The organism is Bacillus cereus (assembly GCF_002561295.1).
Classification (GTDB): domain Bacteria; phylum Bacillota; class Bacilli; order Bacillales; family Bacillaceae_G; genus Bacillus_A; species Bacillus_A cereus_S.
This window is the reverse complement of record NZ_NTUG01000037.1, coordinates 1-57,671: the sequence shown is the minus strand read 5'-3', so window position 1 is coordinate 57,671 and position 57,671 is coordinate 1. Positions and strand designations below refer to the sequence as shown.

Genomic DNA, 57,671 nt, shown 5'->3' with positions numbered 1-57,671 from the left:
TCTAATAACAGGAGTAAACTCAATGAATCTAGAATACTATAATGTTATGAATAAGGAGGAAAAGTATGTTATTTCAAAAAGGGAAATTGTCGATTAGATATGTTGTAGAAGATGATGTAACTACCATTTCAAAATGGTTAACAAACCCAGCAGTTTTACAGTATTACGAAGGCAGAGATAATCCGCAATCCCCAGAAAAAGTACGTATGAATTTTATTCATAATGCAAAGAGTGATGAGAAAAGGTGTCTAGTAGAATACGCTGGAGAACAAATTGGTTACGTGCAAATGTACCCGCTGGATTCAGAGTGGAAAGAGCTGTATGGATATAAAGAAGAGCAAAATGTATGGGGCATGGATCAATTCATTGGGGAACCAAGATTTTGGAACAAGGGGATTGGTTCAGAGCTCGTGCAAACTGCGGTTACATATATGATCAACGAATTAGGGGCAGAAGCAATTGCGATGGATCCAAAAGTAAGTAATGAACGGGCGATTCGATGTTATGAAAAATGTGGATTTCGTAAGATAAAAATATTAAAAAAGCATGAGCTTCATGAAGGGAAATTAGAAGATTGCTGGATGATGGAGTATAAAAAATAAGGTGTAGGGGCGATGTATGATGAAAAAAGCATTGTTGGTAATAGATGTGCAAGAAGGGATGTATACAGCAGGAGGACCAGTATACAAGGGGCAGGAGTTATTAGAAACGTTGCAAGAGTTAATTCAAAAATGTCGCTCGCATGAGATTCCAGTTATTTACGTACAGCATAACGGACCAAAAGGTCATCCGTTAGAAAAAGGAACTTCAGAATGGAATGTGCATCCTGCGATTGAACCGAAAGACGGTGACATTAGGATTGAAAAAGAAACACCGGATTCTTTTTATAAAACAGAGCTTCGTAAAACATTACAGAATATGAATGTTGAACATGTAATCATTGCAGGAATGCAAACAGAATACTGCGTGGATACAACAACGCGTAGCGCTTTTCGTGAAGGATACAAAGTAACTTTGGTCCATGATGCACATAGTACGTTTGATTCGGAGCAATTAAGTGCAGAAGCAATTGTTAAGCATCATAATGCAGTACTGGGTGCATTTGCTGATGTTGTGGATTTCAAAAATATAAAGATAGAAGTATAAGATCGAATGGAAAGGAAATAGTGGCAACAGGTGGTGAAGTGTTTCTATAATCTGTTATGGAACAATTGTACAGAGATAATAAAGTTGTTTAATAAACATTATTGTTAATTTAAAGTAAAGTTCGATCATTTATAATAGATTGATGATTTGAAAAAAGTTTGATAAAAAATCCATTTTGTAGGGTATTTCTGTGTTCAACAATCGGGCCATTTAATGGAACACGACATTTATTGGTAACTTGAAAATTTGGAGGCGGAACTATGGTTTATTTATATAATGTGAGAAAGGCTGTGAAGTTATTTGACTGATTATAATGCAATGCTATTTGATTTGGATGATACCTTACTTAATAGGGATAACGCAGTAGATAAATTGTTTTTAATTATTTTAGGGAAGTGTTATGGGGATATTAAACATTCAGTCAAAAACGAAATGTTGCAGAAGTTTAGGGAATATGACAAAAGAAGCTATGGAGATAGTGACAAAGTAAAAGTTTTGGAATCATTTTTTGATGAATTTCCACCAAAATATAGATTGCCAAGCAATGACATTCAGGATTTTTGGAATAATAATTTTCCACATTGTTTTTCTATAGATCAAAATACTATTAATATCGTAAACACTATAAAGAAGCATGTTAAAGTTGCAATTATTACAAACGGTTCAACTCAGAGACAAAAAGCTAAAATAATGAACACTAATTTAAATAGTTGTTTTGATATAATAATTATTTCTGAAGAAGTGGGATTTAGTAAACCGGACAAACGCATATTTGAATTAGCATTAAATAAGCTTAATGTGCAACCGGAAACGGTATTATTCATTGGAGACGATTTAGAAAGGGATATTGGTGGTTGTCAAAATGCAAATATAAAGGGCATATGGTTCAATCCTCATATGATCAGGAATGATACTGAAATAAAACCATATGCCGAGATCAATTCTTTTGATAAATTACTAAGTTATTTTACATATTAAGCATTTTCGTTATTCTGCTAACGGGTGCTATTATGGAATAAAACTTAGATTTTCAAACGACTTGATTGTTATTTTTTCGTTTAGTGAAGTATTTTTTATCAAAAATTAAACAACTCTATTTTACCTCCGTCCTAATTTTAGGACGGGGGTATGCGTGTTTGAGGTTTTAAAATTTAATAACTTTATTGTCATTCTACAACAATACTACTGAAAGAATCATTAATGAAAAAGAAGGATGTCATGATATAGATCATGACATCCTTCTTTTTTTACTTTTTCTTATCTTTATCTAAAATATTTTGCTCTTCAGCAAATTCAGTTCCATAGGCGAACCGGCCATTCATGTTGATTCGATCACTTTTATGTCTTTCATGTGTATGAGAAAAACGATGCACAAATACTTCAGATAATGTAAAGACAAGGGCAGATAAAATGCTTCCCCATGCAATTTGCATAATATTATCTAACAAAATGTTACCGAAAATCCATACGCTTAAATAGGTTAACAAAAAGTCAGCCATAATAGCAGCGGAATTGCCAACGCGGTCCAAAAGGATTTTATCAACAAACATATAGGAAACGATTGTAACAAACAAGCTAAATGAAATTACATCAACAAATGTTGCATCGAAAAATAAATCAAGCCCGATAGCAAAAGCAATGATACACGATATAAATTTGATAAGCACAATAGTAAAATTGCTCAAGGTGCACACCTCCTGTTTTTACATAGTTTTGGTATAAAACGAGAAGTTCATACATTTCTTATGTATGTACATGGTTGTGAATAACGAGAAGCTTTAATCAGTGGGGAGTTCTTCATCGTTACACTGATTATGAGCTCATATAAATTAGGTTTTTATTGGCAGTTGATTCGCCCGCTAATTTCGTTATTTTTTCCGAATTTTGAGGTGGGGTCTTACTGCCTATTGATACGGGATAAAACTTTTTCATGTTCGATATCTTGTCAAAATATTAAAAAAATAAACAAAAAATGTTATAGTAAAATGAGAGCATATGACAATTTTAGGTAAGGGGGGGATCCAGATGTGGATTACTTCAGAAGTAGAAATTCCAGATGAACTATTTGATAATCTTGAGCAAGGAAGGCTTGTATTATTTGTCGGAGCAGGAGTTTCTATGAAAGGGAAATCAAACTTACCAAATTTCGATGATTTAGTGGATGAAATTGCGGAAGCTTTATATGTTGAAAAGCGTGAAAATACAGAACCACATGATTATTATCTTGGGAAAGTTGCGAAGACGAAAGATGTACATCAAGTTGCACAAAATCTTGTTAATCTGAAAAATTCAAAACCGAATCCATTACATTATGCTATTCCGCGACTTTTTTCAAACGATATTGATGTTCGCATTGTGACTACAAATTTTGATCAACATTTTACAAGTGTAATTCGAGAAATGGATCGAGATATCAATATATATTATGCACCTGCACTTCCAACAGGTAGAGCATTTAAAGGGCTAGCATATATACACGGTAATATAGAACAAGAAAAAGACAATTTAATATTAACAGATGGTGATTTTGGAAGGGCTTACTTAACAGAAGGATGGGCGAGACGATTTTTAGTCGATTTATTTTCAAATTATACAGTGTTATTCGTCGGATATAGTCATAATGATCCTGTTATGAAATATTTAGCGACAGGTTTACCGCCGAGTACGAGACGTTATGCATTTGTTGCACAAGGAGATAATACATATCATTGGGAGCATTTAGGAGTAAGGCCTATTGTCTATCCAAATAAAGCAAACAATCACCAAGCGCTTGTGCAAGCTGTGAAGCGCTGGGCTGAATTAATGGGAGATAATTATATTACAAAAAGAATGCGGATTCGCGATATCGTGACAGTTCCGCCTTCAGTTGAACAAGAGCAATTATCATATATAAAGCAATCCGTAAAAAAAATTGAAACACTCCGGTATTTTATAGAGTTTGCTAGGGATTATGAGTGGGTAGAATGGCTAGAGGCAGAAGGGAAACTTCAAAATTTATTTTTACTTTCTGCAATTTATACCGAAGAAGATGAATTGCTAGCTGAGTGGCTCGTCAAACAATTTCTTTTTAGCCACCAAAAAGAATTATTTCAGCTGATTTATAAAAACCATTCAAAAATTTCTCCTTTGTTATGGCGAACGATTTGCGCATATTTAAACGAAACAAAAGAGCCAATTGAACCACTCTTATTCGCAAAATGGACACTGCTTTTATTAGAAACAGCAGAAAAAAATAGCAGCTCTATAGAATTGGTTTCACATTTGTTACATAAATGCTCTTTTCCTGAACATAAAGAGATTTTTATTTTATTATTGGCATTTATTTTGGACGGGAAAATTAAATTAAAGCGTGTTAGAAAATGGGAACACGATATGCAGGATTCGATTGAATTAGAGGAAACAAGTCGTTTGCCAGTTCCGGTATTTTCATTTGTACAACGAATTTGGGATGAAAGAATGAAACCATACATCGCGTATTTTGCCGCCCCGATTATGGTTATGGGATTAGAAAAGATGCAGATGTTATTTTTAAGACAGGCCGCGCTGGAGAAAAAGGACGGTGTTCCATATAATACAGTTGAATTTTCAGAACATGATTTACAGCCAAAAGACTTTACATTTTTAATTCGGGTTGTAAAAGAGTGCCTCACCTATTTATGTGAAAATGATAAGAGTAAAGCTAACTACTATATTGCCCAAATGATTGAAACTGATAGTATATTGCAAAACCGAATTGCGATAGCGGCAATGAGTGAAAATTCTTTTGTAACGGACGATGAAAAGGTCAAATGGTTAGTGGAGAAAAAGTTGCTTTTACATGTTACATATAGGCATGAAGTATTTGCATTTTTAAAGAGCCATTATTCATTTGCTTCGGAACAAAGTAAGCAAGAGGTATTACAAAAGGTTATGAAACATGTTGTGAATGAGAGGGCTTTTGATGCTTGTCTTGTTATGGATTTACTCTATACGTGTGATCCAGATAGTAGTTGTACAGCAGAGGCATATAAAAAAATGAAACAAAAACATCCTCACTTCTCTCCAAAACGTTACGGTGAAAAACAAGTAGAAGATGCTGTACAAAGTATTACATGTAATGTAACAGCTGATGGATTATTGCAGTTGAAAGATGATGAAATGATGAAGCAAGTGAGAATTTTTTCGCATGACGGTATTTTTGAACAACGTCATTTTTTAGAAATGTTATCAAAAGCGTGTAAATTAAATACAGAGTGGAGCATTTCACTTGCGTACCAACTTGCAGGAGAAAGTAAAGTAAGTAATGAAGTATGGTTTGTTTGTATTAGGGCATGGAAGAACAATCGCAAGCTTACAAATCAACAAATACAAAAAATCATTCCACTCTTGCAACAATTTGTTAGAAATCCATCTTTTCATTGGTTAATTAGTAGTTTTCTTTATGAAATTAGCAATCGATTAGAGGAATTTCAAGAAGATAGTATCCGTATTATGAAACGATTTGCGATTTCTATATTTCCTCAAGTAATGAAAAATGATTTGAATTTCAAGGTGGAGGAGCAAGACTTCTATAATGAGTCTATTCAACATCCTATTGGAAAGATGACGTCAGTATTATTAAAGTTACTCGCATATGATCATTTATACGATCGGAATATTCACGAATATTTGTTTTTATTTGAAGAACAATTACGAATATGTTCGCAGAATGCAAATTTTATGTTGGCACGGTTAACTGCAGATATAACATTTTTATATCATATTGAGAAGCAATGGTGTAGAAAAAATTTACTGTCGTATCTTGACTTGAAACAACAGGGGAAAGCAATCGAATATGTATGGGCTGGACTTTGCTATACACAAATCAATTTACCGTTATTTACAGAGATAAAGCGATATATTAAGTATGCAGCCCAGCATTTACATTTGTTGCATCCGCATACAAAAGAAGTATTCTTAAAGTGGCTTAGTTTTGTCTTTATTAAATGTGTATTATATTGGGAGCAGCGTGCAGAGTGGTTATATCCACTTTTTATACAGGAAACGGAAAATGATAAAATTAAGTTTATGGAACATTTATCGTATTATGTGAAAACATTAAGCATGAGAGAGCAACAAAAATTTTGGGAAGATTGGCTAGCTGGATTTTTAATAGAACGTCCAAAAATGAGTTCTATAACAGGTAGAGAGTATGTTATGTTTTTACGTTTTGTCTTATGTATGGATGAAATGGTAGAAAAGGGATTGCAAACAATTCTTACCCATTTCTTGCCACCATCAGAACATTACAATCAAGCAGAAATGAAACTGCTATTTGTGTCTATTTTAGAGAAGAAACAGAATATGAAGGGCCATGTAGAAATTTATGGAGAGTTGTTTTTTTCGTTATTACAACACCTCCATGAGGCAAATTCTTTTGAGCATGAAATCATCGAAATAAAGCAATTGTTAACAGAGCACAAATTGGAGAATAGCTTACTAGTCTCTATTCAAAATGAAATGATTCGGATTGGGCTTGTGATGGCAAATTTACAAGATGGATAATGAGAAAAGAGTGGAATTTTAAAAAATAAATAAAAAGTTATTGACAGTATTTGAAAAAGCATTCTATAATACGAATCATAACTTATTCAATTTCAAAAACATTTGGATAAACAAAGTGCAATGAAGGGATCACAGTAGTGAGGATCTTACTGTAACAGAGAGCTGATGGTTGGTGTGAATCAGTACAGGGATAATCATGAATTACAGTCCTGGAGCATCTTTTTCGGATTAAAGGGTGTATATTCTTTATGAAGGAAAGGCGGTCAATTGATCGTTAACAGTGAAGAGAGGTAGACGAAGTTAGTCTACAACTAGGGTGGTACCGCGATAAATATCGTCCCTACTGATTGGATCAGTAGGGACTTTTTGTATTTGGGTGGTCCGACTTGAAAATGAAATATAACATGCGGTGAAAGGAAAAGGAGTAGTAGTTGTTTCCCTGTAACAGAGAGCTGGTGGTTGGTGTGAACCAGTACAAAGACAAGTGCGAATTACAGTCCTGGAGCATCTTTTTCGTAGTAAAGATTTATTTTCTTTATGAAGGGAAAGACGGTCGAATGATCGTTAACAGTGAAGAGAGGTAGGCAAAATCAGTCTACAACTAGGGTGGTACCGCGATAAATATCGTCCCTACTGAGTAGATCAGTAGGGATTTTTTGTACACAGAAAAAGCGGTATCGATCTCATAATGAGATTTTATGAATTATCAATTCAGAAAATAGGGAATTTTTATTCTCTTGAAATAGTTTGAACATTAAAAGGAGGATTTTAAAATGGCAAATCATGAGTTAGAACAATTACGTAAACAGGTGGATAAAATCAATTTGCAGTTACTGGAACTTTTAAATGAGCGAGGTAAAATCGTTCAAAAGATTGGGGAACAAAAACAAGTGCAAGGTACGAAACGTTTTGACCCAGTCCGTGAGCGTGAAGTGCTTGATATGCTCGCAGAACACAATGAAGGTCCTTTCGAAACTTCAACAATTCAACACATTTTCAAAACAATTTTCAAAGCGAGCTTAGAGCTGCAAGAAGATGACAACCGTAAAGCATTACTTGTTTCTCGTAAAAAGAAACAAGAAAATACAATTGTTAATGTAAAAGGTGAATTAATTGGGAATGGAACACAAACGTTCATTATGGGACCTTGTGCTGTAGAGAGTTTAGAGCAAGTTCGCCTAGTAGGGCAAGCAATGAAACAGCAAGGACTAAAATTAATGCGCGGCGGTGCTTTCAAACCGAGAACATCACCATACGATTTCCAAGGGTTAGGTGTAGAAGGTCTGCAAATTTTACGACAAGTAGCTAATGAATTTGATTTAGCGATTATTAGTGAAATTTTAAATCCGAACGATGTGGAAATGGCCCTTGATTACGTTGATGTTATTCAAGTTGGAGCACGTAATATGCAAAACTTCGATTTATTAAGAGCTGTAGGGAAAGTGAACAAACCAGTGTTATTAAAACGTGGTTTAGCAGCAACAATTGACGAGTTCATCAATGCAGCTGAATACATTATTGCGCAAGGAAATGATCAAATTATACTATGTGAGCGCGGTATCCGCACATACGAAAGAGCAACGCGTAATACGTTAGATATTTCAGCAGTACCAATTTTAAAGAAAGAAACACATTTACCAGTCGTTGTTGATGTAACACATTCAACAGGACGTAGAGATTTATTATTACCGACTGCAAAAGCAGCATTAGCAATTGGTGCAGATGCAGTTATGGCAGAAGTTCATCCAGACCCAGCAGTTGCACTATCTGATTCAGCGCAGCAAATGGATATTCCAGAATTCCATAAATTCATGGAAGAGTTAAAAGGATTCAAAAATAAATTATCTTAATTTCATATTGAATATGCGTTGAAAGGGAAACAGTAGTGCTTATCTCCCTGTTTATAGAGAGCTGATGGTTGGTGTGAATCAGCACAAAGATAAGCATGAATTACAGCCCTGGAGCATCTTTTTCGTAGTAAAGGTTATACTCTTTATGAAGGAAAAGACGGTCTCATAGATCGTTAAAAATGATAAGAGGTAGACAAATATAGTCTACAATTAGGGTGGTACCGCGATAAATATCGTCCCTACTGAGCGCTCAGTAGGGACTTTTTTGTACAAAAAAATAATAAAGGGGTAAGAGAAATGAGATACATTACAGCCGGAGAATCACATGGTCCGCAGTTAACTGTTATTTTAGAAGGTGTACCTGCAGGGTTATCATTACAGGCAGAACATATAAATAAGGAATTATTAAGAAGACAAAAAGGGCATGGCCGCGGAAGACGGATGCAAATTGAAACAGACACAGTAGAAATCGTAAGTGGTGTGCGCCATGGGATCACGCTCGGTTCACCCATTACATTAATCGTAAAAAATGATGATTTCAAACATTGGACGAAAGTAATGGGAGCTGAACCAATTTCAGAACAAGAAAGTAAAGAAATGAAAAGAACGATTACAAAACCACGTCCAGGGCATGCAGATTTAAATGGTGCGATTAAATATGGACACCGTGATATACGAAATGTTTTAGAACGTTCTTCTGCAAGAGAAACAACTGTAAGAGTAGCAGCTGGTGCAGTAGCGAAACAAATTTTAAACGAATTAGGTGTACAAATTGCCGGGCATGTTCTTGAAATTGGCGGAGTACAAGCGAATCGTATAGAGCAATTACCGATAGAAGAAATCCAAACTATTACGGAGCATTCACCTGTTCGTTGTTTAGATAAAGAAGCAGAACAAAAAATGATGGATGCGATTGATACTGCGAAAAGCAGCGGAGATTCAATTGGCGGAATTGTGGAAGTAATTGCGGAAGGAATGCCAATTGGCGTTGGTAGTTACGTTCATTACGATCGTAAACTAGATGCAAAGCTTGCAGGAGCGATCATGAGCATTAATGCTTTTAAAGGCGCTGAAATTGGTGTTGGATTTGAAGCAGCAAGAAAGCCAGGGAGTTTAGTACATGATGAAATTCTTTGGGATGAAGAAAAAGGTTATACAAGAAAAACAAATAACGCAGGTGGATTAGAGGGCGGAATGACAACAGGTATGCCGATTGTAGTACGAGGTGTTATGAAACCAATCCCTACATTATATAAGCCACTTGCAAGTGTAGATATTGATACGAAAGAAGCATTTCAAGCAAGTATTGAACGCTCAGATAGTTGCGCTGTTCCGGCAGCAAGTGTTGTAGCAGAAGCTGTTGTAGCGTGGGAGCTTGCGGATGCGTTAGTTGAACAATTCGGAAAAGATCGAATGGAATTAATTAAGCAAAATATTACGCAGCACAACAAATATGCAAAAGAATTTTAAAAAGGATGGATTATAGATGAAGGTAAAAGAACAATTATCATCATTACAGCCGTATAAGCCAGGTAAATCAGCACAGCAAATGAAAGAAGTTTATGGGGATCATTCATTCGTAAAATTAGCATCGAATGAAAACCCATTTGGATGTTCACCTCGTGTTATAGAAGGATTACAAAGCGTGTGGCAGGAACATGCTTTGTATCCTGATGGAGGAGCTGTAGAACTCCGAGAAACAATCGCAGCAAAACTACAAGTTCGAAAAGAACAAATCATGTGCGGAAGTGGACTTGACGAAGTCATTCAAATCATCAGCCGCGCCGTACTTTGCGCAGGCGAAAATATTGTAACAGCGCGAGAAACGTTCCCACAATATCGTCATCATGCGGTAATTGAAGGTTGCGAAGTGAAAGAAGTGCCACTGAATCAAGGTGTATACGATTTAGATGAAATAGCGAAGGCAATCGATGAGAAGACAAAGATTGTATGGATTTGTAATCCGAACAATCCGACAGGCACATATTTGAATGACCGAAAATTAAGTCAATTCACAAGTGAAGTAAATGATCAAACGCTAATCGTTATCGATGAAGCGTACTATGAATACGTAACAGCAAAAGATTTCCCAGAGACAGTATCGCTTCTAGAAAAACATAAAAACATTCTTATACTAAGAACGTTCTCAAAAGCATACGGATTAGCATCATTCCGCGTTGGGTATGCGATTGGACATGAAGCGTTAATCGAGAAATTAAATGTCGTACGTTTGCCGTTTAACGTATCTTCATTAGCACAAAAAGCAGCAACGATTGCTGTAAGTGATGAGTCATTTATTGAAAAAATCGTACGTGTTAATACAGAGGGGCTAAAACAATACGAAAGTTTTTGTATGGAAAATGAAATTCCATTCTATCCGTCGCAAACAAACTTCATCTTCTTGCCGGTAGAGGATGCTGGAGAAATTTATGAAGCTTGTGCGCATGCAGGGTTTATTATTCGTCCGTTTCCAAATGGTGTCCGTATTACAATCGGAACAAGGGAACAAAATGAAGGAGTGATTGCAGTGTTACAACAACACTTTGAAAATAAAAAACAGGAGTCTCGAGATGAGGCCAATGTGTAAAAAGGTAGTATTAATTGGAACAGGATTAATAGGCGGCTCTCTCGCATTAGCAATTAAGAAAGAGCACGATGTAACGATAACAGGTTATGATTTATTTAAAGAGCAAGTAGAGCGGGCGAAAGAATTACACGTAGTAGATGAAATAGCAATAGATTTACAGCGTGCATGTGAAGAGGCAAATTTAATTGTGTTTGCCTCTCCAGTTGAAGAAACGAAAAAGTTATTACACAAACTAGCGTCATTTCGCTTACGAGATGATGTAATAGTGACCGATGTTGGAAGTACAAAAGGAACCATTATGAATGAAGCGGAAGCTTTATTTTCAAAGAAAGTTTCTTTTATTGGCGGACATCCGATGGCAGGGTCTCATAAAACGGGTGTTGAAAGTGCAAAGGCGCATTTATTTGAAAATGCATTTTATATTTTAACACCGATGAATCATGTGCCAAATGATCAAGTGGAAGAGCTAAAAGTATGGTTAAAAGGAACAGGATCCCATTTTCTCGTCTTAAATACAGAAGAGCATGATTATGTAACAGGAATCGTTAGTCATTTTCCACATCTTATTGCGGCAGGTTTAGTAAAACAAGTCGAGAAACATGCAGGAGATAATCCGCTCATTCATCAACTAGCCGCCGGTGGATTTAAAGATATTACACGTATCGCATCTAGCAGCCCGAAAATGTGGAGTGACATTGTAAAGCAAAATCGTGAGCATTTAATGGTATTATTAAAAGAGTGGATCTCTGAAATGGAAGAGTTATATAAGACGGTTTCTATAGGAGATGCAGATGAAATACAAAACTACTTTGCAGATGCGAAAGAATATCGCGATTCTTTACCAGTGAGAAAAAGAGGAGCTATTCCTGCCTATCACGACTTATACGTCGATGTTTTAGATAAAGTAGGGGCATTAGCTCATATTACGAGTATTCTGGCGCTCGAAGAAATTAGTATTACGAACTTGCAAATATTAGAAGCGCGTGAAGGATTGCTTGGGGTATTACGCATTAGCTTTCAAAGAGAAGAAGATCGTATGAAAGCAAAGTTAGCGCTTGGAAAAGAAGAATACCAAACGTATGAAACAATTTAAATGAGAAGGTGAAAACGTGAAAGAAAGAACAATACAACCTGTTAATAATGGATTGAATGGCACGATTACAATTCCTGGTGATAAATCTATTTCACACCGTGCTATTATGTTCGGAGCAATTGCAGAGGGGAAAACAACAATTAAAGGCTTTCTTCCGGGTGCAGATTGTTTAAGTACGATTTCTTGTTTTAAAGAAATGGGCGTAGACATTACGCAAAACGGTGATGAAGTGATTGTAAGTGGAAAAGGAATTGAAGGTTTACAAGAACCGAAAGCTGTATTAGATGTTGGAAATTCTGGAACTACGATTCGTTTAATGTCAGGAATATTGGCAAACACGCCGTTCTTTTCTTGCGTACAAGGTGATGCTTCTATCGCAAAAAGACCGATGAAACGTGTAACAGATCCATTAAAGCAAATGGGAGCAAACATCGATGGCCGAGAAGGCGGGACGTACACACCGCTTACAATACGAGGCGGAGATTTAAAAGCAATCCAATACACTTCCCCAGTTGCAAGTGCACAAGTAAAGTCCGCTGTTTTACTTGCAGGCCTTCGCGCAGAAGGTGTAACAGCTGTTACAGAACCACATATTTCTCGTGACCATACAGAAAGAATGCTTGAGGCGTTTGGTGTTACAGTAACTCGTGAAGGGAAAACTGTAAAACTAGAAGGTGGCCAAAAGCTAATTGGAACAGACGTTCAAGTGCCAGGTGACGTATCATCAGCTGCATTTTTCTTAGTTGCAGGTGCGATTATTCCAAACAGTAAATTAGTATTACAAAATGTAGGAATGAATCCGACTCGTACGGGTATTATCGATGTTTTAGAGAGAATGGGAGCTACGTTCACTGTAGAACCAATTAATGAAGGAGCATCAGAACCAGCAGCAAACATTACGATTGAAACATCTTCACTAAAAGGAATCGAAATTGGTGGGGATATGATTCCAAGGTTAATCGATGAAATTCCAATTATCGCATTAGCGGCAACGCAAGCTGAGGGAATTACGGTTATTAAAGATGCACATGAGCTAAAAGTGAAAGAAACGAACCGTATCGACACAGTTGTTGCTGAACTAACGAAACTAGGAGCTCGTATTGAAGCAACAGAAGACGGAATGATTATTTACGGTAAATCAGCTTTAACAGGCAATGAAGTACATAGTTACGGTGATCATCGCATCGGCATGATGCTTGCGATTGCTGGCTGTATAGCTGAAGGGAAAACAACGATTCAAGATGCAGAAGCAGTAGGTGTATCGTATCCTACGTTTTTTGAAGAACTTCAAAAGTTAGCGAAATAACTGGACAATTGATGAAACATTCAACTTAGAAAGGAGGAATATTTGTGATAGTAGAAATCGTAAAGAATCAACAACAATTAGAAGATGCTTACGCTATTCGACAAAAGGTTTTTATAGAAGAACAACAAGTCGATGTAGAAGAAGAAATTGATGAACATGACAAAACCGCTACCCATTTTGTGTTGTACGATAATAGTAAGCCAATTGGAGCTGGACGTTTTCGTATTGTAGATGGCGTTGGTAAAGTTGAGCGAATTTGTGTATTGGCAACTGATCGTAAAGCGGGTTCTGGAAAATTAATTATGAATGAAATTGAGAAGTTTGCACAAAGTCAGGGCATTTCTAAAGTGAAATTGAATGCTCAAAAACATGTAATTGGTTTCTATGAAAACTTAGGGTACGAAAGTATTTCTGAAGAATTTATAGATGCAGGTATTCCTCATCGCACAATGATTAAAAATCTGTGAATGGAACGATAAAGCGGGGATTTTATTAATTTACTATAACTTTACTACGAGAAAAATCGCCTTACTATTATTTATAGTGGTAAATGTGCCTTTATAAGTCATATGAACTAACTAAAGCTTAATTTCTCCCTTACAATACCGAGAAATTAAGCTTTTTCATTTTAGGATTTCCTTAATTTTGTGAATCTACATTTTCCTGACGACAAGGATAAATAAAAGTAAGTACATATNNATATGTACTTACTTTTATTTTTTAGGATTTTTAACTTTTAGGTCTTGATAGAACGCGTTTTCTACATTTTTTTATTTCTCAATCATCGAATACAGGGTGTTTTCATTGACAAGATCTTTTTTCAACAACATAAAAACGTCTATAACAATCATGTTATAGACGTTTTTAATTAAGTAGCCGGAGATGGAAATCTAGCTCCTTCAAAACGTGTAATGCTGTTAAGTAAATCAATTGTACCGTCTATGCTTGATACGAAAAATACCTCAACAATATCGTTATTTTGTAATTGAGTAATAGTCGCAACAGATATGATATTTTTAATCTCGATATTTGCTCCAAAGAAGTCATTATCAGCAGCTACTTCATGGCCATTTACTTGAATGCTGATTCTTCCTCTATAAGCCTCATTGAAATTACTAGGAGAGAAAAGAACACTGGCAACGAATGAGTATACCCCTTTTGCGTCAGGAATGAACATAGAGGCAACTGAGTTGAATTCATTTGCTAAATCGAATTGTAGATTAGGATATAAAACTTTAACTGTAGTATTGGCAGGTATTTGCTGAAGTGTAGACATGTTGATGGCCCTAAATGCTGATGGTCTTGTCGAATCGCAATGATCTTCTCTAAGGTTTCTATTTCTTCTTTGTGAAAGGGACTCTCGATTTGCGCTTAATTGACTTAATTTATCATAGTAAGAACTCATAATTATTTAGTCTTCCCTTCTTTATTTATCCCGCAAACGTGCAGTAAAACTCTCATTTCAAAATGCAAAGGGAAATGGAATCAACTACCCGTAAAAGCCCAAGTGGTGAGGGGATTGCTTAAAGTGTCCCTTTATATGGTATACAAGGGACGTGTTAAAAGTGATTCGTAGGCATAGTTTTTTATTTTAGATCAAATTATTCATATATTTCATCGATATTTCTGGTTTTTGAGATAGGATTTTATCTATATAAGTACGAATGTAATAAAGGGGATAGGAGGAGATATTCATGAAAGTAGTTGAATTAGCAGAGCAACAATATAGAGAGGCGATTGCCTTATCTGAATATGCTTTTCAATATAAAGTGCCGGAAGATCAAATGGAACAGCGTCTTACTTTAATGAAGAAGCACCATCAACTATTTGGAATTTTAGAAGGAAATCAACTTGCAGCAAAACTGCATCTTCTTCCGTTAGAAATAAATATAGGTGATGCAATTTTTAAAATGGGCGGGATTGCAGGGGTAGCGACATACCCAGAGTATAGACGAAGTGGACATGTAAAAGAACTATTGAACCATGCGCTGGAAAAAATGAAACAAGACGGATTTAGTGTGTCCATGTTACATCCATTTGCAGTTTCATTTTACAGAAAATATGGATGGGAACTATTTGTCAATCGTTTCATCTGTTCAATGACGAAGAGCGATTTGGTCATGCAAAAGCATGTAAAAGGAAATATAAGACGCTTTAGCAAAGATAATCATCCAAATGAAATTGAAGTAATATATGAAACGTTTGCGAAACGTTTTGCTGGGATGCTGGTTCGTAGCCGTGAATGGTGGACGCAAGCAGTTTACCATGATTTAATTGCAGCGGTCTATTACAATGAAGAAAATGAAGCTACTGGTTATATGCTTTACAAAATAAATGATTCAAAAATGACAGTAGAAGAATTTGTACCGCTAAATAATGAAGCTAGAAAGGGACTTTGGAATTTTATTTGCCAACATGATTCTATGATAAAAGAGCTTAAGATGATACTAAGTGAAACAGAGCCATTACTGTATACTTTGCAAGAGCCTCGAGTTAAGGCTGAAATTACCCCTTATTTTATGGCACGTATTGTAGATGTGGAACAGTTTTTAAATCAATATTCATTCGTTTGGGATACGCAACAAAACGAAGTCATTTTACATATTTCAGACTCATTTGCACCATGGAATAATGTTTCGGTTCGATTACAGGATAAAGAAATAGTAATAATCGATAAGGAAGAAATAGAAAAACAAAGTAGTTGGGGACTTCATTTAAATATAAATGATTTATCGGCAATGTTATTTGGATATAAGCGTCCGTTAGAGTTATACGAAATGGAAACTCTTGTAGGAACTGAGGATGAAGTAAAAGAACTTGAACATTTGATTCCATTACATAGACCATTTCTTTATGACTTCTTTTAAATGTTTTTATCCCGCTATTTGCGGGTAGTAAGACCCCTACCTCAAAATTCAGCGAAAGCAAAGAAGTTAGGTGGAGGATCAACTGCTTGTAAAAGCCCGATTGGTGCGGGCTAATAATCAGTGGGGGATGAAGAACCCCCACCACGGATTAAAGTTTCACTTTATTTTTTGTTTCGAATAGAAAATTTCGGTTGTTGAAATAGAAAGATGATTAGATATACCTTTAGAGGACTAAGTATGTTATAGTAAGTGAAGTATGTATATAAAAGTATCGAAATTGGAGGAAACACATGATTACAGTTAGTAACGTAGGATTGCGCTTTGCAGACAGAAAATTATTTGATGATGTTAACATAAAATTCACACCAGGTAACTGTTACGGTTTAATCGGAGCAAACGGTGCTGGTAAATCGACATTTCTAAAGATCTTATCTGGAGAAATTGACCCGTCAACAGGCGATGTACATATTACGCCAGGTGAGCGTTTAGCAGTATTAAAACAGAACCACTTCGAATACGAAGAGTTTCCTGTATTAGAAACAGTTATTATGGGACATACACGTCTTTACAAAGTAATGCAAGAAAAGAATGCGATTTACATGAAAGAAGATTTCAGTGATGAAGACGGTATGCGCGCTGCAGAACTTGAAGGTGAGTTTGCTGAGCTTAACGGTTGGGAAGCTGAATCTGAAGCTGCAATCCTTTTAAAAGGATTAGGCATTGGAGAAGACCTTCATGATAAAAAATTGTCTGAGTTAACAGGGGCAGAGAAAGTAAAAGTATTACTTGCTCAAGCATTATTCGGTCAACCTGACATTCTATTATTAGATGAGCCTACCAACCATTTAGACTTAAAAGCAATTCAATGGTTAGAGAACTTCTTAATGAACTTTGAAAATACAGTTATCGTTGTATCTCATGACCGTCACTTCTTAAATAAAGTATGTACGCACATGGCCGATCTTGATTTCGGTAAAATTCAATTATATGTTGGTAACTATGACTTCTGGTATGAATCTAGCCAGTTAGCATTAAAACTAACACAAGATGCAAATAAGAAAAAAGAAGAGAAAGTAAAAGAGTTACAAAACTTCATCGCACGCTTTAGTTCAAACGCATCTAAAGCGAAGCAAGCGACTTCTCGTAAAAAATTATTAGATAAAATTACATTAGATGATATTAAACCATCATCACGCCGTTATCCATTCGTTGGCTTCACACCAGAGCGTGAAGTAGGAAATGACTTATTAACTGTAGAAGGTCTTTCAAAAACAATTGATGGGGAAAAAGTGTTAGATAATGTGTACTTCACATTAAATAAAGGTGATAAAGTTGCATTTATTGGACGTAACGATATTGCAATGACAACATTATTTAAAATTCTTATGGGTGAAATGGAGCCAGATAGCGGTTCATTTAAGTGGGGCGTTACAACATCTCAAGCTTACTTCCCAAGAGATAACTCTAAATACTTCGAGAACAGTGAATATAACTTAGTTGAATGGTTACGTCAATTCTCTCCACAAGATGAAACAGAAAGTTTCTTACGTGGATTCTTAGGTCGTATGCTATTCTCTGGTGAAGAAGTAAAGAAAAATGTTTCTGTATTGTCAGGTGGAGAAAAAGTTCGTTGTATGCTTTCTAAAATGATGTTAAGCGGTGCGAACGTATTAACACTTGATGATCCAACGAACCATTTAGACCTTGAGTCTATCACTGCATTAAACAATGGTTTAATTGCATTTAAAGGAACATTATTATTTACATCTCATGACCATCAGTTCATACAAACAATCGCAAACCGTATTATCGAAGTAACGCCAAACGGTGTAATTGATAAAGAAGCAACATACGATGAGTTCTTAGAAAATGAAGAACTACAAAAACAAATCGAAGCGATGTATAACAAAAAATAATCTACAAAATAAAAACCCTTANNTAAGGGTTTTTATTTTGTAGGAAACATGAATAAGACCGAAAAGTTATGGAGATAAATGCTGTTGTTTCTTTATCACGCTATTTGCGGACAGGAAGACCCCTACTGATTAAAGTTTCACTTTATAAATATGAATAATTTAGCAGCGACAAATCTAATTGGTAATTTTGGAAATAAGAATATTTGCGAAGCAGGTTATAAAGGATTATAGTAGGTGAGTCCTGTTACACGGATGGTCTTTAGATTTTAGTCATAGAAAATGTTACAAATGTATTTCATTAAATATAAATCTAAGTCAATATATTGAATAAGAAATAGTTGAATAAATACACCTGTAAACTTATAATTACTAATATTCTTCAGTTGGTTAAATAAAAAAGGGTTTTCTTGGAGAAGTGTATTCAAAGCAGAGAAAGACTTATAAAAAAATAAGCCTTGGATGATTAAAAGAGGTGGAGAGATGAAACAATTATTGTTAAAGAGCAAACGAGTGTTAAGTAACCATTTTGGATTTTTTATTTTTGCTGTTGTTTTATTCTGGTTAAAAACATATGCAGCATATGTGACAGAATTTGACCTAGGGATATCAAACACAATTCAAAAATTCTTGCTATTTTTCAACCCGTTAAGCTCAGCTGTCCTATTTTTAGGACTGGCATTATTTGCAAAAGGGAAACGATCTTATATTTGGTTAATAATTATTAATTTGTTACTGTCAATTCTTTTATACTCCAATGTGGTATATTACCGCTTTTTCAGCGATTTTATTACGTTCCCGACATTAACACAAACAAATAACTTTGGAGATTTAGGCGGTAGTATTTTAGCGTTATTACACGTATATGACCCGTTATATTTCTTAGACACCATAATTCTGATTGTGTTAGTTGCAACAAAGTTTGTGAACCCAAAACCAACTCGTGTTGCAAAGCATAAACTTTCGCTTGTATTTATTGTAGGAATCTTAATTTTTTGCATCAACTTAGGTTTAGCAGAAAAGGATCGTCCTCAATTACTAACAAGAACATTTGACAGAAATTATATTGTGAAATATTTAGGCGTATATAACTATACAATTTATGATGGGATTCAAAGTATGAAAGCATCGACAGAACGTGCTTTAGCAGATGGAGATAGTATGACAAATGTTCGAAACTATACTACATCAAACTATGCAACTCCTAATCCAAATTATTTTGGTAAAGGAAAAGGTATGAACGTCATCTACATTCATTTAGAATCGTTCCAAAACTTCTTGATTAATTACAAGTTAAATGGTCAAGAGGTAACACCATTTTTAAATTCATTTACGAAAGATGCGAATACACTGTATTTTGATAATTTCTTCCATCAAACAGGACAAGGTAAAACATCTGATGCGGAGTTCATGTTAGAGAACTCATTGTTCGGATTACCACAAGGTTCTGTATTTACAAACAAAGCTCATAACACGTATCAAGCTGCACCAGCTATTTTAGGGCAACAAGGATATACGTCGGCAGTATTTCATGGTAACTATAAAACATTCTGGAATCGTGATGATATTTATAAATCATTTGGTTTTAATAAATTCTTTGATGCAACATATTATGATATGAATGAGAATGACGTTGTAAACTATGGCTTGAAAGATAAACCGTTCTTTAATGAGTCAATTCCATTGCTACAAACATTGAAGCAACCGTTCTATGCGAAATTCATTACGTTATCAAATCACTTCCCTTATCCAATTAATAAGGAAGAAGCGACAATTGAACCAGCGAAAACTGGCGATTCATCTGTAGATACGTATTTCCAAACCGCACATTATTTAGATGAGTCTGTAAAAGGTTTTATGGACTACTTGAAACAGTCCGGTTTATATGATAATTCCATTATTGTTATGTACGGAGATCATTACGGTATTTCAGATAACCATAATGCTGCAATGTCACAAATAATGGGGAAAGAAATTAACTCATTTGAAAATGCACAATTGCAACGTGTACCATTAATTATTCGTGTACCAGGTATGCAAGGGGGAGTTCAACATCAATATGGCGGAGAAATTGATGTACTTCCAACGCTATTACATTTACTAGGTACGGATACAAAGAATTATATCCAATTTGGTACGGATTTATTATCACCTGAGCATAATCAAGTGGTTCCTTTCCGTAATGGTAACTATGTAAGTCCTACAGTTACTGCGCTTAATGGAAAGTACTATGATACAACGACTGGAAAACCAGTAGAAGCAACGGATGAAATTAAACAAAATGAAAAAATGGTTCAACAAAAACTTAAATTGTCTGATCAAGTAGTAAATGGCGATTTATTACGATTCTACACACCAGAAGGATTTACGCCAGTAGATCGTTCGAAGTATAACTATAATCATCGTGATAAAAATAAGAACAAAGTAAAAACTACGCAAGAAGGTACAACTGAATAACTTTCTGTAATGAAAACCTACTCGTATGGAACAATACTATATGAGTAGGTTTTTTTGTTATGAAGGATTATATATTTTTGTAATTTCACATACCGTATAGTTACTATATAATAGTGATATAGTAAAGATACAATCGTTGCACGATATAAAAACGATAATTTGGACTTAATTTTGTAAGAAAGAAGAGATACTATAGTAGTAGAAAGTGATTTTAAAAATCTAATTTTGCAAAGTTAGTATCTATACTTGCAAGACGAATCAAAACAAGTATAGAAAGGGTGTACATCATATATGATATTAGATCACCGCAGTACCGCTATTTTACAGCAAATTATTCAAGCGGATGGCTATACTTCTGTAGAGCAACTGATGGAAGTATTGCAAATCTCTAAAAGAACAGTTTATTACGATATGAAAAAAGTAGATGATTGGTTACACGCAGAGCATTTAGCATCAATCCAATATGTTCGCTCATTCGGATACCGTTTAGATGATGAAACAAAACAAACGGTTATTCAAAAACTACACGGATTTACAATGGTTCAATACGATTATTCTCCACAAGAACGAAAAGCTTGGTTAGCTTTGTATGTATTAACGAAAGAAAAAAGAATCTTACTAGAAGATTTAATTGACCTTATACAGGTAAGTCGTAATACGACACTTACTGATTTGAAAAAAATGAAAGCAGATTTGGTGAAATTTCATCTCTCTTTACAATTTAGTCGTAAGCAAGGGTATTATATCGAAGGTACCGAACAAGGAAAACGAAATCTACTAACCTTTTATCTTTCACAGTTAATCGCAAAGCATGGATGGGAATATTTAATCTCTCATGTAAGACGAATTGTAAATCGTGAAGAAAGTGAAAAGAACAAGAAAGAGCAAGAAGAATTGTTTGTAATAAAAAATATTTTATCAAATTGCGAAGAGTTTTTAGGTGTTCAATATACGGATGAGGTACTTGAAAATTTAAGCGTTTACATGTATTTGTTTCGCAATCGTATTGTCAAAGGGCAATGTGTTGAAATGGAAGAAGCTGAAAAAGATGTTCTACGTGAAACAAAACACTTTGAAGCAGCGAAATATATTGGGAAGCAGTTTGAAAAAATGTTACATGTGAAGTTTCCGAAAGATGAGATTTATTATATTACGACTCATTTATTAGGTGCAAAAGTAAATGCTCAGCAAAAAGAGTATGAAAAGAATGATGTGCAAGGTATCCATTTGATCGTAGATCGTATGATAAAGGACTTCCAGCACTACGCTTGTGTTATATTCCAAGATTTTACGGGGCTTGCTTCAGATTTATACTTGCATATGAAACCAGCGTTTTATCGCGTGAAATATGGAATTGAAATAGAAAATCCATTATTGCATATGATCGAAAAAAGTTATGAAGAAGTATATATTCTTACGAAAAAAGTGGTGCATCATTTTGAAGAATATGTTGGAAAACAAATTTCGGAAGATGAAATTGCGTATGTCACTATGCATTTCGGTGCGTGGATGAGGAAAGAAGGAATCGTTCCCAATCCTAGGAAAACAGCTTTGCTTGTTTGTCCAAATGGAATTGGTACATCGCGTATGTTGCAATATCAATTAGAACAATTATTTTCAAGTATTGATATTTTGCAAGCGATCTCAAAGCGGGAATATGAGTCACATACATTTGATGTAGATTGTATTATCACGACAACTGAATTAGAGAAGGGGACAATACCTATTTTTATGGTAAATCCCATTTTAACAGATTCTGAAAAAGCATCGCTACTCAGAAAAGTAAATGCAGCATTATTTAGCGAAGATCAAAATGACTCAGTTGATATTATGATGCAGATTATTCAAAAATATGCGAATGTGATAGACGAACATTCTTTAAAGAAAGAATTGAGAGAATTTATAAGTGGTCCAGCGCATTTGCGCAGGGAGGAGAAGTACAAGCCTATGTTAAACGAGCTATTAACGAGAGAATATATTCAGCTTCAGGATCGTGTTGATTCTTGGGAGGAAGCCATTCAAGTGGCAGCTAAACCGTTATTACAAACGGAGTATATTTCAGAAGAATACATTCAAGAAATGATTGCGAATGTAAACAATCTAGGACCTTACATTGTGATTGCACCTAAAATTGCAATTCCACATGCTCGCCCTGAAGCGGGAGTGAAAAAGTTAGGTATGAGTTTGTTACAGTTGAAAGAAAGTATTTCATTTTCAGAAAAGCAAGAGCACGCTGCAAATTTAATCATTGTTCTGGCAGCGATCGATAATGAAACACATTTAAAAGCATTGGCACAATTAAGTGATATGCTATCTCAGCCTGAAAATGTAGAAACATTAATTCATTCAAATTCAAAAGAAAAAATGCTAGAAATGATAGCTAAATATTCTAATTAAGGGGGAAGTAAAAATGAAAAAAGTATTAGTTGTGTGTGGAAATGGGTTAGGAAGTAGCTTTATTGTGGAGATGAATGTGAAGAAGATTTTAGGGGAATTAGGTTTACAAGCTGAAGTTTCTCATACAGATTTAGCATCAAGTAAATCAGAACAAGCGGATTTATATTTAGGAGCAAAAGATATCATCTGTAATCTTGAAGATGGTGTTCGTACAGTGGCAGGGTTAACAAATATTTTAGATCAAAATGAAATTAAAGAAGCATTGCAAAAACATCTGATGTAAAAGCAGCGTTAAACAGCTGGGGGAGGAGCAGTGCTATGTTAGATTTGATTATGAAAGATATTTTAGGACAACCAGCAATACTAGTTGGATTGTTCGCCATGTGTGGGTTGCTTTTACAGAAGAAAAATTTTGCAGATACAGTTTCCGGGACATTAAAAACAATTATGGGCTTCGTTGTATTAGGAGGCGGAGCCACAATATTAATTGGAGCGCTAGATGTTTTTGGAAAAATGTTTGATAAAGCGTTCCATATAAAAGGAATTATTCCAAATAATGAAGCTGTCGTTGCGATTGCACAGCAAACATTAGGAACAGAAACAGCGTTTATTATGGTATTTGGGATGATTGTCAACTTACTTATCGCCAGATTTACAAAATTTAAATATGTATTTTTAACAGGTCACCATACTTTATTTATGGCATGTTTAATTTCAGCGGTATTCTCTACAACTGGAATGACGGGGGCTACTCTTGTTATTAGTGGATCTTTATTATTAGGAACACTTATGGTAATCTTCCCAGCACTTTTACAGCCTTATGTAAGAAAAATCACAGGGATGGACGATATTGCAATTGGTCATTTTGGATCTGTTGGCTATTTAGCAGCTGGTTTTGTTGGGAGCAAGTTTGGAAATAAAGAAAAATCAACAGAACAAATCCAAGTACCAAAATCACTAGGATTTTTACGTGATACGTCAGTTTCTATGTCTTTAACAATGTCTATACTATTCTTTATTGTTGCACCATTTGCCGGAAAGCAATTTATTGAAACAGAACTGAGTAACGGGCAAAACTATCTTGTATATTCTTTCATGCAAGCAATTACGTTTGCAGCAGGGGTGTACATTATTTTAGCAGGTGTTCGTATGTTGATCGCAGAGATTGTACCTGCGTTTAAAGGGATTGCGGATAAGCTTGTACCTAACGCAAAGCCAGCACTTGATTGTCCAACAATCTTCCCGTTTGCGCCAAACGCAGTTATTATCGGATTCTTAACTAGTTTCGTTGCTGGATTATTGTCTATGTTTATTCTTCCAGTGGTTGGTCTAAGTGTCATTGTACCAGGTCTTATTCCACATTTCTTTACAGGAGCAACAGCAGGTGTATTCGGAAATGCAACTGGAGGCAGAAGAGGAGCTATTTTAGGTGCGTTTGTTAATGGAATATTAATATCATTCTTACCAGCATTACTATTGCCAGTTCTCGGCGGATTAGGATTTGAAAATACAACATTTGGTGATTCTGATTTCGCAGTAGTTGGTATTTTAATAAGTGAAATTGCAAAATTATTATCATCAATTTTCTAAAAGAAATGTAAAAAGACTCGATTTTCCAATAAAGGAAATCGAGTCTTTTCTCTTTACATACGATTATCGTGCCAGAAGTTTAATGGGAAGTGACCATCTTCTTGATAGCTTTCCAGTTCATAACCTCTTTCTTTTAGGCCTTTAATGATCGCAGGCACAGCTTTTACTGATTGCGGGTGAATATCGTGCATTAGAATGACTTCAGTTGGGTTTGTAGCGCCAGCAAGAACATTTTGTACAATTTGTGCTGAAGCAGCGTCTACTGGCATTTTATTATATTTCCAGTCTAAGGAATCAATTGTCCAGTCCCAAACTTTTAAATTATTTTCCACGACTTTATTACGAAGTGCTTCGTTTAATCCAGGCATAGAACCGTAAGATGGACGAGTTAATGTAGGTGATTTTCCGATAACTCCAGCAATTAAACCTTGGTCTTCTTTCATTTCATCTACATAGCGACCTTCTGTATAAAGTTTTTTGTAGTTATGTGTCATACTGTGCATACCAACATAATGACCTTCAGCGTCTTCACGTTTTACAAGATCAGGGAACGCTTTAACATTTGCTCCAATTAGGAAAAAGGTAGCTTTTGCATTTTCTGCTTTCAACATGTCTAACAGTTCAGCAGTGTATTTGCCAGGACCATCGTCAAATGTTAAGTAAGCAACTTTTCTCACTTGTCCGTTATATTGCTTTGGAGCTTCTTTTGGAGCTAGAGCAGTTTGAATTTCACTTACAAGTTGAACGGATTTCGCCTCATCCTCCGTACTCGCCAGAGCAATATGAGTTGATCCATAAACTGCTTCGTATAAAAATAATACTCCGACGCAAATCAACAGTGCTCTCTTTACTAAAGTTGTCATCCGAATTCTATTGTGCATAATTTTCCTTCTCTCTATAATAGTTCTACTCTATTATATTAGCAATTTTAGGTAGGTAAATGCAAAACAAATTGTAAAAAAATGTACCAGATTTATTGTTTAGCAGGTTGTATAATGAAGGCTTTTGATGGGATGTAACGAATATAAAAGGGGGTGGGTTCATGATTAAACAAGTAATTGAAATTGCGAATCGGAATGGATTCTGTAAGATGTAAAGCGAATTGATTCATTAAAAAATGTGTGAGATTAAATAGTAGTTCTATGGAACCTTCATATGAAAGATAAGAATAATTATATATACCAAAACTTATATTTTGGCATAAAGCTTTTACAAGAGGAGTGAGATCGAATGCTAGATGTCTTAAAGCAACAATACAGCTTTATTAGCTCTACCAGAGAAACTTTATTTACATTTTTGGAAGAAATCCCACTGCAAAAGTTACACAGCAACGCTCCGAATTTCGGAAGCGGCAGCATGATAAAGACTCATATTCATGTAGCTGACTGCTATCGATACTGGCTTGGATCATTCGCATGTAAACAAAAGCGAGCAGATTTTTCGTTTGCTACTGATTATGAAATTGAGCATGCAGATGTCAAGAAAGTTCGCGTCAGATTTGAGTTAGTAGATGAGATTGTACAACGTTTTTTGGATGAATTCAATGATCGCTGGTTCGAAAATATAGCAAATGAAGTAAAATGGCAAAAAGAACCATGGAGTACGACTCCGCTATGGCTTTTAACCCACACTGAGACACATGAGTTTCATCATAAGGGGCAAATTGTATCAATGGCTCGTCATCTCGGGTACAATCCTCCTGACACAGACCTTCAATGAATTCAAATTTTCAAACACGTGCGAGACATCGTCTGGGGATAAGGAGTCTATAGTACTCAATTAATGGGAGATAAACAAATTAGTTTTAGGTATAGAAAAAGGCATGGGAGCGATAGACATGATAAAATATCCGTTTTTAGAAAAAGGAGCAACGATTGGGGTAACAGCACCTTCTTCAGGTGTAAACGTGGAATTACATAGTATGTTTAAGCAAGCTTGTGAAAGTATGGAAAGAAAAGGATATAAAGTGGTTTGCGGAGACACGGTTTGGACACAAGAGAAAGCTAAGTCTTCTAGTGCTAAGAAGAGAGCAAATGAATTGATTGAAATGATGCAAGACGAGAACATTGATATCATCATTCCTCCTTGGGGCGGAGAACTGCTAATTGAAATGTTAGATAAAATTGATTTTGACAAGATAAATCAGAAGTGGATATTAGGATACTCGGATGTAAGTGTTTTATTATTAGCAATCACGTTAAAGACCGGAATTGCTACTGCTCATGGGACAAATCTAGTAGATTTAAGAGGGGAATATTCTGATGAAACAACAGCAATGTGGCAAAGTGTTTTGTCAACGGAAGCAGGGACTGCCATTACTCAATATTCTTCAGAAAAATATCAAATGAAATGGCAACATAATAATCCATCTCCATGTGTTTTCCATTTAACAGAAAATACAAACTGGAAAACAGTTGCAACTGATAAAATAAAAATGAAAGGTCGATTACTCGGTGGTTGTATTGATGTCATTAGACATCTCATTGGCACACCATTTGGTAAAGTAGAAGACTTTAGGGAGAAGCACTTTGATCATGAGCCTTTAATTTGGTATTTTGAAAATTGCGAGTTAACTACTACTGATTTACGACGTTCATTAGTGCAAATGAAACTAGCAGGTTGGTTTGATAACTGTTCAGGTATACTATTTGGACGTAGCGCAGCAAATTATACAGTCGAGGGTTATACTGCTGAAGATGTATATGAGGAGCTTGCTGATGAACTTCAAATTCCGATTGTTTATGATATAGATTGTGGTCATGTCCCTCCGCAAATTACTTTTATAAATGGAGCATTTGCAGAAATTGAAGTGGGAGATGGTAAAGGAGTTATTATACAGCATTTCCAACAGTAATAGGTTGTACATGTAATCTATGAAATAGGGACGATGTTACATCATTAAACTGCACTCTAATTGTATGTAGCAATTAGAGTGCAGTTTTTTTGTAGACAATTTCATAAAAAATGAATGTCAGTTCCATAGTGAATCAATTTTAATTTTTTTGCTACGTTTTGTGAAGCAAAATTATCCCAGGAAGTGCTATAAAGAGGAATGCGATTTTCCTCTTGCACTGCCTTCGCCCAAGCTGCTACAACAATATAGCCATATCCCTTCCCGCGGAAAGTTACGATTGTTTCTACACTTGCTTCAGCTGCTATAGGTGTACTTCTTGCACTACAGCATATAGAAACAATCCTTTCGTTTTCAAAAATTGCAAAACAAGGCTGCCGCCATTTTAACTGATGGAATAAATTTGGAAAGTTGTGCTGGAGAAGTTCTTTATTTTCCTCTGTAATTTGTATTGCCCTCATAGGATTATCTAGAGTATTTGGAGAGACAAAAGCAGGACCTATCCAGATTTTATGTATCGGCTGTTCTCTACTTAGCAGACTCATAATTTTTGCTAAATCGATGTGATTAGGATAATCGGTGAATAATTTTTCAATCTCATTTATTAGTACGCTTGGCAGGTCATAGCGATATCGTCTAATCGTACCATCTTTTGTATGACCAAGAAAAAGACGAGGTGCCACTGTACTTTCAGGTTCATTAATACTTGTCATTCTCCTAAATTGGTTATGAGAAAATAAAACTTCAGTCTGAATAGACATTAATTCCAAATGTGAAAGCATGTTATCACCATTCCTCACATATCGTTTATGTGTAATAGTTTATAACATAAAAATCAAAAGTCCTTCTTTCGTTAAGGAAGGTATTAAGGAAACAGGAATTGTATATAAATTTCACATACCGTATTGAAAGAAAAAACTAGGAAAATAGGAAATAGTGTCGAATATATCGTAAAGACTTGTTTCAGGCAAGTGAAAATAAAAAAATGAAAGAAGGAGAACAGCATGGAAGCAATTGAAGCAGCACAAAATATTGTTGAATTACAATTTCAAAATTGCGATGTTGCCTTGCTAGGAGGAAGCGTTGCAAGAGGAGAAGCAACGAAAACATCTGATCTTGATATTGTAATTATTGATCGTAATCTATCAAACTGTTATCGCGAATCTTTTATTCGTAACGGTTGGCCAGTGGAAGTGTTTGTACATAATTTTGAAACGTATAAAAAATATTTTAAAAGTGATTGTGAGAGAGGGAGACCGTGTTTACCGCAAATGGTTTCGGAAGGGATTATTTTAAAAGGTGAGGAAGAAGTTGTAACGAGTTTAAAACAGGAAGCACAGCAATTATTAAATGAAGGTCCTGAAAAGTGGACAGAAGAACTTATGAGACAGAAACGGTACTTTATTACGGATGCGCTAGACGATTTTATTGGTGCGAAAAAGAGGGAAGAAGAATTGTTTATTGCTAATCTTTTAGCGGATTTAGTGCATGAATTCGTGCTTCGAGTAAATGGACAATGGGTTGGGAATTCCAAATGGTTTATTAGGGTGCTAAGAAAATATGATGAATCATTTGCGGAAGAGTTTGTTGAAGCTTTTGATCATTTTTATAGAACTGGTGAAAAGGTGAAACTGATCGAATTTATAGAAAGAACACTAGAAATATATGGCGGTAGGTTGTTTGAAGGGTTTTCTGTAGGGAAATAAAAAGGAGATGTGCAGAGATGGATATACCAGTTATTGGGCTAAGAGAGCTTACATTAGATGATGTAGAAGAGAGATATCAATGGTCATTAGATACAGAAGTAACAAGGCATTTAGTTGTCCCTAATCAATATCCACCTTTTACGCGAGATGAGACAAAACGATGGATTGAGATGTGCATGAATCGTGAAAATGGATATGAGCAAAGAGCTATCGTTTCTGAAGATGGTGTACATATCGGCTGGGTAGATTTAAAGAACTTTGATAACACGAACAAAAATGCTGAATTAGGAATTGCGATTGGTAGAAAAGAATATTGGGGACGCGGTTATGGTTTTGCAGCGCTATCCAGTATGTTAGAAATTGGATTTTATGAATTTGGTTTAGAGAAAGTTTGGCTACGTGTCGATGCTGATAATATAAAAGCGATGAAAAGTTATGAAAAAGCCGGGTTTGTTTGTGAAGGAATGATGAGAAATGATAGATTAAGACAGGGGGTATTTATCAATCGTTATCGTTATAGTATGTTGAAAGAAGAATATGAAATGCTACACAAAAACTAATTTAATATAATTATATTATGTAAACAAAAATGTAGGGAGAGGGATAGAAATGATTCGAATTTTATCAGAAAAAGATGCAGTACAATATTGGGATTTACGTTTACAAGCATTGCAAGTAAATCCAGATGCATTTGTGACAACATATGAAGAAGCGATGCAAAAAGAAAACCCAGTTGAGCAAGTTGTTCAAAACTTAAGTTCAAACACAAGTTACACATTTGGTGCTTTTAATGAAAAAGATCAATTACTTGGCGTAGTAACGTTATTAACAGAGCAAAAAGCAGCATTTAAACATAAAGGTCACCTTGTGGCTATGTATGTAGACAAGGACAGTAGAGGGAGAGGTTTTGCGAAAGAGTTAATACGTGGTCTAATTGAAAAAGCGAAAGAACTAGAAATAGAGCAAATTAACTTAGGCGTTGTTTCAGATAATGAAGCCGCAAAAAAACTGTATCAATCAATGGGTTTTACAACATATGGAGTAGAAAACAAGGCACTAAAAATGAATGGTATATATCGTGATGATGAATTAATGGTTTTATGTATTTAAAAAGTTATAAAAAAGGAGTAGCGGATGTTTCAAAGCAAGAAGCGTATTGCATTGTTTATCGCGTTCATTGTTTTTATTGCTAGCACGTTGTATCAAGCTGTTTGTGTAAATAACGATACGGAAGTACCTGGTAGGAAAATTGAAGTTAACAATCATGATATGCACATTTTTACAACAGGGAAACGTGAAGATCAACCAACCATAGTGATGACAGCAGGAAGCGGTACGACAACACCGTATGCGGATTTTTACCCGCTATATCATAAATTGGAGAAAGAAAATAGAATAGTTGTGTATGAACGGTCTGGTTATGGATATAGTGAACAAACAGAGAAAAGTAGAGATATTGATACAATTGTAAATGAATTGCGTTCATTATTAATAAGATCAGGCGAGAAACCTCCTTTTATATTAGTAGGACATTCGATGGGGGCGTTAGAAAGCATTAGGTATGCACAGTTATATCCAGATGAAATTGTAGGATTAGTTTTTATTGATGGCATTAGTCCAGAATATGCAAGAAATTTTAAAATGGATATAGGTATGCAAGCTAGTTGGCATACAATGAATATAGCTAAAAATATCGGAATATTACGCACGTTATCGTTGTTCGGAATGATGGATCCTGTGTTTATAGATATCCCTAATTTACCGAAAGAATTACAGGAACTCAAAGTTTCAATGGCTCTTAAAAATACAAATAACCGAAATATGAAAGAAGAATTAGATTCAATGAGTAAAAACGGGAAAAAGATAATAGAAAATGGAAATTTAGGAAGTTTTCCAGTATTACAATTTTCTGCTACAAATAACGGCTATGAAAATTGGGAGAAGACACAGAATGAACTGTCCAACATATCTTCACGAACGGAAAAAGTTATATTTCCAAGTACTAATCACTATATTCATCATGAACAGGCAAATGAAATCAATGAAAACATAAAGAGTTGGATGGGAGAAATACAATGAAATTTTCGAATTTTATTTCAAATCAAATGTATTCTATTATATAGTAGAAGAAAACTACATAAGGGGTTTTAGGATGAAAGCAATTATAGCGGGAGTATTGGCATCGTTTTTCTTTGCCTTTACGTTTATTTTAAACCGTGCGATGGACTTGCAAGGCGGAAGTTGGATTTGGAGTGCATCATTGCGGTATTACTTTATGGTCCCGTTACTTGTCATTATTGTTCTATATAGAGGGAACTTAAAGCAACTCTTGCAATATATGAAAAGTAATCCGAAAGAGTGGTTCGTATGGAGTATTGTCGGCTTCGGTCTTTTTTACGCACCACTTAGTTTCGCGGGTGCATTTGGACCAGGGTGGCTCGTTGCCTCAACGTGGCAAATTACAATTATAGCAGGGATTTTATTAACACCATTATTCGCAACGAATTCATTGCATAAAAAAATTCCAATGAAAGAATTGATGATGTCTGGTGTTATATTACTAGGTGTTCTTCTTATGCAAGTGGAACACGCCTCTTCATTAGGCATTCGTGAAACTGTTTTATGTGTCGTACCTGTAATCGTTGCAGCGTTTGCTTATCCACTTGGAAATCGAAAAATGATGCAAGTGTGTAAAGGTGAGTTAGACGTTTTTCAACGAGTTCTTGGAATGACGCTCGCAAGTTTACCGTTTTGGTTTTTACTCTCTGGATATGAAGTTGCAACAGGTGGATTGCCATCAAGTGATCAAGTCTTTCAATGTTTCATCGTGGCGATTAGTTCAGGTTTAATTGCGACTGTATTATTCTTTTTTGCAACTGATCTTGTAAAAGATGATCCGCAAAAATTAGCTACTGTAGAAGCAACACAATCTGGTGAAGTGTTATTCGCATTATTAGGAGAGCTAATTTGGCTGTCAGCTCCATTCCCATCGTCGTTATCATGGAGTGGAATGAGTTTTGTTGTCCTAGGAATGATTTTGCACAGTTATGTTGCCGTTGTTGTGAAAAAGGAAGAAAAGATAACAGCGTGAATAAATAGTGGCTCTTTGAAATGAAAGAGCCACTATTTTTGTAAGGAGAGATATACGATGGAATTAAAAGAATTTATTCATTTTCTAAATAGATTAGAAGAAAAGCATATATTTTTATAAGCTAAGTAAAGTAAGAACAGAAAGTATTATGGTCGAAGTAGCTGTACCAGGTGAGCGATGGGAGATTGAATTTATGGAAGATGGTACAGTTGAGATTGAAAAATTTATTGGCGATGGTGATTTTTATGATGGGAAAGAGATTGAGGCCTTATTTGCGAAATTTAGTGATTAAATAAAGAAATTGGAATTGATTCATAATGGTGTGAGTCTGTTTTTTTGTGGCACCTTCATCATATGAATTGATATAAACGACATTTATATATAACATATATGAGAGAGGTGTGAGTAGTTGTTTACTGATATATATTTTACGTTAAAGGGAGAGAAATGAATGGAGAATATAGAAAAAGATACGAATATAGCACATGAAAATAAAGACAACATCGTTACGTTATATGTTACGAGACACGGAAAAACAATATTAAACACGAATAAACGTGTACAAGGTTGGGCTGATTCTCCGTTAGTAGAGAAGGGTGTTGAAATAGCGAAAGGATTAGGAAATGGATTGCAAGATATTCCTTTTGTTGATGCTTATAGTAGCGATAGTGGCCGTGCAATTGAAACGGCTCATTTAGTATTAAAGTATAGTGGACAATCAAAGCTACAACTTGAACAAAGGAAAGCGTTACGTGAATTAAATTTTGGGATTTTTGAAGGCGATACGATTGAAAATATGTGGGAGGCTATTAAAAAGATTGCTGGTGTGAAAGAAGTAACGGAATTAATGAATTTCTCTATAAAAGAAATTATGAATTTTATTGTAAAAGCAGATTCTACAAAACAAGCTGAAAATTGGGATGTATTTTCAACTCGTATAAAAAAAGAAATTGATACAATTAGTGAGGACGCTGCCAAAAATGGAGGCGGTAACGTTCTAGTTGTAGCGCATGGATTAATGATTGCTACATTAGTAGAAATGCTTGATAGTAGTAAGACAAAAATGGGTGTAAAAAATGCCAGTGTGACTAAAATCGTTTACCAAGGCGGGGAATATAATATCGAGTCTGTTGGCGATATGAGTTATGCTGAAAAAGGTAGCGAGATTGTAAAATCATGACAGTTTGTATAGCGTAATAGAATGAAAAAAGACGGATTTCTTATGAAGAGAAGGACGTCTTTTTCTTTTGTTTCATTGTACCTAAACAGTTGATTAATATGGAACGTGAGAGGTAATAAAAATCCTCATTATGTATGCTTGGTTATAAACCATTTTGTATATACTAAAAAAATGGTTACATTTGTAGGGAATGTTACAAAGGAGCATATGAAAATGAATAAGAAATACTATAAAGGTTTGGTTATGCGACAGATTAAGGAAAGTGAAGTAGAACAGTTTTCAAACTTAATGAAATATGTGTTTCAAGTTTCTAAAAAAATGATTAATGATGAAGAGAAGATGGTACAAAAGAAAAGTCATCAGTTGAAACCAGGAACTGCTTTAGGTTGGTTTGACCATGATAAATTAATATCTCAAATTGTTGTTCTTCCTTTTCAAGTCAATATTCATGGTGTGATTTATGAAATGGGAGGAGTTACTGGAGTTGGTACCTATCCAGAGTACGCAGGGCATGGATTGATGAATGCGCTAATGAAAGAAAGTTTAACAACAATGAGAGAAAATGAACAATATATTTCTTATTTATTTCCTTATTCCATTCCTTATTATCGAAAAAAAGGATGGGAAATTATTTCTGATATCATTGAATATCAAATTAAAGATACGCAGCTACCTAAGTATCGTGGCAATATTAGTGGACGTGTGCGAAGAGTTGGATTGAAAAGTAAAGAAAAAGAAAAAATCTATGATGATTTTGCCCGGAAAACAAATGGGGCGATGGTTCGTAATACAATTGCGTGGGAAGAACGATTTCGTGAAGAAACAATTGATTTGCAATTAGCGATTTATTATACAGATGAGGATATTCCGCATGGTTATTTATTTTATCGTGTTCTCGAGGAGAAATTTTATATAGAGGAAATGATTTACATAAATGAAGAGGCGAGAAGAGGATTATGGAATTTCATTAGTGCACACTTTTCAATGGTCTATTATGTAAAAGGAAAAACATGTGTTCATGAACCAGTTGCTTTTTTACTTGAAGATAGCGAAATTAAACAAACAATTGCGCCATACTATATGGGAAGGATTGTCGATGTAGTGGGTTTTCTAATGAAATATCCATTTAAAGGCGACAAAATCCAAAAATTAATTTTACATGTAGATGATCCTATGTTGGAGTGGAATAAGGGCACGTTTATTTTAGAATGGGTTCATGACAAATCGTTACACATTACATATGAGAAAGAAACAATTGACATGGATGGAATATCATTAACGATTCAAACATTAACAACGATGTTGTTAAGTTATAAAAGCCCGTCGTTTTTATATGATATCGGGAGAATAAAAGGGCCCCGTGAAATGATAGAGGTGCTGGAGAATGTAATTCCGGATTCACCGCCATGCTTTTTTGATTACTTCTAGCCTGTAAAAATACTCTCTAAAGTAATACACGTTTATCCCGCATTAACGGGCAGTAAGACTCCCACCTCAAAATTCGGCAAAAGCAATGTCCAGCTCTAGCGGCTAAAATCTCCAGCCGTTTCGCCCCCTCGGACGAGGCAAAAAGCGCCTCTNNTAAAGTTTCACTTTATTTTAGAGAGTCTTTTTTAGTTGTGAAGTATTGTGTTGTTATTGTTGGGATGTTCCTCCTTCAAATTGTTTCATCTTAAAAATTTTTTTACCTTCTTCATTTACAATTTCTATAGAATCTCTTAGTTTATTAACTCCAATATACATAACAGGGTTTTTATCTTTCCCTTTATTTTTTTCGATATGTAATACAGTGACTGATTTATCTTTTTCATCTTTTACTTCTTTTACTGTAATTTTATCATTCTCGTACTCTTTTCCAAACGCTAAAAATATCATCATTTTCCCTTCGCTAATTCTTTCATTTGAATAATGAATAAGTGTTGGATCTTCTTGCGCTCTTTCATACAGATTAGTTGGCCCGAACCCACCTTCATTATATCTAGATTTTTCTAAAACCCAATAACTTTCATAATCGCTTGTAAATAGATTGCATCCACTGAGTCCGATAATCCATAGTAACCCAAAGCTTAATATGAGTTTTTTCATGTTACCACCCTTTTATTGTTATTTTTTACAATTTTAACATGATTTTCTTTTTATAGTACGAGTTTTGTTTTTAAAAGAGGGGGTCGATGTTTTTTTCGTAGATAAGGTCTCTTTCATTTTAATTAACAATGGGAATTTGATGATAAGGTTTTAAAATATTAAAATATATGTATGTTTGTTTGAGGAGGTATATTAGAAATTGAAAATTGTAAAGTTTAATGAAGTTGATACGGAAGAGATTGTTTCTTTGTTTTACGAAACAATTCATTCCATTAATGTAAAAGATTATTCTCAAATAGAGTTAGATGTTTGGGCACCAAAAGAAGAAAAAGAATCGAAAATAAATTCTTGGAAGGTTTCATTAAGCCAAAATGTATCATTTGTTGCAAAGGTTCATCATAAAATAGTAGGTTTAACCCATCAGGGACATTTAGATAGATTGTATGTTCATAAAGATTATCAAGGGAAAGGCATAGCTACAGCTTTAGTTGATAAAATTGAAAGTGAGGCGAAAAAGTTAAACCTTTTAGAAATTGATACTGATGCAAGCATTACAGCTAAGCCATTTTTTGAACATAAAGGTTACAAAATTGTTTGCTCACAAACTGTTGAACGTAAAGGGGTCAAATTGACTAACTTTAAAATGGTAAAAAAAATAAAACTCTAATTTTGTTATTAAGCTAACGAGGCGTTAAAAAACTTATAAAGAAATTCATCACTCATATGAAATAAAAGCATGTTTTGATTTGTTTTTTGACATGCTTTTATATCTCTTTCTATCCAAAGATGGAAGTGTGGATGTAATGAAGTGCTAAAGTCTTAGTTTTGAATAAAAAATTAAGAAAAATATGATAATATGTTGAATGAGAGCAAAAAATTCAATTTGATAGTTTACTAGTTTTAGTGGAGAACATAATGGGGGGAGTAGCAATGGAAATAAAAGATATAGTAGAGAAAACGCAATTACCAAATACAATTGAAACGATCTCGAATGACCTACTTGCTTTAGGGCTTAAAAAAGGAATGACAGTGATCGTCCATTCTTCCCTTAGTTCAATTGGATGGACATCTGGTGGAGCAGTTGCAGTAGTAGAAGCTTTAATGAACGTAATTACTGAAGAAGGTACGCTTATTATGCCAACTCAGACGTCGGATTTGTCTGATCCGAAAAACTGGGTAAGGCCACCTGTTCCAGAAAACTGGTGGCAAATTATTCGAGACAATGTTCCAGCTTTTAACCCAGATGTAACTCCTACACGTGCGATGGGGAAAGTAGTGGAATGTTTCCGTACATATCCAAATGTAAAGCGTAGTAATCATCCACTAAATAGTTTCGCAGCATGGGGAAAATATGCTGAGGATATTACAAACGAGCAGCCCCTTTCTATTAGTTTCGGAGAGCACTCACCATTAAAGAAAATATATGATTTAGATGGATACGTATTATTAATAGGCGTAGGTTATGATTCTAACACATCTGTACATTTATCTGAAATACGTACTGGCGCACGCGAACTAGTAAAAGTGGGAGCGCCAATTATAGAAAATGGTACAAGAGTGTGGAAAGAGTTTGATGAAATGGACTATGATTCTGATATATTTGTTGAGATTGGAAAAGAGTTTGAATATACAGAAGGTGTAACAATCGGTACAATTGGAAATGCAACGTGTAGACTGATGAAACAACGAGAAGTTGTGGACTTTGGTGTGCAGTGGTTTCGTTCGAAAAATAAGTAAGGGATGGTTATGATGAAGGGGAAAAAGATTTTAATTACAAGCGGTGGCTGTTTAGAGAAATGGGACCAAGTACGCGGTCATACAAATTTAGCAAAAGGTACAATTGGGAGGATGATTGCTGAAGAGGCGATGTCAAAAGGAGCGCATGTTATATATTTACATGGATATTTCGCTGAAAAGCCAGATGCTGCAAGTGCTCAATTAGAGTTACATCCATTTGAAGGTATTATTGATTTACAAGATAAAATGAAAAGTATTATTACACATGAGAAAATTGATGCCGTTATTATGGCAGCTGCTGGATCGGATTGGATCGTTGAGAAGATTTGTGATCAAGATGGAAATATACTCGATATGAGCGGGAAAATCTCAAGCGATATCGCGCCAATTATTCATTTTCAAAAAGCGCCTAAAGTATTAAAACAAATTAAACAATGGGATCCAGAAACAGTTTTAGTTGGATTTAAACTCGAAAGCGATATTAGTGAGGAAGCGCTAATCACACGAGCAAGTGGAAGAATGGCGCAATCAAAAGCGAATCTTATGGTAGCAAATTCACCGCATTCGTTATATTCACATGCAGCTATTCATCATGTAGTTGACGAAGATGGTGCAGTTTTCGTTTGTGAGGGAAAAGAAGAAACAGCGAAAGCGATTATAAACAGGTTAGAACGTTTATGTAATCGCGTAGAAGAGGGGAGCTTGGGCCGTTTATAAAAGGGAGAGGTGTGCATGCTTTTTCAAGATATTAAAGTGATTGTATTAGATTTAGATGGTACGTTATTAAATCGTGAAAAGAAAGTGTCGGAGAGAAATAGAAAAGCGATTATAGAGTGCTACAGAAAAGGAATCCATATTATTTTTGCGACAGCAAGAGCTCCTCGTTCTGTAAAACAGTTTCTTCCCGTGGAATTACAAAGTATTGGTATGATGGTATATTATAATGGTGCGCTATTACGGGATCAAATAACAAAAATGAATGACCACTATCCAATAGATGCTACTGATACAGCAGAAATTATCAATTTTGTTACGCAAACGCAACCTGCTTCTTTCATCGCTATTGAGGTGGAAGACACATGTTATATCAATCAAAATGTAAAAACAAATTTTATAACAGCAACAAGTCCTATTGTGATTACAAATGAAGAAATGAAGCAACGCTCTGTATCTAAAATACTGTTACACTCGTTTTCTCACTATGAAAAATTAGCAGAACAATTTCGGCATAAAGTAAACGTAATTTGTACAGATCAAAATCAGCTTGTTCAAATTATGGAGCGTAATGTTTCGAAAGAGAATGCTGTTCTAAATTGGTGCCAAAAGCATGAAATAAGTCCAGAACAAGTAATGGTATTTGGGGATGATTGGAATGATATCGGTTTATTTAAAACGTTCGGTTATCCTATTGCGATGGGAAATGCTATTTCGGAGCTAAAAGAATTGGCGTGTTACATTACGCATCATAATGATAATGATGGGGTTGCGCATATTTTGGAGTACATAAGGAGCGATATAGGTGAAGAAGTTACTTGAGCGGGCGATTGAACTTCGAAATGAACAGAAATACGAAGAGTCAAAAGAAATCCTAATTGGACTAACAAACACCACGAAAGATCCAGAAATATTCTATCAATGCGCATGGACACATGATGCAATGGGACTAGAAACAGATGCGGTTCCCTATTATGAACAGGCAATTGCTAATGGGCTTGAAGGCGAATCGTTATGCGGGGTATATATTGGACTTGGAAGTCCATATCGCTGCATTGGTGAATACGATAAAGCGATTGTCACGTTAGAAGCTGGGATCAAGCAGTTTCCAGACAATGATACGATGAAAGTATTTCTTTCGCTTGCCAATTATAATGTGAAGGAATACGAAGAAGCAATGAAATTATTACTTGAAACTGTTGTGAAACTAGAACATGTAAAAGATTATGAAGAGGCTATTTTATTTTATAGAGACCATCTAAATGATACTTTTAAATAAAGGTGTGGTTGTATGAGTGAAACGATTTCGCGTAAAAGAAAGAGTATATGGATTGGTATTGTCGTTATAATTGCGCTATCAAATTATCTTGCATATGCACTACCTATTGTACCCGCTGTACCAAAAGAAATGGTAATAGGATCTTTATTTGATTTTCTCATTGTTATTCCAGTGATTACGTATTTCTTTATTATACGAAAACGCTATTCTTTAAAGTATCTATTCCCAGTTGTTATAGCGGGTTATATTGCGGCAAAGTTTATTATTCCGAGTGATTATTTCCAGTCGTTTTCATTTGTGACATACATTTTAATTGCAGGTGAACTGGCGTTTATATGTTTAGAGTTATTTATTTTGTATAAGATTGCTAGAGCATTGCCAAAGATTATACGATGCTATAAACAATATAAGAATGAGTATCCATCATTTGCTTTTGCTATTGATAAAGCATTTGAGGGGGCGTTGAAAAGAAATACCGTTGTCGATGTGATTGTTTCGGAGTGCAAATTACTTTATTACGCTTTCTTCTCTTGGCGTACGAAGATGCCAGAAAGTCAGCATGTTTTTTCTTATCATAAAAAGACGGGAGCAATACCGTTTTATATTATGCTTATTCATGCAACGCTAATTGAATCAATTGGATTTCATTATTTACTACATCAGTGGAATGAAATAGTTGCTTGGATTTTACTCGTTGTAAATATATATGGCATTCTTTATTTTTTAGCTGAGATACAAGCGCTTCGTACGAACCCATATATAGTGACAGAAACAGAAATAATCATTCAAGTTGGATTTGGTAAGAAACTTGTTGTGCCGTTTTCAAAAATAGAAGAGATTGCATTTTATAAAGGTGCAGCTGTAACGAAGGAAGAGGAAAAAGAGGTATTCGAAGCGACGGTAATGGAATTTATTAAAGAACCTGCTACATTTGAAATGAAATTAAAAGAACCATTAACAGCGCAGTTATTATATGGATTTACGAAAAAGGTCAAACGTGTTCATATAAATGTAGATGATGAGCGAAGATTTTATGAAGCGATTGTTGAAAAAATAGTGAGAGATGAAGACTAAAAGAGTAGGAAATTAATAAAACCAGCAAGTCTCTATCTTGCTGGTTTTCATCGTAAACGATTAAAAAATATGGTAAAATGAAAAGGTAACTTATGGTACGGTTGGGTGTTCAATTATCACTTCTCCAAGGTAGAAGGGGGGTGATAATGAATGAGTGAAATTGCGTTATTATTGCAAGGCGGATTATTTCTTGTTGCACTGTTAACGTTTGTTGTCGTTTTAATTGACAAACTCAAAAAATAACAACCCACCTACGCCAATAGAATGTGGGTTGTCTCGTTTGTAAGAAACAAATAGGATAAATGAACAATCCAATCTGCTAAGTTACGTAGACTGGTGTGTAGCCGCACACTAGTCTTTTTTATTTATATACAATTTATCATTGTTTTATGTGATTGTATTGTTCTTTTCATACTCATTATAACATAGTACCTTTTCATCAAGAAAGGAGACCGTATGTTCTTATTTTAAATGATTGTGATTTAACTATGATTCAATTCGTAAAAAATAACTTTGTTACCAAATGGGTCTAATAGTTCCACTTCTTTCGTGTCCCAAGGGGTAACTTCAAGGCCAGGACAGGAATAGTTATATTGTTTGGATAATAATTTTTTGTGAAACTGTTCGATCTGTGAGATTTCAATTCTAACTGCAGCACCTGGACAACAGTCTCCATGATGTTCAGATAAGTGAAGAATGTTATCCAAATAGGAAACTTGCATATACAAAGGAGCATCAGTACTAAAACGGTGTTCCCAATCTAATTTAAAGTCTAGAAAATGTATATAAAATTCTTTTGCCTTTTCCTCATTAAAACTTCGTAAAATAGGAATAATCATTGGTATTTCCTTCCACTATTTTTAAACGCGAGTAGCTTGTGTACTCTTTTGGTTAAACAACCCATCCATATACTGTTTTAAATTCTCAATATAAAATTCTTGTTTTTCTACATCGTTCACGCCAACAATCGGAGAGGGAAGTTGATATGTTTTTCTAGAAAGGTGGACAACGACATCAAAAATATCAAATAGACGGATGAAGCAGAATAAGCCGTCTTTATCACTTAATAAAATAAAGTAATGGTTATCGCTCGTTGTATTGAGGGTATTCCACAATGAACTTTTACTTAAGTCACGAACAATACTTCGTTCTTTTAATTCGATAAAGTCAACGTTAGATATAATAGTAGAAATATCAATTGCATCTGGATCATTAAAATAATCGTCGATCGCATGTACAGCGAAGGTATAGGCCATTTTTAAAATACTCATTTTATATTTGCGGTTATCTAAAAGTAATTCACGTTGAATGGAACTCGCTACTTTCGTTACACGTTCTTCTTTCCAAATTTCATTATGTAATGAAATATCATGTTTTTTACATAGTTTCATAATTAATTCATTAGAATAGTGTATTTCGTCATTCGTTTCTACTTCTTCAGTTTCCGCTGCAGCTAACTCTTGGCCATACTCATTCGTATAAAGTGGGGAATCCATTTGTTGCTTCATTTGTTCGATTTTGTATTGAACTAGTTTGTGCCTAATTAATGGTCGATCAACGTTTGTTGTGAGATGTTCATAACAAGTATCACAAATTGATTTTGTTACATAATGTCCACATAAAATCTCTGGGATAACATGTTGTTCACTAAGTTCTTTTGTTTCTTTTCTGCAAATGATGCATTGCGTCATATTTATCACCTTTTACCCTGCAAATTTGTATGTAATTTCATTGTAGTGTATTTATTCGCATTTTGGAACATTGAAGATAAAAATAGCATGTGAAATTCATGGATGTTTTGATACAATATAGGGAAGTGCTAGTTAAAAGGAGGACGTTTTTTTGAAATCGAAAGTGCACTTTTGGACATTAGAAGTGCTAATGGTTGTAGGAATTATATTTATTTGCACAAAAATATCATTTTTATTTCAACCCATTGGCATATTCATTTCAACTTTATTTTTCCCGATTTTAATCGCTTTGTTTCTATATTTCATCTTTAATCCTGTATTAGTATTTTTAGAGGCGAAAAAAGTTCCTAGAAGTTTAGCGATATTGTTGTTATATGTTTTTATCATTACACTGGCAGCAGTTGCAATTGGTGTAGTCGTTCCGACGATTTCACAGCAGCTAATGGATTTAGCGAAAAACATGCCAACATATATTAAAGAGGGGAAAATATACATACAGGATTTATCTCATCATAAGCTATTTGAATGGCTGGCTACACAAGACTATGTATCAATTGAAACGATTGAGAAGAATGCAATTGAGTATTTAAAGGAAATACCAAACACGGTAACGTCGAGTGCAACGGCTTTATTCGGTATTATTACAAACGTTGCATTAGTCGTATTTACAGTGCCATTTATCCTGTTTTACATGTTTAAAGATGGTCATGCATTCCCAGGAAAAGCTGTTAGTTTTTTACCTGAATCGTATCGTGAAGAAGGACTTCATATTATAAAAGAAACAGGCGAAACGTTGTCTGCCTATATTCAGGGACAAGCGCTTGTTTGTTTATTCATCGGTGCATTTACATTTATCGGATATGTCATTATTGATTTGCCATATGCCTTTGTTTTAGGTATTATAGCGGCATTTACAAATATTATCCCGAATTTAGGACCTTTTATTGGGGCGGCGCCAGCTGTTATTGTTGCTTTGTTTGTTTCCCCAGTACAAGCAGCTTGGGTAATTGTTATCGTAACCATTGTACAACAATTTGAAAGTAATATTATTTCACCGCGTATCATGAGTTCAAAATTAAATATCCATCCTTTAACAATTATTGTGTTAATTCTTGGTGTAGGTAATTTCGCGGGCATTGTTGGAATGATTTTAGCAGTACCTGCTTACGCTGTAACAAAAACAGTTGTTTCAAACTTGGTAAGATTATTTAAAATGAAAAGAAATAATCGGAAATAGAGAGACTTCATATGAATCATAAAAGATACATTGCTTTTTAAGCGATGTATCTTTTTTTATCATTTTCCGACAGAAAACTCCCAACTCAAGGAATGGGGAGGATATGGTCCAATGAGTAGGGTGGGGTAGTTCAATGTGTGATTCTTACTTTTTTGAAGGAATGAATAGATTCCACATTGGACTATGTGGAATCCCTCTCAATTATCCAAATCATTTCCTTGCAGCGTACCATTAACATCATAATTCTCTCCTTTCATTTAAATTTAACTTACGTCATTATAGATGTGTATAATATTTACTTCTCAGATCTCGGATATTATCTCTTGCTTTTTTATATTGCTGTTCTTGCACCATTTCTGCTTCAGATAATCGCTTCTTTTCAATCGTGATTGTTAAAAAGAAAACATGAACTTTCATAAGTGAATTCCTCCTTTCATAAAGGAATTATAAGTGGCTACAATAAGGGAGTTGACGTTCTTTCACTTCATTCATAGCGCGTTGAATTTGTTGATCGTGTAACATTTCGAACTCAGAAAATCTGCTTTTGTGGATCGTAATGGTTAAAAAGAATACTCGGAATTTCATAAGGTAATTGCTCCTTTGTATATAAATTTTTAATACATTTGATTGTAATAAGAAACTTGACGTTCTTTTGTTTCAGTCATAATTTGTTGAATCTGCTGTTCATGTAAGACTTCGGCTTCAGAAACTCTACTTTTATGAACAGTAATGGTTAAAAAGAATACTCGGAATTTCATAAGGTAATTACTCCTTTTATATAAATTTTTAATACATTTGATTGTAATAAGAACTCTTGCGATCTTTTACTTCTTCCGTAATCGCTTTTAATTGTTGTTTACGTAAAATCTCAGTTTCAGATAAAGATTTCTTCTGAAGGGTAAACGTAAAAAAGAAAATATGAAACGTCATAAATGAATTCCTCCTTTCGTAAAGGAATTACAGGTGACTACTGTAAGGACATTGACGCTCCTTTATGTCATTCATAGCATCTTGAATGTGTTGTTCATGCAACATTTCTATTTGAGATAATTGTTTTCGTTGAATTGTAATGCTGAAAAAAAGCACGTGAAAAGTCATGGAATGATTGCTCCTTTCGAAAAGAAATAGTGTTAGAGATTAAAAAATCGCACAAAAAAGCCACAGAAGGATACAGTTCTCCTGCGGCAGGGCATGAAAAAGCCACAGGAAAGTATACGACCTCCTGTGGCGAATTTGTTAATTAAAGAAAATACCGAACGATTTTCAATTCTCCATTAGGGTGGCCGAATTCATATTTAATTGTAAAACAGATGCAACAGTTAATTTTAATTTCATCATTTCATTCGACCTCCTTTTAGAATTTTTGCTTACGTTAGTAATTATATACAATTAATGGATAATTGTAAACCAAAAAATTGAAAATTTTTAATTTTGATTAAAATGTTTATGTTTTGAAGGGGAGCCTTGAAGAAGTATGGAATGTTTGTGGTGAAGGATATTATTTTAGTGAAATGCATATAACAATTCTTTTTGTTAAGAAGGGAGAAAATGGCATGCTTGAATTTCAAGGAAAATACAACAAAGCAAAAGTGTTTACAAACAATGTTGAAGAGACTGCAGCAGGACAAATCGTTGATCTTTGTAACCAGGAATTTGCGAGGGAAAGCAAAATTCGGATTATGCCTGATACACATGCAGGAGCAGGATGTACAATTGGAACAACAATGACAATTCAAGATAAAATCGTACCGAATTTAGTCGGGGTAGATATTGGCTGTGGAATGGAAGTTGTGATCATTGATAAGAAAAAAGAGGAAATTAATTTTGATCATTTAGATGAAACCATTCGTAAATATGTACCGAGTGGGTTTAGCATTCGGGATAGTAGGCATACATTTTCGAAGCAAATTGATTTTCGAGATGTGAGAGCACCGTTTACCTTACAACGTGCTCAAAAAAGTATTGGTACGCTTGGCTCCGGAAATCATTTTATTGAGCTCAATGAAGATGAAAAGGGAAATGTTTATATTGTAATTCATAGTGGATCACGTAACTTAGGTAAACAAATTGCAGAATACTATCAAAATTTTGCTTATGAACAACTGATGAATGTGAAATCAATTAAAGATGAGATGGTTGAAAATTTGAAAGCAGAAGGGAGGGAATCAGAAATTCAAGATGCATTAAAGCAAATTAAGAAACCTGTGGTTCGTAAAGAATTAGCATATTTAGAAGGCCAAGGCTTTAAAGATTATATGAATGACATGAAGATTGCACAAAAGTACGCGGAGTTAAATCGAAAAGCTATGATTGATGAGATTGTAACTAGAATGGGATGGGGAGTAGTGGATCAATTTACTACAATTCATAACTATATAGATATGGACAATATGATTCTAAGAAAAGGTGCTATCTCAGCCCAAGAAGGAGAGCGTGTAATTATTCCAATCAACATGAGAGATGGATCAATTATTGCCTACGGAAAAGGGAATCCTGACTGGAATTTCTCTGGACCACATGGAGCTGGACGTATCATGAGTAGAAAAAAAGCGAAAGAAGTGCTGAGTTTAGATGATTTTAAAAATGCAATGAATGACGTTTGGACGACATCTGTTGTTCAAAGTACTTTAGATGAAGCACCAATGGTATATAAGCCTATGAATGAGATTGTTGAAAATACGAAAGATGCAATTGATATTAAACGTATTATTAAGCCGATTTATAATTATAAAGCTAATTAAATGATTTGGTAAAAAAAGTATCATCCCTCAAGGTATGATACTTTTTTTGTGAAAAATCATGGAAAAATATTGAATGGAAATATATTCTTGTGGTATGGTTAATTACATAAGTAATGAACCTATGAACCTAAGGGGGTGAAAATATGAAACAGTCTCTTGAACAAAATAAATTAATATACATACAAATCGCAGAAACGATTGAATCGGATATTTTAAAAGGCATCCTACTTGAAGAAGAAAAGGTTCCGTCAACAAACCAATTTGCAAAGATGCTACAAATTAATCCAGCTACAGCGGCGAAAGGAGTAAATTTGTTAGTGGATGAAGGGATTTTATATAAAAAGAGGGGGATTGGAATGTTTGTTACAAAGGGGGCGAAGGAAGTGGTATTAAAGAAGCGGCAAAGCACTTTTCAAAATGAATTTTTGCCTAAAGTGTTGGAAGAAGCGAAAGTACTTGAAATTTCGAAAGAAGAGCTCATTCAAATGATTCAAGTGGCAACAAAGGAGGGAAAAGAATGACAATCGCAATTAAAACTGAAAAGTTAACAAAACAATATAAGAAAAAGATCGCTGTAAATGAATTAACCTTTTCGCTAGAAGAGAATAAAATATATGGTTTGCTTGGTCGAAATGGGGCAGGGAAAACAACGCTATTGCATCTTCTCGCTGGACAAATTGTCGCAAGTGAAGGCAGTGTATCTATATTTGGTGAAAATGTATATGAAAATAGTCATGCATTGCAAAATATTTGTTTTGTAAAGGTGAAAGAAGAAAATTATATGAGTTATAAAGTGAAAGAGATTTTTAAGTTATGTAACTTATTTTATAAAAATTGGGATGGGATGTTTGCGGAGGAACTTGCGGTAAAGTTTCAATTGGATATGAATCAAAAGTATCATAGATTGTCACACGGTATGCAAACTGTTGTTGGGATCATTAAAGGATTAGCGAGCCGGGCACCTATTACGATTTTTGATGAACCGACGACCGGTTTAGATGCAGCGCACCGAGAGTTATTTTATAACGTTTTATTAGAAGATTATGGTGATCACCCGCGAACAATTATTTTATCGACGCATTTAGTAGAAGAGGTAGCACATATTGTCGAAGATGTGTTGATTTTGAAGGATGGACAAGTAATTGTTCAATCAGCTGTTGAAGATTTCTTGCAGCAAGCCCATTGCATATCAGGACGAAAAGATACCGTGAATGAATTTATGATAAATAAATATGTTGTTCATCGAGAATACTTTGGGAACAAAGGAATTGGCGTTATTTGGGAAGATTTATGTGAAGAAGACTATGATTATATCAAAAGTGAAAGTTTAGAAATTGAGGGAGTTTCGCTTCAGAAATTATTTATTTACATAACGGATGGTGATGTAGAGTGAAGATGTTAATGAAACAGTTGAAATTACAAATCAATTATCATTACAAAGCTATTATCGCATTTTGGGCTTTGGCGTTCATTATTCAAAGTTTACCAAATCTCAAATATATAAAAGATATACGAATTGACTTTTTACAAGATATTATTAACAATCCTTCTATTGCAGTTATATTTTTCATTGTAGTGAGTGCTTTCTTTATACAGTTAGATTTATTTCACTTAGCTGTTTCTTTTGGCACAACGAGGTTACAATTTTTTATTGGATCGACTTGTTATATTGTTTTACAATCAGCATTCTTTTCGTTTCTTCAAATTCTTTTTTTACCGGGCTTATTTTATCCTGTAGAAAGTAATAGTTTGTTAGGTAGTTTAATTGAACAATTCTTTGTGCAGTTTTTACTTTATGTTACGGTAGCGAGCCTTTTCCAAGGTATTGTTATTTTCCAGCAAAGATTTAACTGGATTGGGTGCGCGATTGGTTCAATCTTTTTTATAGGCTTAACAAGTGTATTTTATGGAACGGGCCTAAAAATGACGCTTACAAAAACTGAAGTTTTGATGAATATCCCTTCGTTCATAATGATTTCTAGTGGCCTAATCGTGTTATATTTTGTGATTAATGGCATATGTATTCGGAAAATTTCTTTAGAACAAACAGTGTGAAAAATGATATAGATCGTGTTAAATAAATATTTTAGGAGAGAAGGTAACATATAGGGAGATTCATCATCGTTAATAACGATGCTTTTATGTATTGCAGTATTGATTTAATATGCATAAACCGATAAAAGGAAATGAAATAGTGAATAAATGTGAATGATTAGATGATAATGGAGTAAAACAAAAAGAATCCTATATAGCAAGGATTCTTTTTGTTAATTTAACAACAGTCGTCATCTTCGCCGTAATACTCATCACAAGAATTATCTTGATTATTACAGCAGATACAAAATGTTTTTTGAACAAATAAGGTAACAAGAGTGAAAGGGCCTTCCTGTCTTGTAAGAGTAAGGCTTTGGAAATCTTCAACCTGAAATATTTTTGTTTGAACGGGTTGTAATGTAGCGATAATTGGTGTGCGAGACCCTCTTGTTCGAATAGTTACTTCAACAGGTGCACTTTGACCAACAACGAATAACTGAATTAATGTTTTATTATGATTTTTGGTGAAATCTTCAAATACGGTTTGTGGAGTAGTGGTTTCAAGAGAAATGGTTACAGGTATATTTCCAGTTAAATTGGTTCCTGAACCGGCGATAGTATGAGTCTCAACAAAACAGTTATTTTGTTGGTGGTTCGAATGCGATTGGTTTTTATAATACTTTTTACCATCTTTATAAAAATAATCAGCCATACGTATTTTATTCTCCTTATCTTTAATTGTCCATATATGTTATTTGAGAAATAGCAATTGTGCTTGGACTCATTTTACAAAGATTGCAAATTTAATAGTTTGAAGATGTACCACAGGCTCAGTTATAAAAGGATGGGGGATTAGATAGATAAGTTGAAGAAAGTTAAATTCTGCAAAGGGATATACCCCATATACCGCATATTACAGTTGGACGAAAAGAAAATGAAAAATGGAAGTTGCAGAGGAGATGCCGAAATTAAGCGCAGGATTGCAATGTGTAATTGAAAAAGTAAGTGTTGAACGTATTGGAGAAAGTGGAGAATCAATAATGGGATTTTTGAAATAAGAAAAGGAGATACAAATTTGTATCTCCTTTTTATTGCTTTTTCATATATATGTGTTAGAATGGAAAAACGCTCATTGTTTATTTTTATGTTAAAAACTCAATATTTATCCAATTTAATTATAACAAACTAAATGCTTGTTTGTCAAACTTTTAATTGAAATTTTAATTGCATCAAACAATGAGTATCAGAACGATCAGTTGATAAGGAGTGGCGATATGAAAAAAACAAGTCAAGAATGGAAAAACGAACAACATCGTGTGGAAGACGTAGTTGGAAAGATCGAAAAACATATTGATACATTAGAGCATTATACAAGTGCAACAACAAAAGATGTTGTTCAGATCCGTAAACACTTTTGGGACGATGTAACAGTGAATGTTGATACTACAGAAGATGCTATTGAAACAGCAGCGAGTATTAAACAACAGGCAGAGTTATTATCTGAACGAGAGCAAAGTCATCGCCATGCTTATAATCAACTAAAAGGGTTAAAAAGATTACAACAATCACCATACTTTGGAAGGGTAGATTTTTTAGAAGATGGGGAAAAAAGTGAGGATGCTATTTATCTTGGTATACACTCATTCTATGATGAACAGACGGAACAATTTCTCGTATATGATTGGCGAGCTCCTATATCAAGCTTGTATTATGACTATTCGGTAGGAAGAGCAAAATATGTGGCACCGAATGATACGATTTCGGGTGAAATGACGTTAAAAAGACAATATGTAATTCGGAATGGCCAAATTATAAGTATGTTTGATACAGGTGTTACGATTGGTGATAAATTACTGCAAGAAGTATTAGGAAATAATGCGAATACACAAATGAAAAGTATCGTTTCAACAATTCAAAAAGAACAAAACCAAATTATACGAAATGAAAAAAGTCGATTACTTGTTGTGCAAGGAGCGGCAGGAAGCGGTAAAACATCGGCAGCACTTCAGCGCGTCGCGTATTTATTATATCGATATCGCGATACTTTACATGCTGATCAAATCGTTCTTTTTTCTCCGAACTCGATGTTTAATAGTTATGTTTCTACAGTCTTACCGGAACTTGGGGAAGACAATATGAAGCAAACAACATTTCAAGAATACTTAGAGAGTCATATTGATAAGAAATTCGAGCTAGAAGATCCATTTACACAGATGGAATATGTACTAACAAGAATGGAAGAAAAAAATTATGAAACTCGATTAGAAGGAATTAAGTATAAAGCAAGCACTGATTTTATTGAAGTGGTAGATCAGTATGTAGCTTATTTACAACGAGAAGGTATGTTATTTAAAGATATAAAATTTAGAGGGAACGTATTAATCTCTAAAGAACAGATGAAAGAAAAGTTTTATGAATTTGATTCTTCAATCCGAATTCCAAACCGAATCAAGTTAATTTCCGAGTGGTTATTAAAAGAGGTAAGAAAACAAGAAAAAATAGAAAGAAAAGAGTTATGGGTGGAAGAGGAGATACAGTTATTAGATAAAGAAACATATGCGAAAGTGTATCATCAATTGCAACGAGAAGAAGAACATTCAAATGGTTCATTTGATGATTTTGAGCGGGAACAGAAGATGCTAGCAGCGATTGTTGTAAAAGAGCATTTTAAACCGCTTAAAAGACGGGTGAAGAATTTACGATTTATTCATACACTGGCACTTTATATACAGTTATTTAAAGATCCTGCGTTCGCTAAACAGCTTGTAGAAGAACATAAATTATCGCAAAGATGGAATGAAATATGTAAGGAAACAATAGAAAATATACAAAATCTTTATATGTCATATGAAGATGCAACGCCTTATTTATATTTGAAAGATCAGCTGGAAGAAGTGCAAAAAAATACATCTGTGCAACATATCTTCATTGATGAAGCGCAGGATTATTCAGCATTTCAATATGCATTTTTAAAACGAATATTCCCGCATACAAAAATGACGATACTAGGTGATTTTAATCAGACGATTTACGAACATGCATCAGAGAATGAATTTTCACAATTAAGTACGTTGTACGGGGAAGAACTGAGTGAAAGAATCGTTCTTAAGAGAAGTTATCGCTCCACAAAACAAATTATTGAATTTACGAAGCAGTTAATTACAGATGGCGATGAAATTGAACCGTTTCAGCGTAACGGCAATAAGCCCATTATAATGGAAGTGGAAGGCAAAGCAGCACTTCATCATAAGGTGACAGAGCAAATTCAACAGTTGCAACGAGATGGTCACAAAACAATTGCGGTTATTTGTAAAACAGCGGAAGAAAGTGAAGAAGCGTACCATGCCCTGCAAGCATCATTACAAGTTCGTCTCATTAAGAAAGAAACGAGTTCGTTTGATGAAGGTGTTTTGATTGTCCCATCGTATTTATCAAAAGGTGTAGAATTTGATGCGGTTATCATTTATGATGCATCAAAGAAAATATATAGTAGAGAGAGTGAACGGAAATTATTTTATACTGCTTGTACGCGTGCAATGCATGAGCTATATATTTATTCTGTAGGAGAGATAAATGCATTCTTACGGTCAGTTCATATAACGAAAACACATTCATCGGCTGTGGAATCAGACTAGGGTGATTCATTCATTTCTTCTTTTACTAACGGGTGCGTTTCTACAATAAGTAGAGGCACATTTTTTCTTATTGTGCTAACAGGGCAGGTTAATTGAAAAAACTTTTATAAGTCAAAATAAGAACATGCTTCGTATGAAGTTTCTGGACCCCGACACAAAAAACTCGCCAATCATGACGAGTTTTTTGTGTTAGAACAACTATTTGCAAAACAGACAGTTTCTATAATAACCTTTAACACCAAACTATGATTCTATAGGGTGTGGTTTGGGCTGGGATACTTTTTGTGGCAGGTCCATAGATAACAATTAGATTTCGGTTTGTAGGGTTTTTTGAGTAGGGTTGCCCATTTGTTAAGACGATTTGGGTGTATGGAGATAGATTTAATTGTAATTGTCCATCACTACTTTTCAGTTGACTATCAAAGTAATCTACTTTTACATTCTGATAAGGGGTATCTTTTACCATTACAAGTGCTCGGTACTGCGGCGGATATATAAGAGGGACAGGTGCATTTCCATCATAGTATCCAGTCACTTTATCTCCTACTGAAATCACTACATGGTCTACAAAGTAAGTTGTGGGTGAAACGACGAAATTTACTATATTCCCCAATCCGTTTTCTACAGATATTAATTTATAGCAGCCTTCTCCTTCAGCATTTTGCCCTACAATGAAATCACTAATCATGGTGACGGTCCCATGAAAAGAATTAAAATGTATCATTTTCATACCCCCATTCATTTAAGGTAGGCGGTGTACCAATAATCCCTAAAAACAGTAAATAATTACTTTATGTACAATATGTAGGTTAAAACCTATATGACTGTATGGATGCCCATAAAGGTTAAGGAAATGTGAGTGAGAGTAAGGGCTAATAATTTTGTTAGGTCTACAGGGGGGATTGCTAAGAAATCACTATTGTATAGATAAAAACCCTTGCTTTTTTGATAAAAGTAAGGGTTTTGTATTGAATCATATATTATGAAAATAACCAATTGAAAATAGTATATAGACCAATGCAAGTAGAAATAAAGATTGCCACTATTATAGAAATACATCCAAAGTGAACGAAGTTATCTTTCCAATTTCCTTCAGGTCCTTGGACAATTTGTTCGGCTACACGACTTTGTATAGTAGGGGGATTATATTGTAAGGAAATGTGATTTAGTATCGCAGAATCTCCTTTAAATTTCAGAGCTCTTACAATCTCATTGGGACTATTGCCCATCGATTTTTCAAATTGTTGGCATGCTTGAAGCATTTCAGGTGTTTTGTTTTCTTCAAGATACCAATAGCGTCCGGCCATTGTTGGATATTGCAGGCGGAAATAAATATCACCTAATTTTTTGCGAAGTGATAGGTCGTCAGGATAAGCCTGGATTAAGCCGTGAAGTCGTTCTCTTGCTTTTCCTAAGTTATGATTTTCGATATCTTTTTCAATTTTGAGTAATGTTTTTTCTTTCATAGAGGCTCCTTTCTTTATTATTCATTTATCCCGCATCAACTGTTCGTAAAAGCCCAATTGGTGAGGGATGAGAATCAATGGGGGATGAAGAAAATCCCCACTGATTAAAGTTTCACTTTATTTTGCTGTACGCAATAAAGCGCCAATCGCCCCGCTAAAACCATGATCTTGTAAGAAAATAGGTTTTTTATTTTGATACACAGTATAGCTACCTATAATTTCTTGTAGGTGTGTATTATTGCATAGTGTAGATCCAATATAAACGATACGATCTAGATTTTTTGTTTCTGCAAACTGAAGGCTAAGCGCAGTGACTACTTCGCCAACAAGACCTTGAAGAGTAGCGAGTAAATCGGAGTGATTACCATCAGATTCATGGATAGCGGCTTTTCCAAAATTGCTAGCTGTTAAATGATGATCGATAGGAGATAGAATTCCACTATAAATATCTCCAACTGTTATATCGAGATTTTGCCGTGATCCTAGTTTTGCGTGCTTGATGACTTCTTCAAAACGATCGACATTTGTTAGTAGTTTTGCGAGTCCCATGATCGTTCCTCCCCCAACACCAGTTCCACCAGCACGAATGTATTGTTTGTTATTAACATAGTGAATAGACGTTCCTGTACCGATATTTGTTAAAACAAAGTTATGAATAGAATGATTTTGTTTGCCAATGAGATAATGAACACCTGCAAGCGTAGCTTCGAATTCAGGGAGGGACTCTATTTGATATTCTCCTGAAAATAATGTATGTAATTGATCAGCTTTACCACCAGTTATAGATAATTTGCGAATATATGTATTGTTATGTAACCAATCTTTAATTTTATTTTGTTCGTGGGAGTAAAATTTTTCAAAATGTAGTGTATTGTTTTGATCAAAATAAGCGATTTTTGTTAATGTTCCACCAGCATCAATACCAACGGTGCTCTTCATTTTTGCACTCCTTATCATTGTGGAATTATAATATCGAATATCTATATAAATCTATTTTAATTTTTCGACGTATCAGCTGACTTGCATACAAAAAAGGAACTCACACTTTTTTTCTTCTTTTGTTCTAAATTCGGTATGGGGTAGAAGAGGGATCTGACCGTTGCTATGCACGGCTGGATGCGCTCTTCATTTTAAAAAGGTAGTGTTAGTTATATATCATTCATTTTTTTATTTAGTCATATAAACTAATAACTTCTCAACTATAACAATTGGTTCACCATTTACAGAAGCAATTCCTTTTCCGAGAATAAATCCTCGTTTGTTTCGTAAAACTTCATATTGTAAGTCTAGCTTGTCACCAGGCATTGCTGTTCCATGAAATGTGACCCCATCTAATGAAGAGAGAAATCCGAGTCCATTAGAATCACTTGTTCCTACGAACGCGCCAAGCTGCGCAAGTGCTTCTACAATTAACATGTGAGGCATGCTATTTTGATTCTCATTTATAAACCATTCATTATTTGTAATGAATTTATATCCTTTCACTGATTTCCCGTCTTCAATTTCTATGATTCTATCAATCATTAAAAATGGGTAACGATGAGGAAGTGTATCGGTAATATTTATCTTATTCATAAAAACCTCCAATTTTTAAATGATAAATCCCCAACTTACAGGAAGCAGGGGATTTATCATTAGTTTTCTATTAAAGCTTCTGTTTTTTCTTGAGAGAAAATACCGCTATTTTTAATGTTTTCAACAACTTGTTGTAATGCTTTTTTATCTTGCACAAGTGCGATGCGCACAAAGCCTTCGCCATGTGGTCCAAAAGCATGACCAGGAGTTACAACGACATTTGCGCGATCCATTAATGCATAAGCAAATTGTAATGAAGTCCAACCTTTTGGTATTTCAGCCCATATGAACATACTACCAGCTGGTTTATCGACGTGCCATCCGAAAGCGGCAAAGCCATCAACTAGAATATCTCTACGTTCTTGATAAATGATACGATTTTTCTCGCAAAATGTAGCGCCTTGACGCAAAGCAACAGATGCTGCTTTTTGAATTGGCAAGAATACGCCATAATCTGTATTTGATTTAAATTGCGCTAGTGCACCTACGATTTCTTTATTGCCAATCATATAACCAATGCGACTACCTGCTAGGCTATAGCTTTTTGATAAAGAATTAATTTCCACGCCAACTTCTTTTGCTCCAGGAACAGATAAGAAACTGATTGGTTTTTTTCCATCGTAATAAAATTCAGCATAGGCAAAATCATGCACAACAATAATATGATGCTGTTTTGCGAATGCAATTACTTCTTTGAAGAAATCTTCATGTGCCATTGCTGGAACTGGATTTCCAGGGAAGTTTAATATCATCATTTTTGCTTGTTTCGCAATTTCCTCAGGAATATCTTGTAAATTAGGTAAAAAGTCATTTTCCTTCTTTAAAGGCATGAAATAAGGTTCTGCACCTGCCATTTGAATACCCGTTTCATAGGCTGTGTAACCAGGATCAGGAACTAAAATAAGATCACCTGGGTTTGCAAAAACCATAGGTAAATGAACAAGACCATCTTGAGAACCCATCAATAATAAGACTTCATTATTAGGATCTAATGTAACATTGTGATTGTTATCGTAATATTCAGTTACTGATTCATGAAATTCTTGAATACCTGTTAAGGTATAACCGTAACTTTCATTTTTATTTGCTGTATGTACCATCGCTTCTCGTACAATATCAGCAGGAGGCATATCGGGATTGCCAATGCTTAAATCGATCATTTGATGACCTGCTGCAATTTTTTCTTTTTTATAAGCTGCTAATTCACTAAATATAGAAGATTGAAATGCTTTCATTCTAGTTGCTAATGTGTAAGTCATGAAACTCCCCCTATAAAAAAACTACTAGTATTATATTTGTTTTTATAATTCTGAAAAAACAAACGTATTACCATTTTACCACTTTTTCATGAAAATATAAATTCATGTCCTAAATTAAAATTTCACTTACTTAATTTTTATGATAGTTTACGCAAGAGAGAAAAGTTAGAAAAAATATAAAATAAATGATATGAAACTATGTTAGATTATGCTAATATAATTTTTGGGGCAACATTAGATGATACATAAGAGGGGGAAACAAAATGACAGAGGGAACACAAACTGCATTAATCCAAGAACCAATGGCCTTAATGGCTTATTTTGCTGCGCTTCTTGGTGCTGTTTTTATGCTGGCAGAATGCAAAAATCAATATATTCAAAAGTTTTTTCATTATGCGCCACCGCTAATATGGGCATACTTTTTGCCGATGTTATCGACGACGTTTGGTATTACACCAGCGCAGTCACCATTATATAGTTTTGTTTCGGCATATATATTGCCATTCGGGCTATTATTATTGCTGTTATCTATGAATGTTTCTGCAACATTGCGACTTGGACCAAAGGCACTGTTCTTGTTTTTATCAGGAACAATTGGTGTTGTAATTGGTGGACCAATTGCACTTGCTATTTTCCAGCCATTCTTACCAGAGGATGCTTGGAAAGGGGTTGCTGCTTTAGCAGGAAGTTGGATCGGTGGTTCAGCAAATATGGCTGCGATGATCGATGCAGTTGGAACACCTAAAGAGGTATTAGCACCAGTTATTGTTGTGGATACTGTTGTAGGTTATAGCTGGATGGGAATTATGATTGCATTAGCTGGGTTTCAACATAAGTTTAACAAATGGAACAAGGCTGATAATTCAGTAGTTGAAAATTTAAACAAGCAAATAGGCGCTGTAGAAAAAGAAAGAAGTCGACCAATTCAAGTACCACAATTTCTTGGTATGCTAGGGCTTGGTTTAGGTGTCGCTTTTGTGGTACGTAAATTTGCTGAAATGCTGCCTGTAACATCTGTTATGTCAGCATCAACATGGACAATTATGATTATTTCAGCAGTGGGTGTCATACTATCCTTTACAAAGGTTCGTAAATTAGAGGATTACGGCGCTAGTAAAATTGGGTATGCAGGAATTTATTTATTACTTACAACCATTGGGGCTCAAGCAGATTTAGTATATGTAATTGAAGCACCTCATTACATGTTACTAGGAGTCGTTTGGTTGATGATTCATATTATATGTATTTTCTTAGCTGCTAGAATTATGAGAGCACCGCTATTCTTTGTGGCAGTAGGGTCGCAAAGTAATATTGGAGGAACAAGTTCAGCACCTGTTGTAGCATCTGTTTTCCAACCAGCGTTAGCACCAGTTGGTTTATTAATGGCAATTGTAGGGAATGTTGTTGGAACGTATGCCGCCGTTTTATGTGCGCATTTAGCAGAATTTGTAGCAAAAACATTTTGATCAATTTATAATATAATTTTTCGTCGTATGTTGAAGATAACATTTTCTGTATACATCAGTAAGTGGTAGAATCGATTTACGATAAAAACCCACCATTCATCAATGAAGTGAACCCAAAAAG

Annotated in this window: 58 protein-coding genes, 1 pseudogene and 3 other annotated features; of the genes and pseudogenes, 41 read left to right on the top strand and 18 right to left on the bottom strand. The window is 34.7% G+C overall.

What is annotated here, in order from left to right; genetic code table 11:
* The first annotated feature begins 65 nt into the window (after nucleotides 1–65).
* From CN373_RS19725 to CN373_RS19715, 3 genes are all read left to right on the top strand, one after another.
* Complete coding sequence (locus CN373_RS19725; protein ID WP_098360004.1) at nucleotides 66–602, top strand: GNAT family N-acetyltransferase; 537 nt, start codon at nucleotides 66–68, stop codon at nucleotides 600–602.
* A gap of 19 nt (nucleotides 603–621) precedes the next feature.
* On the top strand, nucleotides 622–1,146 hold the full coding sequence (locus CN373_RS19720; protein WP_098360003.1) for a cysteine hydrolase family protein: 525 nt from the start codon (nucleotides 622–624) through the stop codon (nucleotides 1,144–1,146).
* Nucleotides 1,147–1,464: 318 nt separating this feature from the next.
* Nucleotides 1,465–2,124, top strand: coding sequence for an HAD family hydrolase (locus tag CN373_RS19715; RefSeq protein ID WP_111901898.1), 660 nt, complete (start codon nucleotides 1,465–1,467; stop codon nucleotides 2,122–2,124).
* A 269-nt stretch (nucleotides 2,125–2,393) separates the two neighbouring features.
* Here the strand turns inward: CN373_RS19715 and CN373_RS19710 are convergent, their stop codons facing one another.
* Nucleotides 2,394–2,831, bottom strand: a complete 438-nt coding sequence (locus CN373_RS19710; protein ID WP_098360001.1) for a YndM family protein — start codon at nucleotides 2,829–2,831, stop codon at nucleotides 2,394–2,396.
* Nucleotides 2,832–3,141: 310 nt separating this feature from the next.
* On the opposite strand from CN373_RS19710, the gene CN373_RS19705 reads away from it, so the two are divergent.
* The 7 genes from CN373_RS19705 (at nucleotide 3,142) to CN373_RS19675 (ending at nucleotide 13,972) form a co-directional block, all read left to right on the top strand.
* Complete coding sequence (locus tag CN373_RS19705) at nucleotides 3,142–6,669, top strand: DUF4020 domain-containing protein (protein ID WP_098360000.1); 3,528 nt, start codon at nucleotides 3,142–3,144, stop codon at nucleotides 6,667–6,669.
* A 111-nt stretch (nucleotides 6,670–6,780) separates the two neighbouring features.
* Nucleotides 6,781–7,014, top strand: a binding site (T-box leader).
* A 55-nt stretch (nucleotides 7,015–7,069) separates the two neighbouring features.
* Nucleotides 7,070–7,304: a binding site (T-box leader), on the top strand.
* Nucleotides 7,305–7,442: 138 nt separating this feature from the next.
* Nucleotides 7,443–8,519: a bifunctional 3-deoxy-7-phosphoheptulonate synthase/chorismate mutase gene (locus tag CN373_RS19700; RefSeq protein WP_098359999.1), complete on the top strand. Its 1,077-nt coding sequence runs from the start codon at nucleotides 7,443–7,445 to the stop codon at nucleotides 8,517–8,519.
* Nucleotides 8,520–8,528: 9 nt separating this feature from the next.
* Nucleotides 8,529–8,763, top strand: a binding site (T-box leader).
* 53 nt (nucleotides 8,764–8,816) lie between these two features.
* Nucleotides 8,817–9,989, top strand: coding sequence for a chorismate synthase (aroC, locus tag CN373_RS19695; RefSeq protein ID WP_098359998.1), 1,173 nt, complete (start codon nucleotides 8,817–8,819; stop codon nucleotides 9,987–9,989).
* 16 nt (nucleotides 9,990–10,005) lie between these two features.
* Nucleotides 10,006–11,106, top strand: a complete 1,101-nt coding sequence (gene hisC, locus CN373_RS19690; RefSeq protein WP_098359997.1) for a histidinol-phosphate transaminase — start codon at nucleotides 10,006–10,008, stop codon at nucleotides 11,104–11,106.
* Entirely contained in the window at nucleotides 11,099–12,199 is a 1,101-nt protein-coding gene (gene tyrA / locus CN373_RS19685; protein WP_098360054.1) for a prephenate dehydrogenase, read from the top strand. Before hisC ends, tyrA begins: the two co-directional genes overlap by 8 nt.
* Nucleotides 12,200–12,215: 16 nt before the next feature.
* Nucleotides 12,216–13,505 carry a 3-phosphoshikimate 1-carboxyvinyltransferase gene (aroA, locus tag CN373_RS19680; RefSeq protein ID WP_098359996.1) on the top strand — a complete coding sequence of 430 codons (1,290 nt, stop codon included), beginning with the start codon at nucleotides 12,216–12,218 and terminating at the stop codon, nucleotides 13,503–13,505.
* Nucleotides 13,506–13,549: 44 nt separating this feature from the next.
* On the top strand, nucleotides 13,550–13,972 hold the full coding sequence (locus tag CN373_RS19675) for a GNAT family N-acetyltransferase (RefSeq protein WP_098359995.1): 423 nt from the start codon (nucleotides 13,550–13,552) through the stop codon (nucleotides 13,970–13,972).
* Nucleotides 13,973–14,373: 401 nt separating this feature from the next.
* Here CN373_RS19675 and CN373_RS19670 read toward each other — a convergent pair whose 3' ends face one another.
* The gene (locus CN373_RS19670) at nucleotides 14,374–14,910 is read right to left on the bottom strand and encodes a hypothetical protein (protein ID WP_098359994.1); all 537 of its coding nucleotides are present in this window, start codon (nucleotides 14,908–14,910) and stop codon (nucleotides 14,374–14,376) included.
* A gap of 289 nt (nucleotides 14,911–15,199) precedes the next feature.
* On the opposite strand from CN373_RS19670, the gene CN373_RS19665 reads away from it, so the two are divergent.
* From CN373_RS19665 to CN373_RS19635, 6 genes are all read left to right on the top strand, one after another.
* Nucleotides 15,200–16,372 (top strand): GNAT family N-acetyltransferase, encoded by a 1,173-nt coding sequence (locus CN373_RS19665; protein ID WP_098359993.1) that lies wholly within the window; start codon nucleotides 15,200–15,202, stop codon nucleotides 16,370–16,372.
* Nucleotides 16,373–16,662: 290 nt separating this feature from the next.
* Nucleotides 16,663–18,288, top strand: a complete 1,626-nt coding sequence (locus CN373_RS19655; RefSeq protein WP_098359992.1) for an ABC-F family ATP-binding cassette domain-containing protein — start codon at nucleotides 16,663–16,665, stop codon at nucleotides 18,286–18,288.
* Between the two features lie 480 nt (nucleotides 18,289–18,768).
* A complete protein-coding gene (locus CN373_RS19650) occupies nucleotides 18,769–20,742 on the top strand; it encodes an LTA synthase family protein (protein WP_098359991.1) in 1,974 nt (657 codons plus the stop codon).
* Nucleotides 20,743–21,033: 291 nt separating this feature from the next.
* Entirely contained in the window at nucleotides 21,034–23,139 is a 2,106-nt protein-coding gene (locus CN373_RS19645) for a BglG family transcription antiterminator (protein ID WP_000599561.1), read from the top strand.
* A gap of 13 nt (nucleotides 23,140–23,152) precedes the next feature.
* On the top strand, nucleotides 23,153–23,422 hold the full coding sequence (locus CN373_RS19640) for a PTS sugar transporter subunit IIB (RefSeq protein WP_000757314.1): 270 nt from the start codon (nucleotides 23,153–23,155) through the stop codon (nucleotides 23,420–23,422).
* Nucleotides 23,423–23,457: 35 nt separating this feature from the next.
* Entirely contained in the window at nucleotides 23,458–24,729 is a 1,272-nt protein-coding gene (locus CN373_RS19635) for a PTS ascorbate transporter subunit IIC (RefSeq protein ID WP_098359990.1), read from the top strand.
* A gap of 53 nt (nucleotides 24,730–24,782) precedes the next feature.
* On the opposite strand, the gene CN373_RS19630 is transcribed toward CN373_RS19635, so the two are convergent.
* A complete protein-coding gene (locus CN373_RS19630) occupies nucleotides 24,783–25,610 on the bottom strand; it encodes a peptidoglycan-N-acetylglucosamine deacetylase (protein WP_000551882.1) in 828 nt (275 codons plus the stop codon).
* 349 nt (nucleotides 25,611–25,959) lie between these two features.
* Here CN373_RS19630 and CN373_RS19625 point away from each other — a divergent pair, with 349 nt between their 5' ends.
* Together CN373_RS19625 and CN373_RS19620 are read left to right on the top strand one after the other, a co-directional pair.
* The gene (locus CN373_RS19625; RefSeq protein ID WP_000887836.1) at nucleotides 25,960–26,448 is read left to right on the top strand and encodes a DinB family protein; all 489 of its coding nucleotides are present in this window, start codon (nucleotides 25,960–25,962) and stop codon (nucleotides 26,446–26,448) included.
* Between the two features lie 118 nt (nucleotides 26,449–26,566).
* Nucleotides 26,567–27,583 (top strand): S66 family peptidase, encoded by a 1,017-nt coding sequence (locus tag CN373_RS19620; protein WP_098359989.1) that lies wholly within the window; start codon nucleotides 26,567–26,569, stop codon nucleotides 27,581–27,583.
* 101 nt (nucleotides 27,584–27,684) lie between these two features.
* Here the strand turns inward: CN373_RS19620 and CN373_RS19615 are convergent, their stop codons facing one another.
* Nucleotides 27,685–28,362 carry a GNAT family N-acetyltransferase gene (locus tag CN373_RS19615; protein ID WP_098359988.1) on the bottom strand — a complete coding sequence of 226 codons (678 nt, stop codon included), beginning with the start codon at nucleotides 28,360–28,362 and terminating at the stop codon, nucleotides 27,685–27,687.
* Between the two features lie 222 nt (nucleotides 28,363–28,584).
* On the opposite strand from CN373_RS19615, the gene CN373_RS19610 reads away from it, so the two are divergent.
* From CN373_RS19610 to CN373_RS19575, 8 genes are all read left to right on the top strand, one after another.
* On the top strand, nucleotides 28,585–29,286 hold the full coding sequence (locus tag CN373_RS19610) for a nucleotidyltransferase domain-containing protein (RefSeq protein ID WP_000387275.1): 702 nt from the start codon (nucleotides 28,585–28,587) through the stop codon (nucleotides 29,284–29,286).
* A gap of 17 nt (nucleotides 29,287–29,303) precedes the next feature.
* Complete coding sequence (locus CN373_RS19605; protein WP_000354275.1) at nucleotides 29,304–29,846, top strand: GNAT family N-acetyltransferase; 543 nt, start codon at nucleotides 29,304–29,306, stop codon at nucleotides 29,844–29,846.
* Nucleotides 29,847–29,895: 49 nt separating this feature from the next.
* Nucleotides 29,896–30,396, top strand: a complete 501-nt coding sequence (locus CN373_RS19600; protein ID WP_098359987.1) for a GNAT family N-acetyltransferase — start codon at nucleotides 29,896–29,898, stop codon at nucleotides 30,394–30,396.
* A 24-nt stretch (nucleotides 30,397–30,420) separates the two neighbouring features.
* The gene (locus CN373_RS19595; protein ID WP_098359986.1) at nucleotides 30,421–31,365 is read left to right on the top strand and encodes an alpha/beta fold hydrolase; all 945 of its coding nucleotides are present in this window, start codon (nucleotides 30,421–30,423) and stop codon (nucleotides 31,363–31,365) included.
* Nucleotides 31,366–31,438: 73 nt separating this feature from the next.
* Nucleotides 31,439–32,377 carry a DMT family transporter gene (locus tag CN373_RS19590; protein WP_098359985.1) on the top strand — a complete coding sequence of 313 codons (939 nt, stop codon included), beginning with the start codon at nucleotides 31,439–31,441 and terminating at the stop codon, nucleotides 32,375–32,377.
* Between the two features lie 148 nt (nucleotides 32,378–32,525).
* Nucleotides 32,526–32,669: a hypothetical protein gene (locus CN373_RS25935; protein WP_240519120.1), complete on the top strand. Its 144-nt coding sequence runs from the start codon at nucleotides 32,526–32,528 to the stop codon at nucleotides 32,667–32,669.
* Nucleotides 32,670–32,828: 159 nt separating this feature from the next.
* Entirely contained in the window at nucleotides 32,829–33,557 is a 729-nt protein-coding gene (locus CN373_RS19580; protein WP_098359984.1) for a histidine phosphatase family protein, read from the top strand.
* Nucleotides 33,558–33,770: 213 nt separating this feature from the next.
* Nucleotides 33,771–34,985, top strand: coding sequence for a GNAT family N-acetyltransferase (locus CN373_RS19575; protein ID WP_098359983.1), 1,215 nt, complete (start codon nucleotides 33,771–33,773; stop codon nucleotides 34,983–34,985).
* Between the two features lie 207 nt (nucleotides 34,986–35,192).
* On the opposite strand, the gene CN373_RS19570 is transcribed toward CN373_RS19575, so the two are convergent.
* Nucleotides 35,193–35,642: a hypothetical protein gene (locus tag CN373_RS19570; protein ID WP_098359982.1), complete on the bottom strand. Its 450-nt coding sequence runs from the start codon at nucleotides 35,640–35,642 to the stop codon at nucleotides 35,193–35,195.
* Nucleotides 35,643–35,841: 199 nt separating this feature from the next.
* On the opposite strand from CN373_RS19570, the gene CN373_RS19565 reads away from it, so the two are divergent.
* From CN373_RS19565 to CN373_RS25930, 7 genes are all read left to right on the top strand, one after another.
* Nucleotides 35,842–36,309 carry a GNAT family N-acetyltransferase gene (locus tag CN373_RS19565; RefSeq protein WP_098359981.1) on the top strand — a complete coding sequence of 156 codons (468 nt, stop codon included), beginning with the start codon at nucleotides 35,842–35,844 and terminating at the stop codon, nucleotides 36,307–36,309.
* 263 nt (nucleotides 36,310–36,572) lie between these two features.
* Nucleotides 36,573–37,379 carry an aminoglycoside N(3)-acetyltransferase gene (locus CN373_RS19560; RefSeq protein ID WP_098359980.1) on the top strand — a complete coding sequence of 269 codons (807 nt, stop codon included), beginning with the start codon at nucleotides 36,573–36,575 and terminating at the stop codon, nucleotides 37,377–37,379.
* A gap of 3 nt (nucleotides 37,380–37,382) precedes the next feature.
* Nucleotides 37,383–38,096, top strand: coding sequence for a phosphopantothenoylcysteine decarboxylase (locus CN373_RS19555; RefSeq protein ID WP_111901896.1), 714 nt, complete (start codon nucleotides 37,383–37,385; stop codon nucleotides 38,094–38,096).
* A gap of 15 nt (nucleotides 38,097–38,111) precedes the next feature.
* Nucleotides 38,112–38,915, top strand: a complete 804-nt coding sequence (locus tag CN373_RS19550) for a Cof-type HAD-IIB family hydrolase (RefSeq protein ID WP_000898740.1) — start codon at nucleotides 38,112–38,114, stop codon at nucleotides 38,913–38,915.
* A complete protein-coding gene (locus tag CN373_RS19545) occupies nucleotides 38,899–39,372 on the top strand; it encodes a tetratricopeptide repeat protein (RefSeq protein WP_098359978.1) in 474 nt (157 codons plus the stop codon). The genes CN373_RS19550 and CN373_RS19545 overlap by 17 nt, the downstream gene beginning before the upstream one ends.
* Before the next feature lie 12 nt (nucleotides 39,373–39,384).
* Nucleotides 39,385–40,446, top strand: coding sequence for a hypothetical protein (locus CN373_RS19540; RefSeq protein ID WP_098359977.1), 1,062 nt, complete (start codon nucleotides 39,385–39,387; stop codon nucleotides 40,444–40,446).
* Nucleotides 40,447–40,596: 150 nt separating this feature from the next.
* A complete protein-coding gene (locus CN373_RS25930; protein ID WP_001289320.1) occupies nucleotides 40,597–40,689 on the top strand; it encodes a putative holin-like toxin in 93 nt (30 codons plus the stop codon).
* Between the two features lie 239 nt (nucleotides 40,690–40,928).
* Here CN373_RS25930 and CN373_RS19530 read toward each other — a convergent pair whose 3' ends face one another.
* Together CN373_RS19530 and CN373_RS19525 are read right to left on the bottom strand one after the other, a co-directional pair.
* Complete coding sequence (locus CN373_RS19530) at nucleotides 40,929–41,285, bottom strand: glyoxalase superfamily protein (RefSeq protein WP_000586531.1); 357 nt, start codon at nucleotides 41,283–41,285, stop codon at nucleotides 40,929–40,931.
* Between the two features lie 21 nt (nucleotides 41,286–41,306).
* Nucleotides 41,307–42,137 carry an HNH endonuclease gene (locus CN373_RS19525; protein WP_000189722.1) on the bottom strand — a complete coding sequence of 277 codons (831 nt, stop codon included), beginning with the start codon at nucleotides 42,135–42,137 and terminating at the stop codon, nucleotides 41,307–41,309.
* Nucleotides 42,138–42,288: 151 nt separating this feature from the next.
* On the opposite strand from CN373_RS19525, the gene CN373_RS19520 reads away from it, so the two are divergent.
* Nucleotides 42,289–43,374, top strand: coding sequence for an AI-2E family transporter (locus CN373_RS19520; protein WP_000837895.1), 1,086 nt, complete (start codon nucleotides 42,289–42,291; stop codon nucleotides 43,372–43,374).
* 276 nt (nucleotides 43,375–43,650) lie between these two features.
* On the opposite strand, the gene CN373_RS19515 is transcribed toward CN373_RS19520, so the two are convergent.
* Genes CN373_RS19515 through CN373_RS19495 form a run of 5 tightly spaced genes read right to left on the bottom strand, consistent with a single transcriptional unit; the run spans nucleotide 43,651 to nucleotide 44,472 of the window.
* Nucleotides 43,651–43,791 (bottom strand): YrzI family small protein, encoded by a 141-nt coding sequence (locus tag CN373_RS19515; RefSeq protein ID WP_000862894.1) that lies wholly within the window; start codon nucleotides 43,789–43,791, stop codon nucleotides 43,651–43,653.
* Between the two features lie 27 nt (nucleotides 43,792–43,818).
* Nucleotides 43,819–43,959, bottom strand: a complete 141-nt coding sequence (locus CN373_RS19510) for a YrzI family small protein (RefSeq protein WP_098359976.1) — start codon at nucleotides 43,957–43,959, stop codon at nucleotides 43,819–43,821.
* A gap of 29 nt (nucleotides 43,960–43,988) precedes the next feature.
* Nucleotides 43,989–44,132 carry a YrzI family small protein gene (locus tag CN373_RS19505; protein ID WP_098359975.1) on the bottom strand — a complete coding sequence of 48 codons (144 nt, stop codon included), beginning with the start codon at nucleotides 44,130–44,132 and terminating at the stop codon, nucleotides 43,989–43,991.
* Between the two features lie 28 nt (nucleotides 44,133–44,160).
* Nucleotides 44,161–44,304, bottom strand: coding sequence for a YrzI family small protein (locus CN373_RS19500; RefSeq protein WP_000142703.1), 144 nt, complete (start codon nucleotides 44,302–44,304; stop codon nucleotides 44,161–44,163).
* Nucleotides 44,305–44,331: 27 nt separating this feature from the next.
* A complete protein-coding gene (locus tag CN373_RS19495; RefSeq protein WP_098359974.1) occupies nucleotides 44,332–44,472 on the bottom strand; it encodes a YrzI family small protein in 141 nt (46 codons plus the stop codon).
* Nucleotides 44,473–44,927: 455 nt separating this feature from the next.
* Between CN373_RS19495 and CN373_RS19490 the strand changes: the two genes are divergently transcribed.
* The 4 genes from CN373_RS19490 (at nucleotide 44,928) to CN373_RS19475 (ending at nucleotide 48,170) form a co-directional block, all read left to right on the top strand.
* Entirely contained in the window at nucleotides 44,928–46,115 is a 1,188-nt protein-coding gene (locus CN373_RS19490; RefSeq protein ID WP_098360053.1) for an RtcB family protein, read from the top strand.
* A gap of 143 nt (nucleotides 46,116–46,258) precedes the next feature.
* Nucleotides 46,259–46,636 carry a GntR family transcriptional regulator gene (locus tag CN373_RS19485; RefSeq protein ID WP_000814121.1) on the top strand — a complete coding sequence of 126 codons (378 nt, stop codon included), beginning with the start codon at nucleotides 46,259–46,261 and terminating at the stop codon, nucleotides 46,634–46,636.
* Nucleotides 46,633–47,508, top strand: coding sequence for an ABC transporter ATP-binding protein (locus CN373_RS19480; protein ID WP_098359973.1), 876 nt, complete (start codon nucleotides 46,633–46,635; stop codon nucleotides 47,506–47,508). Before CN373_RS19485 ends, CN373_RS19480 begins: the two co-directional genes overlap by 4 nt.
* 2 nt (nucleotides 47,509–47,510) lie before the next feature.
* Nucleotides 47,511–48,170, top strand: coding sequence for a DUF4052 family protein (locus tag CN373_RS19475; protein ID WP_098359972.1), 660 nt, complete (start codon nucleotides 47,511–47,513; stop codon nucleotides 48,168–48,170).
* A 217-nt stretch (nucleotides 48,171–48,387) separates the two neighbouring features.
* Here CN373_RS19475 and CN373_RS19470 read toward each other — a convergent pair whose 3' ends face one another.
* Nucleotides 48,388–48,861 (bottom strand): hypothetical protein, encoded by a 474-nt coding sequence (locus tag CN373_RS19470; RefSeq protein WP_000796387.1) that lies wholly within the window; start codon nucleotides 48,859–48,861, stop codon nucleotides 48,388–48,390.
* Between the two features lie 170 nt (nucleotides 48,862–49,031).
* Between CN373_RS19470 and CN373_RS26205 the strand changes: the two are divergent.
* Nucleotides 49,032–49,207: pseudogene (locus CN373_RS26205) on the top strand (2'-5' RNA ligase family protein); the annotation flags it as partial.
* Between the two features lie 216 nt (nucleotides 49,208–49,423).
* Complete coding sequence (gene helD, locus CN373_RS19460; protein WP_000753787.1) at nucleotides 49,424–51,784, top strand: RNA polymerase recycling motor HelD; 2,361 nt, start codon at nucleotides 49,424–49,426, stop codon at nucleotides 51,782–51,784.
* Nucleotides 51,785–52,016: 232 nt separating this feature from the next.
* Here helD and CN373_RS19455 read toward each other — a convergent pair whose 3' ends face one another.
* From CN373_RS19455 to CN373_RS19435, 5 genes are all read right to left on the bottom strand, one after another.
* Entirely contained in the window at nucleotides 52,017–52,508 is a 492-nt protein-coding gene (locus CN373_RS19455) for a hypothetical protein (protein ID WP_098359971.1), read from the bottom strand.
* A gap of 256 nt (nucleotides 52,509–52,764) precedes the next feature.
* The gene (locus CN373_RS19450) at nucleotides 52,765–53,250 is read right to left on the bottom strand and encodes a DUF6584 family protein (RefSeq protein WP_000660811.1); all 486 of its coding nucleotides are present in this window, start codon (nucleotides 53,248–53,250) and stop codon (nucleotides 52,765–52,767) included.
* 117 nt (nucleotides 53,251–53,367) lie between these two features.
* Nucleotides 53,368–54,189, bottom strand: a complete 822-nt coding sequence (gene coaW, locus CN373_RS19445; protein WP_098359970.1) for a type II pantothenate kinase — start codon at nucleotides 54,187–54,189, stop codon at nucleotides 53,368–53,370.
* 228 nt (nucleotides 54,190–54,417) lie between these two features.
* Nucleotides 54,418–54,816 (bottom strand): 3-hydroxyacyl-ACP dehydratase FabZ family protein, encoded by a 399-nt coding sequence (locus tag CN373_RS19440; protein ID WP_033664714.1) that lies wholly within the window; start codon nucleotides 54,814–54,816, stop codon nucleotides 54,418–54,420.
* Between the two features lie 68 nt (nucleotides 54,817–54,884).
* On the bottom strand, nucleotides 54,885–56,084 hold the full coding sequence (locus CN373_RS19435; protein WP_098359968.1) for an LL-diaminopimelate aminotransferase: 1,200 nt from the start codon (nucleotides 56,082–56,084) through the stop codon (nucleotides 54,885–54,887).
* A 263-nt stretch (nucleotides 56,085–56,347) separates the two neighbouring features.
* Here CN373_RS19435 and CN373_RS19430 point away from each other — a divergent pair, with 263 nt between their 5' ends.
* The gene (locus CN373_RS19430) at nucleotides 56,348–57,550 is read left to right on the top strand and encodes a DUF819 domain-containing protein (RefSeq protein ID WP_000134705.1); all 1,203 of its coding nucleotides are present in this window, start codon (nucleotides 56,348–56,350) and stop codon (nucleotides 57,548–57,550) included.
* The last annotated feature ends 121 nt before the right edge of the window (nucleotides 57,551–57,671 follow it).

Coding starts and splice junctions, on each gene's coding strand:
- CN373_RS19725 (WP_098360004.1), top strand. CDS start 66: ATGTTATTTCAAAAAGGGAAATTGTCGATTAGATATGTTGTAGAAGAT.
- CN373_RS19720 (WP_098360003.1), top strand. CDS start 622: ATGAAAAAAGCATTGTTGGTAATAGATGTGCAAGAAGGGATGTATACA.
- CN373_RS19715 (WP_111901898.1), top strand. CDS start 1,465: ATGCTATTTGATTTGGATGATACCTTACTTAATAGGGATAACGCAGTA.
- CN373_RS19705 (WP_098360000.1), top strand. CDS start 3,142: ATGACAATTTTAGGTAAGGGGGGGATCCAGATGTGGATTACTTCAGAA.
- CN373_RS19700 (WP_098359999.1), top strand. CDS start 7,443: ATGGCAAATCATGAGTTAGAACAATTACGTAAACAGGTGGATAAAATC.
- aroC (WP_098359998.1), top strand. CDS start 8,817: ATGAGATACATTACAGCCGGAGAATCACATGGTCCGCAGTTAACTGTT.
- hisC (WP_098359997.1), top strand. CDS start 10,006: ATGAAGGTAAAAGAACAATTATCATCATTACAGCCGTATAAGCCAGGT.
- tyrA (WP_098360054.1), top strand. CDS start 11,099: ATGTGTAAAAAGGTAGTATTAATTGGAACAGGATTAATAGGCGGCTCT.
- CN373_RS19670 (WP_098359994.1), bottom strand. CDS start 14,910: ATGAGTTCTTACTATGATAAATTAAGTCAATTAAGCGCAAATCGAGAG.
- CN373_RS19665 (WP_098359993.1), top strand. CDS start 15,200: ATGAAAGTAGTTGAATTAGCAGAGCAACAATATAGAGAGGCGATTGCC.
- CN373_RS19655 (WP_098359992.1), top strand. CDS start 16,663: ATGATTACAGTTAGTAACGTAGGATTGCGCTTTGCAGACAGAAAATTA.
- CN373_RS19650 (WP_098359991.1), top strand. CDS start 18,769: ATGAAACAATTATTGTTAAAGAGCAAACGAGTGTTAAGTAACCATTTT.
- CN373_RS19645 (WP_000599561.1), top strand. CDS start 21,034: ATGATATTAGATCACCGCAGTACCGCTATTTTACAGCAAATTATTCAA.
- CN373_RS19640 (WP_000757314.1), top strand. CDS start 23,153: ATGAAAAAAGTATTAGTTGTGTGTGGAAATGGGTTAGGAAGTAGCTTT.
- CN373_RS19635 (WP_098359990.1), top strand. CDS start 23,458: ATGTTAGATTTGATTATGAAAGATATTTTAGGACAACCAGCAATACTA.
- CN373_RS19630 (WP_000551882.1), bottom strand. CDS start 25,610: ATGCACAATAGAATTCGGATGACAACTTTAGTAAAGAGAGCACTGTTG.
- CN373_RS19625 (WP_000887836.1), top strand. CDS start 25,960: ATGCTAGATGTCTTAAAGCAACAATACAGCTTTATTAGCTCTACCAGA.
- CN373_RS19620 (WP_098359989.1), top strand. CDS start 26,567: ATGATAAAATATCCGTTTTTAGAAAAAGGAGCAACGATTGGGGTAACA.
- CN373_RS19615 (WP_098359988.1), bottom strand. CDS start 28,362: ATGCTTTCACATTTGGAATTAATGTCTATTCAGACTGAAGTTTTATTT.
- CN373_RS19610 (WP_000387275.1), top strand. CDS start 28,585: ATGGAAGCAATTGAAGCAGCACAAAATATTGTTGAATTACAATTTCAA.
- CN373_RS19605 (WP_000354275.1), top strand. CDS start 29,304: ATGGATATACCAGTTATTGGGCTAAGAGAGCTTACATTAGATGATGTA.
- CN373_RS19600 (WP_098359987.1), top strand. CDS start 29,896: ATGATTCGAATTTTATCAGAAAAAGATGCAGTACAATATTGGGATTTA.
- CN373_RS19595 (WP_098359986.1), top strand. CDS start 30,421: ATGTTTCAAAGCAAGAAGCGTATTGCATTGTTTATCGCGTTCATTGTT.
- CN373_RS19590 (WP_098359985.1), top strand. CDS start 31,439: ATGAAAGCAATTATAGCGGGAGTATTGGCATCGTTTTTCTTTGCCTTT.
- CN373_RS25935 (WP_240519120.1), top strand. CDS start 32,526: ATGGTCGAAGTAGCTGTACCAGGTGAGCGATGGGAGATTGAATTTATG.
- CN373_RS19580 (WP_098359984.1), top strand. CDS start 32,829: ATGGAGAATATAGAAAAAGATACGAATATAGCACATGAAAATAAAGAC.
- CN373_RS19575 (WP_098359983.1), top strand. CDS start 33,771: ATGAATAAGAAATACTATAAAGGTTTGGTTATGCGACAGATTAAGGAA.
- CN373_RS19570 (WP_098359982.1), bottom strand. CDS start 35,642: ATGAAAAAACTCATATTAAGCTTTGGGTTACTATGGATTATCGGACTC.
- CN373_RS19560 (WP_098359980.1), top strand. CDS start 36,573: ATGGAAATAAAAGATATAGTAGAGAAAACGCAATTACCAAATACAATT.
- CN373_RS19555 (WP_111901896.1), top strand. CDS start 37,383: ATGGTTATGATGAAGGGGAAAAAGATTTTAATTACAAGCGGTGGCTGT.
- CN373_RS19550 (WP_000898740.1), top strand. CDS start 38,112: ATGCTTTTTCAAGATATTAAAGTGATTGTATTAGATTTAGATGGTACG.
- CN373_RS19540 (WP_098359977.1), top strand. CDS start 39,385: ATGAGTGAAACGATTTCGCGTAAAAGAAAGAGTATATGGATTGGTATT.
- CN373_RS25930 (WP_001289320.1), top strand. CDS start 40,597: ATGAGTGAAATTGCGTTATTATTGCAAGGCGGATTATTTCTTGTTGCA.
- CN373_RS19530 (WP_000586531.1), bottom strand. CDS start 41,285: ATGATTATTCCTATTTTACGAAGTTTTAATGAGGAAAAGGCAAAAGAA.
- CN373_RS19525 (WP_000189722.1), bottom strand. CDS start 42,137: ATGACGCAATGCATCATTTGCAGAAAAGAAACAAAAGAACTTAGTGAA.
- CN373_RS19515 (WP_000862894.1), bottom strand. CDS start 43,791: ATGAAAGTTCATGTTTTCTTTTTAACAATCACGATTGAAAAGAAGCGA.
- CN373_RS19510 (WP_098359976.1), bottom strand. CDS start 43,959: ATGAAATTCCGAGTATTCTTTTTAACCATTACGATCCACAAAAGCAGA.
- CN373_RS19505 (WP_098359975.1), bottom strand. CDS start 44,132: ATGAAATTCCGAGTATTCTTTTTAACCATTACTGTTCATAAAAGTAGA.
- CN373_RS19500 (WP_000142703.1), bottom strand. CDS start 44,304: ATGACGTTTCATATTTTCTTTTTTACGTTTACCCTTCAGAAGAAATCT.
- CN373_RS19495 (WP_098359974.1), bottom strand. CDS start 44,472: ATGACTTTTCACGTGCTTTTTTTCAGCATTACAATTCAACGAAAACAA.
- CN373_RS19490 (WP_098360053.1), top strand. CDS start 44,928: ATGCTTGAATTTCAAGGAAAATACAACAAAGCAAAAGTGTTTACAAAC.
- CN373_RS19485 (WP_000814121.1), top strand. CDS start 46,259: ATGAAACAGTCTCTTGAACAAAATAAATTAATATACATACAAATCGCA.
- CN373_RS19480 (WP_098359973.1), top strand. CDS start 46,633: ATGACAATCGCAATTAAAACTGAAAAGTTAACAAAACAATATAAGAAA.
- CN373_RS19475 (WP_098359972.1), top strand. CDS start 47,511: ATGTTAATGAAACAGTTGAAATTACAAATCAATTATCATTACAAAGCT.
- CN373_RS19470 (WP_000796387.1), bottom strand. CDS start 48,861: ATGGCTGATTATTTTTATAAAGATGGTAAAAAGTATTATAAAAACCAA.
- helD (WP_000753787.1), top strand. CDS start 49,424: ATGAAAAAAACAAGTCAAGAATGGAAAAACGAACAACATCGTGTGGAA.
- CN373_RS19455 (WP_098359971.1), bottom strand. CDS start 52,508: ATGATACATTTTAATTCTTTTCATGGGACCGTCACCATGATTAGTGAT.
- CN373_RS19450 (WP_000660811.1), bottom strand. CDS start 53,250: ATGAAAGAAAAAACATTACTCAAAATTGAAAAAGATATCGAAAATCAT.
- coaW (WP_098359970.1), bottom strand. CDS start 54,189: ATGAAGAGCACCGTTGGTATTGATGCTGGTGGAACATTAACAAAAATC.
- CN373_RS19435 (WP_098359968.1), bottom strand. CDS start 56,084: ATGACTTACACATTAGCAACTAGAATGAAAGCATTTCAATCTTCTATA.
- CN373_RS19430 (WP_000134705.1), top strand. CDS start 56,348: ATGACAGAGGGAACACAAACTGCATTAATCCAAGAACCAATGGCCTTA.